The 57,439-nt window shown below is 61.6% G+C and carries 49 protein-coding genes, 2 tRNA genes and 2 pseudogenes (1 of these 53 cut by a window edge); 22 read left to right on the top strand and 31 right to left on the bottom strand.

The window, feature by feature from the left end:
• The 4 genes from mreD to FHS48_RS03480 form a co-directional block, all read right to left on the bottom strand.
• Positions 1-382: the 5' portion of a rod shape-determining protein MreD gene (gene mreD, locus FHS48_RS03495; RefSeq protein WP_260402323.1), read on the bottom strand. It extends 134 nt beyond the left edge of the window; only the first 382 of its 516 coding nucleotides appear in the window; it begins with the start codon at positions 380-382; its stop codon lies beyond the left edge, outside the window.
• 40 nt (positions 383-422) lie between these two features.
• A complete protein-coding gene (gene mreC / locus FHS48_RS03490) occupies positions 423-1,313 on the bottom strand; it encodes a rod shape-determining protein MreC (protein WP_311769071.1) in 891 nt (296 codons plus the stop codon).
• Between the two features lie 238 nt (positions 1,314-1,551).
• Entirely contained in the window at positions 1,552-2,592 is a 1,041-nt protein-coding gene (locus FHS48_RS03485) for a rod shape-determining protein (protein ID WP_026345414.1), read from the bottom strand.
• 193 nt (positions 2,593-2,785) lie between these two features.
• The gene (locus tag FHS48_RS03480) at positions 2,786-4,324 is read right to left on the bottom strand and encodes a 2-isopropylmalate synthase (RefSeq protein ID WP_184261480.1); all 1,539 of its coding nucleotides are present in this window, start codon (positions 4,322-4,324) and stop codon (positions 2,786-2,788) included.
• Positions 4,325-4,545: 221 nt separating this feature from the next.
• On the opposite strand from FHS48_RS03480, the gene FHS48_RS03475 reads away from it, so the two are divergent.
• Positions 4,546-5,337 (top strand): hypothetical protein, encoded by a 792-nt coding sequence (locus FHS48_RS03475; protein WP_184261478.1) that lies wholly within the window; start codon positions 4,546-4,548, stop codon positions 5,335-5,337.
• 33 nt (positions 5,338-5,370) lie between these two features.
• Here the strand turns inward: FHS48_RS03475 and FHS48_RS03470 are convergent, their stop codons facing one another.
• The 7 genes from FHS48_RS03470 to FHS48_RS03440 form a co-directional block, all read right to left on the bottom strand.
• Positions 5,371-5,991, bottom strand: a complete 621-nt coding sequence (locus FHS48_RS03470; RefSeq protein ID WP_184261476.1) for a YqaA family protein — start codon at positions 5,989-5,991, stop codon at positions 5,371-5,373.
• A gap of 95 nt (positions 5,992-6,086) precedes the next feature.
• Complete coding sequence (gene meaB / locus FHS48_RS03465) at positions 6,087-6,992, bottom strand: methylmalonyl Co-A mutase-associated GTPase MeaB (protein WP_184261474.1); 906 nt, start codon at positions 6,990-6,992, stop codon at positions 6,087-6,089.
• Position 6,993: 1 nt separating this feature from the next.
• Positions 6,994-9,672 carry a pyruvate, phosphate dikinase gene (gene ppdK / locus FHS48_RS03460; protein ID WP_184261472.1) on the bottom strand — a complete coding sequence of 893 codons (2,679 nt, stop codon included), beginning with the start codon at positions 9,670-9,672 and terminating at the stop codon, positions 6,994-6,996.
• Between the two features lie 169 nt (positions 9,673-9,841).
• A complete protein-coding gene (gene glyS / locus FHS48_RS03455) occupies positions 9,842-11,908 on the bottom strand; it encodes a glycine--tRNA ligase subunit beta (protein ID WP_184261470.1) in 2,067 nt (688 codons plus the stop codon).
• 5 nt (positions 11,909-11,913) lie between these two features.
• Positions 11,914-12,801, bottom strand: a complete 888-nt coding sequence (locus FHS48_RS03450) for a glycine--tRNA ligase subunit alpha (protein WP_019646492.1) — start codon at positions 12,799-12,801, stop codon at positions 11,914-11,916.
• 52 nt (positions 12,802-12,853) lie between these two features.
• Complete coding sequence (locus tag FHS48_RS03445) at positions 12,854-13,630, bottom strand: tRNA1(Val) (adenine(37)-N6)-methyltransferase (RefSeq protein ID WP_184261468.1); 777 nt, start codon at positions 13,628-13,630, stop codon at positions 12,854-12,856.
• Positions 13,623-13,835, bottom strand: coding sequence for a putative signal transducing protein (locus FHS48_RS03440; RefSeq protein WP_184261466.1), 213 nt, complete (start codon positions 13,833-13,835; stop codon positions 13,623-13,625). The genes FHS48_RS03445 and FHS48_RS03440 overlap by 8 nt, the downstream gene beginning before the upstream one ends.
• 303 nt (positions 13,836-14,138) lie before the next feature.
• On the opposite strand from FHS48_RS03440, the gene FHS48_RS03435 reads away from it, so the two are divergent.
• The 4 genes from FHS48_RS03435 (at position 14,139) to FHS48_RS03420 (ending at position 17,867) form a co-directional block, all read left to right on the top strand.
• A complete protein-coding gene (locus FHS48_RS03435; protein WP_184261464.1) occupies positions 14,139-15,167 on the top strand; it encodes a polyprenyl synthetase family protein in 1,029 nt (342 codons plus the stop codon).
• A gap of 214 nt (positions 15,168-15,381) precedes the next feature.
• Positions 15,382-15,458: transfer RNA gene (locus tag FHS48_RS03430), tRNA-Pro, on the top strand.
• Between the two features lie 201 nt (positions 15,459-15,659).
• Positions 15,660-15,736, top strand: a tRNA-Pro gene (locus FHS48_RS03425).
• A 376-nt stretch (positions 15,737-16,112) separates the two neighbouring features.
• Entirely contained in the window at positions 16,113-17,867 is a 1,755-nt protein-coding gene (locus FHS48_RS03420; protein WP_184261462.1) for a methyl-accepting chemotaxis protein, read from the top strand.
• A 63-nt stretch (positions 17,868-17,930) separates the two neighbouring features.
• Here the strand turns inward: FHS48_RS03420 and FHS48_RS03415 are convergent, their stop codons facing one another.
• From FHS48_RS03415 to FHS48_RS03375, 9 genes are all read right to left on the bottom strand, one after another.
• Positions 17,931-21,491 (bottom strand): tetratricopeptide repeat protein, encoded by a 3,561-nt coding sequence (locus FHS48_RS03415; RefSeq protein ID WP_184261460.1) that lies wholly within the window; start codon positions 21,489-21,491, stop codon positions 17,931-17,933.
• A gap of 23 nt (positions 21,492-21,514) precedes the next feature.
• Entirely contained in the window at positions 21,515-22,255 is a 741-nt protein-coding gene (locus FHS48_RS03410) for an OmpA/MotB family protein (protein WP_184261458.1), read from the bottom strand.
• A 92-nt stretch (positions 22,256-22,347) separates the two neighbouring features.
• Positions 22,348-23,169 carry a flagellar motor protein MotB gene (locus tag FHS48_RS03405; RefSeq protein ID WP_184261456.1) on the bottom strand — a complete coding sequence of 274 codons (822 nt, stop codon included), beginning with the start codon at positions 23,167-23,169 and terminating at the stop codon, positions 22,348-22,350.
• 98 nt (positions 23,170-23,267) lie between these two features.
• A complete protein-coding gene (locus FHS48_RS03400) occupies positions 23,268-23,987 on the bottom strand; it encodes a protein phosphatase CheZ (RefSeq protein WP_260402322.1) in 720 nt (239 codons plus the stop codon).
• Between the two features lie 297 nt (positions 23,988-24,284).
• Positions 24,285-24,674, bottom strand: a complete 390-nt coding sequence (locus FHS48_RS03395) for a response regulator (protein ID WP_184261454.1) — start codon at positions 24,672-24,674, stop codon at positions 24,285-24,287.
• Positions 24,675-24,803: 129 nt separating this feature from the next.
• Positions 24,804-25,730 (bottom strand): MotE family protein, encoded by a 927-nt coding sequence (locus FHS48_RS03390; RefSeq protein WP_184261451.1) that lies wholly within the window; start codon positions 25,728-25,730, stop codon positions 24,804-24,806.
• A gap of 85 nt (positions 25,731-25,815) precedes the next feature.
• Complete coding sequence (locus FHS48_RS03385; RefSeq protein ID WP_184261449.1) at positions 25,816-26,643, bottom strand: DUF6468 domain-containing protein; 828 nt, start codon at positions 26,641-26,643, stop codon at positions 25,816-25,818.
• 4 nt (positions 26,644-26,647) lie between these two features.
• Positions 26,648-27,811 carry a flagellar motor switch protein FliM gene (gene fliM, locus FHS48_RS03380; RefSeq protein ID WP_260402321.1) on the bottom strand — a complete coding sequence of 388 codons (1,164 nt, stop codon included), beginning with the start codon at positions 27,809-27,811 and terminating at the stop codon, positions 26,648-26,650.
• Between the two features lie 124 nt (positions 27,812-27,935).
• Positions 27,936-28,502, bottom strand: coding sequence for a flagellar basal body-associated FliL family protein (locus FHS48_RS03375; protein ID WP_184261445.1), 567 nt, complete (start codon positions 28,500-28,502; stop codon positions 27,936-27,938).
• 429 nt (positions 28,503-28,931) lie between these two features.
• Here FHS48_RS03375 and flgF point away from each other — a divergent pair, with 429 nt between their 5' ends.
• From flgF to FHS48_RS03350, 5 genes are all read left to right on the top strand, one after another.
• Positions 28,932-29,678, top strand: coding sequence for a flagellar basal-body rod protein FlgF (gene flgF, locus FHS48_RS03370; RefSeq protein WP_184261443.1), 747 nt, complete (start codon positions 28,932-28,934; stop codon positions 29,676-29,678).
• 78 nt (positions 29,679-29,756) lie between these two features.
• Positions 29,757-30,542, top strand: a complete 786-nt coding sequence (flgG, locus tag FHS48_RS03365; protein ID WP_184261442.1) for a flagellar basal-body rod protein FlgG — start codon at positions 29,757-29,759, stop codon at positions 30,540-30,542.
• 48 nt (positions 30,543-30,590) lie between these two features.
• Positions 30,591-31,664 carry a flagellar basal body P-ring formation chaperone FlgA gene (flgA, locus tag FHS48_RS03360; RefSeq protein ID WP_184261440.1) on the top strand — a complete coding sequence of 358 codons (1,074 nt, stop codon included), beginning with the start codon at positions 30,591-30,593 and terminating at the stop codon, positions 31,662-31,664.
• A gap of 159 nt (positions 31,665-31,823) precedes the next feature.
• Positions 31,824-32,621, top strand: coding sequence for a flagellar basal body L-ring protein FlgH (gene flgH / locus FHS48_RS03355; RefSeq protein WP_184261438.1), 798 nt, complete (start codon positions 31,824-31,826; stop codon positions 32,619-32,621).
• Positions 32,622-32,808: 187 nt separating this feature from the next.
• Positions 32,809-33,183 carry a flagellar biosynthesis regulator FlaF gene (locus tag FHS48_RS03350; RefSeq protein WP_184261436.1) on the top strand — a complete coding sequence of 125 codons (375 nt, stop codon included), beginning with the start codon at positions 32,809-32,811 and terminating at the stop codon, positions 33,181-33,183.
• Positions 33,184-33,296: 113 nt separating this feature from the next.
• Here the strand turns inward: FHS48_RS03350 and dksA are convergent, their stop codons facing one another.
• Both dksA and FHS48_RS03340 read right to left on the bottom strand, forming a co-directional pair.
• Complete coding sequence (gene dksA, locus FHS48_RS03345; RefSeq protein WP_184262010.1) at positions 33,297-33,713, bottom strand: RNA polymerase-binding protein DksA; 417 nt, start codon at positions 33,711-33,713, stop codon at positions 33,297-33,299.
• A gap of 152 nt (positions 33,714-33,865) precedes the next feature.
• On the bottom strand, positions 33,866-34,288 hold the full coding sequence (locus FHS48_RS03340) for a flagellar assembly protein FliX (protein ID WP_184261435.1): 423 nt from the start codon (positions 34,286-34,288) through the stop codon (positions 33,866-33,868).
• Positions 34,289-34,640: 352 nt separating this feature from the next.
• On the opposite strand from FHS48_RS03340, the gene FHS48_RS03335 reads away from it, so the two are divergent.
• The 5 genes from FHS48_RS03335 to FHS48_RS03315 all read left to right on the top strand — a co-directional run bounded on the left by FHS48_RS03335 (position 34,641) and on the right by FHS48_RS03315 (position 40,872).
• Positions 34,641-35,819: a flagellar basal body P-ring protein FlgI gene (locus FHS48_RS03335; protein ID WP_221443356.1), complete on the top strand. Its 1,179-nt coding sequence runs from the start codon at positions 34,641-34,643 to the stop codon at positions 35,817-35,819.
• Position 35,820: 1 nt separating this feature from the next.
• Positions 35,821-36,234, top strand: a complete 414-nt coding sequence (locus tag FHS48_RS03330; protein ID WP_184261434.1) for a rod-binding protein — start codon at positions 35,821-35,823, stop codon at positions 36,232-36,234.
• Positions 36,231-36,881 carry a hypothetical protein gene (locus FHS48_RS03325; protein WP_184261433.1) on the top strand — a complete coding sequence of 217 codons (651 nt, stop codon included), beginning with the start codon at positions 36,231-36,233 and terminating at the stop codon, positions 36,879-36,881. The genes FHS48_RS03330 and FHS48_RS03325 overlap by 4 nt, the downstream gene beginning before the upstream one ends.
• 81 nt (positions 36,882-36,962) lie before the next feature.
• Positions 36,963-39,167 carry a flagellar hook-associated protein FlgK gene (gene flgK / locus FHS48_RS03320; RefSeq protein ID WP_184261432.1) on the top strand — a complete coding sequence of 735 codons (2,205 nt, stop codon included), beginning with the start codon at positions 36,963-36,965 and terminating at the stop codon, positions 39,165-39,167.
• A 94-nt stretch (positions 39,168-39,261) separates the two neighbouring features.
• Entirely contained in the window at positions 39,262-40,872 is a 1,611-nt protein-coding gene (locus FHS48_RS03315; RefSeq protein ID WP_221443355.1) for a flagellin, read from the top strand.
• 37 nt (positions 40,873-40,909) lie between these two features.
• Here FHS48_RS03315 and FHS48_RS03310 read toward each other — a convergent pair.
• Positions 40,910-41,763, bottom strand: a pseudogene (locus FHS48_RS03310) (IS5 family transposase).
• A gap of 113 nt (positions 41,764-41,876) precedes the next feature.
• On the opposite strand from FHS48_RS03310, the gene FHS48_RS03305 reads away from it, so the two are divergent.
• Entirely contained in the window at positions 41,877-42,944 is a 1,068-nt protein-coding gene (locus FHS48_RS03305) for an IS481 family transposase (RefSeq protein WP_184261430.1), read from the top strand.
• 71 nt (positions 42,945-43,015) lie between these two features.
• Here FHS48_RS03305 and FHS48_RS03300 read toward each other — a convergent pair whose 3' ends face one another.
• The gene (locus FHS48_RS03300) at positions 43,016-43,717 is read right to left on the bottom strand and encodes an NUDIX hydrolase (RefSeq protein ID WP_184261429.1); all 702 of its coding nucleotides are present in this window, start codon (positions 43,715-43,717) and stop codon (positions 43,016-43,018) included.
• A gap of 55 nt (positions 43,718-43,772) precedes the next feature.
• Here FHS48_RS03300 and FHS48_RS03295 point away from each other — a divergent pair, with 55 nt between their 5' ends.
• Positions 43,773-45,341 (top strand): GNAT family N-acetyltransferase, encoded by a 1,569-nt coding sequence (locus FHS48_RS03295; protein ID WP_184261427.1) that lies wholly within the window; start codon positions 43,773-43,775, stop codon positions 45,339-45,341.
• Positions 45,341-46,000, top strand: a complete 660-nt coding sequence (locus tag FHS48_RS03290; RefSeq protein WP_184261426.1) for an HAD family hydrolase — start codon at positions 45,341-45,343, stop codon at positions 45,998-46,000. Before FHS48_RS03295 ends, FHS48_RS03290 begins: the two co-directional genes overlap by 1 nt.
• A gap of 66 nt (positions 46,001-46,066) precedes the next feature.
• Here the strand turns inward: FHS48_RS03290 and FHS48_RS03285 are convergent, their stop codons facing one another.
• The 6 genes from FHS48_RS03285 to FHS48_RS03260 all read right to left on the bottom strand — a co-directional run bounded on the left by FHS48_RS03285 (position 46,067) and on the right by FHS48_RS03260 (position 53,269).
• A complete protein-coding gene (locus FHS48_RS03285) occupies positions 46,067-47,155 on the bottom strand; it encodes a hypothetical protein (protein ID WP_184261425.1) in 1,089 nt (362 codons plus the stop codon).
• 256 nt (positions 47,156-47,411) lie between these two features.
• Positions 47,412-49,388 (bottom strand): motility associated factor glycosyltransferase family protein, encoded by a 1,977-nt coding sequence (locus FHS48_RS03280; RefSeq protein ID WP_184261424.1) that lies wholly within the window; start codon positions 49,386-49,388, stop codon positions 47,412-47,414.
• Between the two features lie 11 nt (positions 49,389-49,399).
• Complete coding sequence (locus FHS48_RS03275) at positions 49,400-51,292, bottom strand: tetratricopeptide repeat protein (protein ID WP_184261423.1); 1,893 nt, start codon at positions 51,290-51,292, stop codon at positions 49,400-49,402.
• A 52-nt stretch (positions 51,293-51,344) separates the two neighbouring features.
• Positions 51,345-51,758 (bottom strand): flagellar biosynthesis regulator FlaF, encoded by a 414-nt coding sequence (locus tag FHS48_RS03270; RefSeq protein ID WP_184261422.1) that lies wholly within the window; start codon positions 51,756-51,758, stop codon positions 51,345-51,347.
• Complete coding sequence (locus FHS48_RS03265; RefSeq protein ID WP_184261421.1) at positions 51,715-52,140, bottom strand: flagellar biosynthesis repressor FlbT; 426 nt, start codon at positions 52,138-52,140, stop codon at positions 51,715-51,717. Before FHS48_RS03265 ends, FHS48_RS03270 begins: the two co-directional genes overlap by 44 nt.
• Before the next feature lie 175 nt (positions 52,141-52,315).
• Positions 52,316-53,269: a flagellin N-terminal helical domain-containing protein gene (locus FHS48_RS03260; RefSeq protein ID WP_184261419.1), complete on the bottom strand. Its 954-nt coding sequence runs from the start codon at positions 53,267-53,269 to the stop codon at positions 52,316-52,318.
• A gap of 289 nt (positions 53,270-53,558) precedes the next feature.
• Between FHS48_RS03260 and pseB the strand changes: the two genes are divergently transcribed.
• From pseB to FHS48_RS03240, 4 genes are read left to right on the top strand one after another with little or no spacing between them, the layout of a single operon-like run.
• On the top strand, positions 53,559-54,626 hold the full coding sequence (gene pseB, locus FHS48_RS03255; RefSeq protein ID WP_184261417.1) for a UDP-N-acetylglucosamine 4,6-dehydratase (inverting): 1,068 nt from the start codon (positions 53,559-53,561) through the stop codon (positions 54,624-54,626).
• Positions 54,623-55,837: a UDP-4-amino-4,6-dideoxy-N-acetyl-beta-L-altrosamine transaminase gene (gene pseC / locus FHS48_RS03250; protein WP_184261415.1), complete on the top strand. Its 1,215-nt coding sequence runs from the start codon at positions 54,623-54,625 to the stop codon at positions 55,835-55,837. The genes pseB and pseC overlap by 4 nt, the downstream gene beginning before the upstream one ends.
• The gene (locus FHS48_RS03245) at positions 55,834-56,550 is read left to right on the top strand and encodes a cytidylyltransferase domain-containing protein (RefSeq protein ID WP_184261413.1); all 717 of its coding nucleotides are present in this window, start codon (positions 55,834-55,836) and stop codon (positions 56,548-56,550) included. Before pseC ends, FHS48_RS03245 begins: the two co-directional genes overlap by 4 nt.
• Positions 56,551-56,597: 47 nt before the next feature.
• A complete protein-coding gene (locus FHS48_RS03240; RefSeq protein WP_184261411.1) occupies positions 56,598-56,840 on the top strand; it encodes a hypothetical protein in 243 nt (80 codons plus the stop codon).
• 66 nt (positions 56,841-56,906) lie between these two features.
• Here the strand turns inward: FHS48_RS03240 and FHS48_RS03235 are convergent.
• Positions 56,907-57,302 (bottom strand): annotated as a pseudogene (locus FHS48_RS03235) (ISL3 family transposase); the annotation flags it as partial.
• Positions 57,303-57,439 lie beyond the last annotated feature (137 nt).

The following is a 57,439-nucleotide window of genomic DNA, read 5'->3' as shown; positions in this document are numbered from 1 at the left end:
CCATCCATTTGGCGACCGCCGCCGCCGCCGCCACCAGCAGGAACGCCCACCACGTGACGGCAAAACTCTTGCCCCGGAAGAACTTGGCCTGTGACATGACAATCCCCTGCGTCACCAGCAGGGAGACCGGACCGGCCCCCAGCGGCGTTGCCGCCATCAGGTCTTCCAGCACACCGATCAGGAAAACGCTGCCGTATCCCATCAGATCCGGGCGGTACACCGCCCAGTAATAGACCGAGATCACGGTCAGCATCGGACTGATGCTCATAAAATCCGGCAGCCGGGTCGGCACCATCGACACCAGCATCAGGATCAGGGTCAGCACCAGCGGCAGCTGATGCCGGGATGCCCCGTTCATGCGTTGCCAGAAACTCGGTTGCATGCCTTTTGCCTTCGTCCCTTACCACCGCGCGGGTGGTTTATCAGCGCAGATCACCGGATGCGGACGGGCGCGAGGCCCCCGGATCGATATCGGTCAGCACGCCCATCAGGCCATAATCGACGATTCGCAGATATTCCAGCTTATCGCGCTGGAAATAGGGTTCCACCCGCACATCGCCATCGTCAACGGATGTCACCACCCCCACCGGCAACCCCGGCGGGAACGCCCCGGCATCACCGGAGGTGGTCACCCGGTCGCCCGGCTGCACCCGGACCTGCGAGCGCAGATACAGCAGGCGGGGCCGTTCGGTGTTATCCCCGGCCAGAATCGCCCGGGCCCGGGCATTGCCGACCGAGACCGGAATCCGGCTGTTGATATCGGTGAGCAGCAGCACGCGGGAAGAGCGGTGTCCGGCCTCAATCACCCGGCCAACCAGCCCTTCGCCGGAAACAGCGGCCTGCCCCTTCTCCACCAGCTCCCGCCCGCCTGCCGTCACCAGCAGGGAATGGGCAAAGGCACCGCCGGTATCGGCCACCACACGGGCGGTGACGAAACTGGCGCGCGGACCGGGAACAAAGTTCAGCAGACCCCGCAGACTGTCGTTTTCCGCCTCCAGCAGGCGGGCGGCGGTCTGCCAGCGCAGCAGGCGGGCGTTCTCATCGCGCAGGCGGCTGTTTTCCTCGCGGATGGCCGCCAGCTCCCGCATGTTGTCCATCACCGCCGAAACCGTCGAGGCCGGTTGCGACAGCAGGCCCGCCACCGGAGTCACCGCGTCCGACATAAAGGTGCGGACCCGCTCCACCAGCATGGTGTCGGCCTTGCCGATCAGCATCAGGGCGAACGAGGCCACCACCAGCACAATGAAGGCGAACCGGCTCACCAGCATGCGCAGGTGATTGAGGCGGTTTGGATTGGGGGTCGTTTGTTTCACGGAAACCACAGATCCCAAGAACGTGGACGAAGCCTGCGCCGGTCCGGTTGGTTGCCCGGACCCGCAGCCACTCCTGCGCTGCACACTATACCGTCTCTGCCGGGCAGAGGAAACAGGCTCCGCCCGCAGACGGACCATCCCCACCCCCGAAACGGTACGGCCCGGGATCCGCCTGTCAGCGATCCCGGGCCACCCCAAGGCCGGTTCTCCGGCCGGACCCGCGTCCGGCCGGATCCCCTTAGTACATGGAGGTCAGAACGTTACGCAGCTTCTTCATCTCTTCCAGCGCCCGGCCGGTGCCCAGCGCCACGCAGGACAGCGGATCGTCGGCGATGGACACCGGCAGGCCGGTGGACACGCGCAGGACGTAGTCGAGGTTCTTCAGCAGGGCACCACCGCCGGTCAGGACGATACCCTTGTCGACGATGTCGGCGGCCAGTTCCGGGGCGGTGTGTTCCAGCGCCACCTTCACGGCCTCGACAATCTGCGACACCGGCTCGGCAAGGCTTTCGGCGATCTGACGTTCGGAGATGATCAGTTCCTTCGGAACCCCGTTCATCAGGTCACGGCCCTTGATCTCGATGGTGCGGCCTTCGCCTTCGGCCGGCGGGCAGGCGCAGCCGATATCCTTCTTGATCCGCTCGGCGGAGCCTTCGCCGACCAGCAGGTTATGATTGCGGCGGATGTAGGCGATGATGGCTTCGTCCATCTTGTCGCCGCCGACGCGCACGCTGCGGGCATAAACGATGCCGCCCAGCGACAGCACGGCCACCTCGGTGGTGCCGCCGCCGATGTCAACGACCATCGAGCCGGTCGGCTCGGTCACCGGCAGACCGGCCCCGATCGCGGCCGCCATCGGCTCCTCAATCAGGTACACGCGGCGGGCCCCGGCGGCTTCCGCCGATTCCTGAATGGCACGGCGTTCAACGGCGGTCGACCCGGACGGCACGCAGATGATGACCATCGGAGAGGCAAAGGACCGACGGTTATGCACCTTGCGGATGAAGTGCTTGATCATTTCTTCGGCGACTTCGAAGTCAGCGATCACGCCATCGCGCAGCGGACGGATCGCCTGGATGTTGCCGGGGGTACGGCCCAACATCTGCTTGGCTTCGTCGCCGACGGCCAGAACCTGCTTCTTGCCCTTCACTTCAGCAATCGCCACGACCGACGGCTCGTTTAAGACGATCCCCCGGCCCTTCACGTAAACCAGCGTGTTAGCGGTACCAAGGTCAATCGCCATGTCGGCGGAAAGCCATCCGGTCAGCCTCGAAAACATTATGCCTCACTAAAAGCCTTGGGTCGTTGTACGCCGGCGCTGGTTTCCGTCCGGCATTGTTCGGTCGCGATCCTGTCCCCCGGTCGGGTCCGGCGTCACCCCTGTCGCCAAAACCCTGCGGGATGCGGCCGGCCCGGGGACACAAAACCCGGACCGGCCACCGTTGCTGTTATCTTCCGGTGCAGCGCGAAACTCAAGCGGAAACGGGGGCCGGAGCCGTCTTTTCGCGCTTGGTCAGCAATTTGTTCAGCGCCGTCACATAGGCCCGGGCCGAGGCCACCAGCGTATCGGTATCCGCCCCCTGACCGATCACCGTCTTGCCGTTTTCTTCCAGCCGGACGGTCACCTCAGCCTGCGCATCGGTGCCGCCGGTAACGGCATGCACCTGATAGAGCTGGAGGCGCGCCTCATGCGGGAACAGGGCGCGGATCGCCTTGAAGGTGGCATCGACCGGGCCATCCCCGGCTTCTTCCGCCCGGCAGGACTGCCCGTCAATCTCCAGTTCCAGCGTTGCCTTCTGCGGGCCCTTCGATCCGGCGATCACCTCCAGCGACTGGAAGCGGATGTGGTCATGGGCCCGGGCCTCGTCATCGACCAGCGCGATGATGTCTTCGTCGAAGACATCCTTCTTCTTGTCACAGAGATCCTTGAAGCGCTTGAACGCTTCGTTCAGGGCATTGTCGCCCAGCTCATAGCCCAGCTGCTTCAGCTTGTCGCGGAAGGCATGACGGCCGGAGTGTTTGCCCATCACCAGCGACGACCGGCTGAGGCCGACGCTTTCCGGGGTCATGATTTCATAGGTGGCCGCGTTTTTCAGCACGCCATCCTGATGGATGCCGGACTCATGGGCGAAAGCATTGGCTCCGACGATCGCCTTGTTCGGCTGCACCACGAAACCGGTGACGGTGGACACCAGCTTGGAGGCACGGGTGATCGCCTCGGTGCGGATCCCGGTGCTGAACGGCATGGCGTCATTGCGGGTGCGCAGCGCCATGACGATTTCTTCCAGCGCCGCATTCCCGGCCCGTTCGCCCAGACCGTTGATGGTGCATTCAATCTGCCGCGCCCCGGCCCGCACCGCCGCCAGCGAATTGGCCACCGCCAGCCCGAGGTCATTATGACAGTGCACCGACAGAATCGCCTGATCGATGTTCGGCACGCGGTTGATCAGCATGGCGATCAGGGCGGCGTATTCATCCGGCACCGCATAGCCGACGGTATCGGGAATGTTGATGGTGCGGGCCCCGGCGGCAATCGCGGTTTCCACACAGCGGCACAGGAAGTCATGCTCGGTGCGGGAGCCGTCTTCCGCCGACCATTCGACGTCTTCCACCAGATTACGGGCCATCGACACGCTGTCGTGGATCGCCTGCACCACCGCATCCGGCTCCATCTGGAGCTTATACTTCATGTGCAGCGGGCTGGTGGAAATAAAGGTGTGGATCCGCGACAGCTCCGCCGGGCGGACCGCCTCGGCGCAGCGTTCAATGTCAGCGCGCACGGCGCGGGCCAGACCGGCAATGCGGCTTTTCTTCACCACCTTCGCCACGGCGTTGACCGCCTCGAAATCCCCGGCGGAGGCGATCGGGAACCCGGCTTCGATCACATCCACGCCCATGTCTTCCAGCGTCAGGGCGATCCGGACCTTTTCCTCCAGGTTCATCGACGCGCCCGGCGACTGTTCGCCATCCCGCAGGGTGGTGTCGAAAAGGATGACCCGGTTCTGTTCCATAGCGCTTGGCCTGCTGGTCTGAAGGAAAAATAGGGGCGGCGACCGTCCGGCACCGCAGAAACTGTAAAGTCGTCGTCGGGCCGGACTGAGTCAAGCCCCGATCATCACTCTCATTATAGTGTGGGGGATGATGTGCGGGATGACGTGCGGGGCGGTGTACAGGGTTGCGAAACCGCCACCGCACCTTATCCTGAAGGGACCGATCTTTTCAGGAACCTTTCATGCTGCCGCAGTCCCCACCGCCCCGGCCGGGCGAAAAGCTTCCCGTCTTTGCCGTGCTGACCGAAACGGCGATGCTGATGCAGACCCACCGGCATCTGCTGGTGACCGTCACCCTGCCTGCCGCGGTGATGATGCTGGGGGCGACACTGGCCGAGGCCGCCGGAACCAGCGACTTTGTGCGGCAGGCCTTTTTCATCCTCAGCCTGTGGCTGGGGGTGGGGGCCACGGTGCAGCAGGTACGGCTGGGCGCCTTCGGCCCCGGCGGCATCCCGGACCCGAAGAATGATCCGTTCCGGATCGGCAAACGGGAGGTTCTGGTGTTTCTGTCCATGCTGGCGGTGCTGGCCCTGCCGCTGGGCATGACCCATATCGCCGCCGTACAGGCCAATACCGGCACCGGGGCCAGTAGTCTGGTGCTGCTGGCGGCCTCGCCGCTGATTCTGCTGCTGGGGATGCGGTTGTTCGTTATCCTTGCCGCCTGCGCCTGCGATCACCCCCACCCGCTGCGGGCTGGCTGGCAGTACGGTCAGGGGCAAAGCTGGCGGCTGGCCGGAATTGCCCTGTGCATTTCCTTGGGGTTCATGGCGCTGCTGTCGGTACTGATGGCCTTTGCCATCGGCTTCGCCCCCAAGGCCGCCGAAGGCGGGGCCGCACAGATCGGGGCCACTCTGGCCCAGTGCCTCCTGACGCTGGTTCAGCTGGCGGTCACCGCCTTTGCCAATGTGGCCTGGGGCGTCACCCTGCGGCGGCTGATTGCCATCAAGCCCCATGTGGTGGACACCGAGGCGTAAGCCCCCGCCGGGCCACCGGTCATGGCGGAGTGATCACTTCAGCAGGAACACCACGGCAAACCCGCCGACCAGCACCGCCAGACCGCCCCAGAACACCTTGTAAAAGTGGCGGTCCATGATGGCCCGGGCCTGCGGGCCGAAGGTCTTGAACAGCCACGCCACCGCAAAGAACCGCAGCCCACGGGTCAGGGCACAGGCCAGCGTGAACACCAGCAGGTTCATTTCCGCCACCCCACTGGCGATGGTCACCAGCTTGAACGGTATTGGTGTCAGCCCCTTGGCAAGGATGATCCACGCCCCGTATTCCGAGAAACCGGCCCGGAAGGTGTCAAAGGCCCCCTGAAGCTTATAAAGCTCAATGATCGGCTTGCCGACCCACTCATACAGGCCGGATCCGATGGCGTACCCCAGCAGGGCCCCCAGCACCGACATCACCGTGCACCACAGCGCCGCCCGCATCGCCTTGTGCGGGGTCGACAGGGCGATGGCAATCAGGACCGGATCCGGCGGAACCGGGAAGAACGAGGCCTCGGTGAAGGAAATCCCGCCCAGCGCCCGCATCGCATGGCGCCCTTCCGCCAGCCGCAGGGTGGCATCATACAGGCGGCGCATCAGGCCCGGACGGAGTGTTGCGGCGGCGGGGGTCTCGGTCATCAGGCAGAATCCGGTTTCGCGAAAGCGTGGTGGGTGACGTGGGGGCGAACCGTAGCCGATCCGCCCCATGCCGTCAAAGGCCGACGGGAAGAGTCTCAGCGGGCCAGCTGCGCCGAGACGTCGGCCAGCCGGGTGAAGGGATCGCTGTCCCCCGGCAGGGTCAGGGTCCCGGCCCGGCGCACCCCGTCGCGGCCGAAGCGTTCCCGCACGAATTCCAGCAGCCAGTCCTCGCCCTGCGTCCGGCGGCGGGCCTCACGGTAGGGTTCCTGCGCCGCAGCATGGCGGTCGATGGTCTCCACCGCCTCGTCGAGGCCGTCGCCGCGCATCGAGGACACCAGCAGCACCGGGATTTCCCAGCCGCTTTCCTGTTCCGACAGCGACAGCGCCCCCTCAACATCAGCGCGGGCCCGGCGGGCTTCCCGCTCCATATCCGCCTTGGTGACCAGCACGATGTGCGGGATTTCGGCAATCCCGGCTTTCATGAACTGAAGACTGTCGCCGGAGCCGGGCTGAACGCAGAAGATCACCGTATCGGCAACCCGCACCACATCGGTTTCCGACTGGCCGACACCGACCGTTTCGATCAGCACCACATCATACAGCGCCCGCATCAGCACCATGGCACCGATGGTCAGTTCCGCCAGACCGCCGAGACGGTCCCGCGCCGCCATCGAGCGGACAAAAATCCCCTGATCCTCCGGGTCCGTGCTCAGGCGGGTGCGGTCGCCCAGCAAAGCCCCGCCGGAGCGCCGCGAGGACGGATCCACCGCAATCACCCCGACCGTCCGGCCGCGTTTCCGCCAGCCGGTGATCAGCGCATTCAGCAGCGTCGACTTCCCCACCCCCGGCGGACCGGTGATGCCGACCACATGGGCCCGGGGCTGGCGATAGGCCTCCGCCAGCAGGGCCGCCGTCTCCGGGGCCTCCGGCTGTGACTCAATCCGGGCCAGCGCCCGGGCGAGGGCGGCCTTGCCGCCGCCCTTCAGCCCGTCGAGCGTCATCTTACTTCTGCCCTTCCGCCGCCTTGCCCAGTGCCGCCTGTGCGGCAGCCAGACGGGCAATCGGCACCCGGAACGGCGAGCAGGACACATAATCCAGCCCGGTCTGTTCGCAGAAGTGGATGGAAGCCGGATCGCCGCCATGTTCCCCGCAGATGCCCAGCTTCAGCCCGGCGCGGGTCTTGCGGCCACGTTCGGCGGCAATCTGCACCAGTTCGCCGACGCCTTCCTGATCCAGCGAGGCGAACGGGTCCTTTTCATAGATCCCCTTCCGCTGATAGGTCTCCAGGAAGTGAGCGGAGTCGTCGCGGGAAATCCCCAGCGTGGTCTGGGTCAGGTCGTTGGTGCCAAAGCTGAAGAACTCGGCACTTTCAGCGATTTCCCCGGCACGCAGGGCCGCGCGCGGCAGCTCGATCATAGTGCCGACCGCATAGTCCAGCGTAACCCCGGTGGCCCCGAAAACCTTCGATGCCGCCGCATCGACCACCACCTTCATCAGGTCCAGTTCCCGGCGGGTCGCCACCAGCGGGATCATGATTTCCGGCACCACGGTCTGCCCGGTGGCCTTGGAAGCCTGAACCGCCGCCTCGAAGATGGCAATCGCCTGCATCTCGTAGATTTCCGGATAGGTCACGCCCAGACGGCAGCCGCGGTGACCCAGCATCGGGTTGCTTTCCGACAGGGCGATGGCGGCGGAGCGCACCGCCTTGACATCCACCCCGGCGGCCTCGGCCACCTCGCGCATATCCTCTTCGGTATGCGGCAGGAATTCATGCAGCGGCGGATCGAGCAGGCGGATCGTCACCGGCAGGCCCTGCATGATGGTGAACAGCTCGACAAAATCCTCACGCTGGTACGGCAGCAGCTTGTCCAGCGCCTGACGCCGCCCGGCTTCATCCTGCGCCAGAATCATCTGGCGGACGTGGATGATGCGCTTGGGGTCAAAGAACATATGCTCGGTGCGGCACAGGCCGATGCCTTCCGCGCCGAAGGACCGCGCTGTGCGGGCATCGGTCGGGGTTTCGGCATTGGCGCGCACCTTCAGGCGGCGCACCGCGTCCGCCCATTCCATCAGGGTGCCGAAATCGCCGGTCAGCTCCGGCTGGATGGTCGGCACTTCGCCGGCAATCACCTGCCCCGAGGACCCGTCAAGGGTGACGGTGTCCCCTTCCTTGATCTCCCGGCCGAGAATGGTCATCACCTTCTCGGCGTAGTTGATCCGCACGCTGCCCGCCCCGGCGACGCAGGGGCGGCCCATGCCGCGCGCCACCACGGCGGCGTGGCTGGTCATGCCACCACGGGAGGTCAGGATGCCTTCCGCCACATGCATGCCGCCGATGTCTTCCGGGCTGGTCTCGATGCGGACCAGAATCACCTTTTCCCCCCGGCGGGCCCAGTCTTCCGCGTCTTCGGCGGTGAAGACCACCCGGCCGGAAGCCGCCCCCGGACTGGCGGGCAGGCCGGTGGTCAGGATGGTGCGCGGGGCATTGGGGTCCAGCATCGGGTGAAGCAGCTGGTCCAGCTGGGCCGGATCAACGCGCAGCACCGCTTCCTGATGCGAGATCAGCCCTTCGTGGGCGAAATCGATGGCGATCTTCAGCGCGGCAGCGGAGGTGCGCTTGCCGTTGCGGGTCTGGAGCATCCACAGCTTGTTGCGCTGGATGGTGAATTCCATGTCCTGCATATCGCGGTAGTGCTTTTCCAGCACATGGCGGATGCGGTCGAGTTCGGCGAACATCTCCGGCATCGCCTCTTCCATCGCCGGAAGGGTGGAATGGTTGCGGTCCTTGCCGACCACGGTCAGGTGCTGCGGGGTGCGGATACCCGCCACCACGTCCTCGCCCTGCGCGTTGATCAGATATTCGCCGTAGAACACATTCTCGCCGGTGGACGGATCGCGGGTGAAGGCAACGCCGGTGGCGCAGTCATCCCCCATATTGCCGAACACCATCGCCTGCACGTTGACGGCGGTGCCCCAGCTTTCCGGAATGTCATGCAGACGGCGGTAGGTGATCGCCCGCTGGTTCATCCAGCTGGAGAACACCGCCCCGACCGCGCCCCACAGCTGTTCGCGCGGATCATCGGGGAACGGGCGGCCCAGCTTTTCCTGCACCTTGCCCTTATAGGCGGAGACCAGTTCCTTCCAGTCATCGGCCTGAAGCTCGGTATCAAGATCATAGCCGCGGTCAGACTTCAGGTCTTCCAGCAGTTCCTCGAAGTGATGATGGTCGATGCCCAGCACCACGTCGGAATACATCTGGATGAAGCGGCGGTAGCTGTCCCAGCCGAAGCGGGCATCGCCGGAAGAGGCGATCAGCCCGGCGACGGTGACATCGTTCAGGCCAAGGTTCAGCACAGTGTCCATCATGCCCGGCATCGACGCCCGCGCCCCGGAACGGACCGACACCAGCAAGGGGTTGGTCGCATTGCCAAACCCGGCCCCCATGATCTGTTCGATATGGGCAATCCCGGCCTCGACGGCGGCGGTCAGCTCCGCCGGATACTGGCGGCCATTGGCGTAATAGTGGGTGCAGACTTCGGTCGTGATGGTAAACCCGGCAGGCACCGGCAGACCAATGGCGGACATTTCCGCCAGATTGGCACCCTTCCCCCCCAGAAGGTTCTTCATCTCGGCCCGCCCTTCAGCGCGGCCATCCCCGAACGTGTAAACCCACTTGGACATGTCTGTTTCCTCATTAGAGCATCGGACGCAAAAGTGGAGTCCGGTTTTGCGTAAACCGATGCGACACATCAAATCTTCAGGACCCGGGGCATCACCCCGCAACAGAACCTTGGTGCTGCGGCCCCCGGATGGAACAATGGCCGGGGCACGCCGCCCCGGCCATCAGACCTTATCCCTCGACTTTGGCGAAGTCGGCAATCTGCCCCATCACCGCGCCAATGGCCGACAGCAGCCTCAGGCGGTTGCGGCGCAGGGCGGGATCCTCGGCATTGACCGTCACCTTTTCGAAGAAGGCATCAACCGGGCCACGCAGACCGCTCAGGGCCGTCATCGCCGCCTCGAAGTCCTCTGCCGTCAGAGCGGCGGAAACCTGCGGGGTGATCGCCGACAGGGTGGCATGCAGGGCCTTTTCCTCGTCCAGCGCCAGCACGGCGGCATCCGCCGCGCCATCGTGCGGACCATCCTTCTTGTCCTCAATCCGGACGATGTTCATCGCCCGGCGGTAGGCGGCCAGAAGGTTGGCACCGTCTTCGCTGCCCAGCAGACCGGACAGGGCCTGAACCCGCTTCAGCAGGCGGACCAGATCATCTTCCCCGCCCAGCGCGAACACCGCCGAGATCAGGTCGTGCCGCACGCCCTGTTCCTTCAGGAACACCTTCAGGCGGTCGGCGAAGAACTCCAGAAGGTCGCCCGGAATGGCGGCCTTGTCGGCACTGAAGGCGGCGGTGTGCCCGGCGACGGCCGCCGAAAACACCGGCAGCAGCGGCAGGCGCAGACCGTTTTCCAGAATCAGGCGGATCACCCCCAGCGCGGCCCGGCGCAGGGCAAACGGATCCTTCGATCCGGTCGGCTTTTCGCCGATGCCCCAGAACCCGGCGAGGGTATCAATCTTGTCGGCCAGCGCCACACACACCGATACCGGCGCGGTCGGGCAGCGGTCCGACGGCCCGAGCGGGCTGTAGTGATCGGCAATGGCTTCCGCCACCGCTTCAGCTTCGCCATCGTTGCGGGCGTAGTAGCGGCCCATCACCCCTTGCAGCTCGGGGAATTCCCCGACCATGCCGGTGGAGAGGTCAGCCTTGGCCAGCACCGCCGCCCGGTCCACCTGCGCCGCATCGGCACCGGTGGCCTTGGCGATCACCGCCGCCAGAGCCCGGATGCGTTCGACCTTTTCAAAGTCGGTGCCGAGTCTGGCATGGAAAATACGCTCTTTCAGCTTGTCCACCCGGCTGTCGAGGCGCTGTTTGCGGTCCTGATCCCAGAAGAACTTGGCATCGGACAGACGGGCGCGCAGCACGCGCTCGTTCCCGGCAATGATCCGGGCACCGTTGTCATCGGTGATCATGTTCGACACGACGATGAAGTACGGGGCCAGCGTGCCATCGGCCTTCAGGGTGGAGAAATACTTCTGGTGCGCCCGCATGGAGGTTGACAGCACTTCGCCCGGCACATCCATGAAAGCATCGTCGATGCGGCCCATCAGCAGCACCGGCCATTCGACCAGCCCCGCCACCTCGCGCAGCAGCCCTTCATCGGGCTTCACGGTCACGCCCTTGCCCTCGGCCAGACGGATCGCTTCCCCGGCGATCAGCTCCATCCGTTCTTCCGGATCAAGGCGGACCTTCGCATTGCGCAGCCTGGCGGCGTAATCCGCAAAGCCGGAGACAGAGACCGTTTCCGGCCCATGGAAGCGGTGGCCCCGGGTGGTGTTGCCCGCCACGCGGTTGGCAAACGACACCGGCACCACCTCTTCCCCGAACAGGCACAGGATCGACTGCAACGGGCGCACCCAGCGCTGCGGCTTATCGGCCCAGCGCATGGATTTCGGCCACGGGAAGGCGGCCAGCGCCCCTTCAATCACATCCTTCAGCACCTCGACCGTCGGGCGGCCCTTGGTCTCGACGGTGACGAACAGGAAGGTCCCCTTCGGGGTTTCGCGGCGTTCACACTGGTCCAGCGTCACGTTATTGGCGGTCAGGAAGCCCTGAAGCGCCTTTTCCGGCGCATCGGCACGCGGGCCCCGGCGTTCTTCCGACACATCCGGGGTGGCGTCGGGCAGACCGTCGAGGGTCAGCACCAGACGGCGCGGGGTGACATAGGTTTTGCCCGCCAGCCCGTCGAACCCGGCCTTGGCCAGCCCGTCGCGGACCAGACGGTCGAGAGCCTCGGCGGCCCCCGCCTGCATACGGGCAGGGATTTCTTCGGACAGCAGTTCCAGCAGCAGAGATTTGGTCATTGGTCTTATCCTTCCGCCTGCTGGTCGAGATGGCCGCGCGCGGCCAGCCAGCCTTCACAGCACCCCTTGGCCAGCGCCCGCACCCGCCCGATGTAGGCGGCGCGTTCGGTGACGGAGATGACGCCGCGGGCGTCCAGCAGGTTAAAGCGGTGCGAAGCCTTGATGCACTGGTCATAGGCCGGCAGCGGCAGCCCGGCCTTCAGCAGGGACTGGCACTCGGCCTCGGCATCCTTGAAATGCTGCAACAGCATGTCGGTGTCGGCATGGCTGAAGTTGTGGTGGGAATATTCGACCTCGGCCTGCTTGAACACATCGCCGTAGGTGACGCCCTGACCGTTGAAATCAAGGTCATAGACGTTTTCAACGCCCTGAATGTACATGGCCAGACGTTCCAGCCCGTAGGTGATTTCCGCCGGAACCGGATTGCATTCAAAGCCGCCGACCTGCTGGAAATAAGTGAACTGGGTGACTTCCATGCCGTCACACCACACTTCCCAGCCAAGGCCCCAGGCGCCGAGCGTCGGGCTTTCCCAGTCGTCCTCGACAAAGCGGATATCGTGCTGAAGCGGATCAATCCCCAGCGCCCGCAGGGAATCCAGATACAGCTCCTGAATGTTTTCAGGCGACGGCTTCATGATCACCTGAAACTGGTAATAATGCTGGAGGCGGTTCGGGTTTTCCCCATACCGGCCATCGGTCGGGCGGCGCGACGGCTGCACATAGGCCGCGTTCCAGCGCTCCGGACCCAGTGCCCGCAGGGTGGTGGCCGGGTGAAAGGTCCCCGCGCCGACTTCCATGTCATAGGGCTGTAGGATCACGCACCCCTGATCGGCCCAGAACTGCTGGAGCGTCAGGATCAGCTGCTGAAAACTCTTCGGCTTGGCGTCGGCCATGGAGACGGTTCCGTCTGACTGGATATGAAGGAAATAAAGACTGGGCTGAAAGCTAGCCGCCCGCCCCCCGGTCCGTCAACTTAGGAACGCCACCGCCCCCCCGCAGAATCTGTTCTGCCTCAGCGGTGAAAGAGCCATCCGGATGATGCAGCACCACACCGGGATGCAGGGTCAGCGGGGCACGGCTGCCCTTGCGGCCGGTGATCAGCACCCGTTTGGCCGCCACCCCGGGCTTCGGCCACAGGGGAATGACGGTCAGGGCCCCGACCTTCCCTTCCGCTGACAGGGCGGCCAGAATATCGCCGGTCCGGTCGGCCCGGTGCACCACCGCCACCTGCCCCTGCGGGGCCAGACAGCGGACACAGAAGGCCAGCCACTGCGCCAGCGGCACCGCTTCCATATGGGCTCCGGCCCGTCCGGCATCGGAGGGGACCGTCCCCGGACCATGATAGGGGGGATTGGTGATGACCCAGTCAAAGGCACTGCCGGGCACCGGGGCCGGGCGGGCGGTGACATCGCCCTCCACCACCCCGGCCCGCTCGGTCCAACTGTTCAGGGCCAGCATCCGCCGGGCCAGCGCCGCATGCGGGGGATAGATCTCCAGCCCGGTCCCCCGGATCTCCGGGCAGCGGGCGAGAACACAGCCGAGCGCCGCCCCGGTGCCGACGCCGACATCCAGCACCCGCCCCTGCGCCAGCGCCGGGACACAGGCCGCCAGCAGCACCGGGTCAATCGCCACCCGGTACCCATCCACCGGCTGCACCAGCTGCACCCTCCCGTCCAGCAGGGTGCAGGGGGTTACCGCGGAGTCGTCCACCGGATCAGCCATGGACCTTCATAAAGTCCGAATAGACCCGGCGGGCTTCCTGCTCCTGATCCGCAGGGACCATCAGGCGGCGGGCAACCATGCCGATCCCGCCGAAAGCGGCACTGGAACAGCCGTCAAGGATCACCGTGTCGATATGGTTAACCGTCAGTTCAACCTCCAGCGCGGAGAGCAGTACCACATCATTGGTCCGCAGAATTTCGATCATGTCCGCTCCTCCTCCCCGCTTCACACCCGACAACGCCGGGGTTCACTCCGGCCCCTATCCTGCCCCCGCACCGGCCCGTTATGCCGGGGCCCTGTGCCTATCCCTGTGCCTATCCCTGTGCCTATAAGGTCACAGGGGGAGGCCATCCGCCGTCACAACCGCACCGACTCCGGGCCCGACGCCCCTGTCATGGCTTTGCGGCTTGACCGCACCGGGGGGCCAAACCTATTCTCCCGACGCCGGACGCCCGGGTCTCTGCGGGCCGCGCGGCGCTCTGTACTGTTTATTGTATCAGGATCAGCCGTGACCAGCACAGTTTCTGCCGCCCCCGTTTCCGCCGCCCCGCTTACCGGAACCGACGCCCTCAACCAGCTGGTTGATCTGGTGGCCGCCGACATGCTGCGCGTCAACGAAACCATCATTGCCCGCATGCACAGCCCGGTGGCGCTGATCCCGCAGCTGGCCGGGCATCTGGTGGCGGCGGGCGGCAAGCGCCTGCGCCCGATGCTGACACTGGCCGCCGCCGACCTGTGCGGCTACCGTGGCGATGACCACGTCAAGCTGGCAACCTGCGTGGAATTCATCCACACCGCCACCCTGCTGCATGATGATGTCGTTGATGAAAGCCTGCTGCGGCGGGGTCAGGCCAGCGCCAACGCCCTGTTCGGCAACAAGCCGAGCGTTCTGGTCGGTGACTTCCTGTTCTCCCGCGCGTTTGAGCTGATGGTGGAGCCGGGGAACCTGAAGGTTCTCGAGATTCTCTCCCGGGCCTCCCGCGTGATTGCGGAAGGCGAAGTGCAGCAGCTGATTACCGCTAACGACATTGCCACCACCGAAGCCTCCTATCTGGAAGTGATTCAGGGCAAAACCGCCGAGCTGTTCGCCGCCGCCTGTCAGGTCGGGGCCGAGGTTGCCGGGAAGACCGGATCCCCGGCCAAGGCCCTGCATGATTACGGCATGGCTCTGGGCATCGCCTTCCAGCTGGTGGACGATTACCTCGACTATTCCGCCAATCAGGAAAAGCTGGGCAAGACCGTCGGCGACGACTTCCGGGAGGGCAAGATCACCCTGCCGGTGATCCTTGCCGTTGCGCAGGCCGATGAGGCGGAACGCACCTTCTGGGCCCGGACCATGGAAGCGCTGGAACAGACCGACGACGATCTGCCGGACGCCATGCGCCTGATGGAAAAATATGGCACCCTTCAGGCCACCATCGACCGCGCCCGCGCCTATGGCGATGCCGCCAAGGCCAGCCTTGACCAGTTCCCTGACGGACCGATGAAACAGTCCCTGATCGGGATCGTCGATTTCTGCATCGAACGCGCCTACTGACAGACACCCCCGCCCCTTCCGGCGGGGGTTTTGCTTTTCGGCCCCTCCCGGGGGCAAAAGAGACGCCCGGTTTAAAAAAACTGAAAAAGACTCTTGCACCCACCGGATCAGGGCGGTATAAAGCCGCCCTCGACGCCGTTCACGGCAGAGAGACATAAAAATCCGCCGGATCAATTGGTTGCAAAACTGAACGGTCAGACGGAAATCCCGATACCGGAGTGTAGCTCAGCCTGGTAGAGCACTGTCTTCGGGAGGCAGGGGCCGGAGGTTCGAATCCTCTCACTCCGACCAATTAACCCCGTCAAGTCTTCGGCTTGGCGGGGTTTTTGTTTGATCTGACCAGAAATATTACCGTCGGGGCAAAGCTCCTCTTGCGTTCCCGATACCGGAGCGGTATAAAGCCGCCCTCGACGCCGTTCACGGCAACGAGACATAAAAATCCGCCAGATCAATCGGTTGCAATACTGAATGATCAGACGGAAATCACGATACCGGAGTGTAGCTCAGCCTGGTAGAGCACTGTCTTCGGGAGGCAGGGGCCGGAGGTTCGAATCCTCTCACTCCGACCAATTAACCCCGTCAAGTCTTCGGCTTGGCGGGGTTTTCTTTTGCCTTCTTCCAATCCGCACATAACAGCCATGCCGGAAAAGCAGCCTTCCCTCAGGGCAATTCCCGTCCGGCGGTTTCCCTGCACAGGGGCGCATAAAACCTTATTTATTAAAATTTCCTTATTTAATAGGCTGTTCTGGAATATATCTTTAGACATATGCCTGCAACAGATCCCCCTGCCTCTTACGCCCTTCGGCTCATTGACCATAAAGAAAAAAAGGCCAATGGTGCGCGTCACAAAACTGAAGTAATCCGGCACCCCACAGAATTCTGGGCCGGGCAAAGAGCGGCCATGCGGGCACAGAAGAGCATCCGTCCGGCCGTCAGGGGATGACCATGAAATTCCGACTGACTCTCTCGTGGCGGATTGCCGCCATTGTCGTTCTGACCGCCCTCAGCGTGGCCGCAGCAGTGACAGCCGTTAATTCGGTCCTGCTGACCCGGGACGCCGAACGACGCGCCAATGATGCCGTCGAACTGGCCATGCGGGTCGCGTGGAAAGAACTGAAAGATGTCGGAGGTCCCTTCTTCCTCGAAGACGGCCAGATGTGGGCCGGGGAAGCGGTGCTGAACGGCAATAATGCGATTCCCGACCGGATTTCCTCCGTCACCCGGGGGGTTGCCACCGTGTTCATGCGCGACACCCGGATTGCCACCAGCATCCAGAAGAACGATGGCAGCCGCGCGGTCGGCACAGCCCTTGACCGCAATGCCGCCTATGAAGCCACACTGGTCCGGGGGGAGCCGTACCGGGGCACCATCGACATTCTCGGTCAGCCCTACATTGTCGGCTACGACCCGATCCGTGACCGCAACGGCGCGGTGATCGGCATCCTGTTTGTCGGCCAGACCACCGCCGAATTTTATGCCCCGATCCGCCATGCGCAGATCGTCGGTGCCGCCTTCGGGCTGGGGGCCAGCCTGCTGGCGCTGGCCTCCGCCCTGCTGCTGGCCCGGCTGTGGCTGACCGGACCGTTGCTGAAGATCCGGGGCACCATGGGCAATATCGCCGAAGGGAACCTTCAGGCACAGGTCCCGTTCCTCCAGCGGCAGGATGATCTGGGGGATATGGCCCGGGCCCTTGACCTGTTCCGCCAGAATGCCGCCGAAGCCGCGCGCCTGCGCAAGGAACGGGAAGAACAGACCCGTCTGGCCGCCCAACAGCGCCGCGACGACCTGCTGTCCCTCGCCGCCTCCCTCGAAGACCGGGTGCGCACCGCCGTGTCCTCCCTCAAGGACTCCGGGGCCTCCCTGCATGAAACCGCCATCACCCTGAGCGGCACCGCAGACGACACCACCAGCCACAGCGAAACCGCGCTGTCAGGCACCGAGGAAGCCTCTGCCTCCGCCGGGACCGAGCTGACCGCCTCGATCGAAGAAATCTCCCGCCAGAAGCAGAAATCCGCCGCCATTGCCCGCTCCGCCGTTGATGATGCCGCCGCCGTCAGCAGCGAGATTGCCGCCCTGTGCGTGACCGCCACCGAGATCGGGCAGGTTTTGCAGCTGATTCAGGCGATCGCCAATCAGACCAACCTGCTGGCCCTGAATGCCACCATCGAAGCGGCACGGGCCGGGGAAGCCGGACGGGGCTTCACCGTTGTCGCCAATGAAGTGAAGGCACTGGCCGGACAGACCGCGGACGCCGCGCGCGACATCAACACCCGCATCAGCTCGGTGCAGGAGGCCAGTCAGGCCGCTGCGGTGACTGTGGAGCGGATTGTCGGCGTCATCAACACGCTGGAAGAACTGTCCGCTGCCGAAGCCGGGGCCATTGAGCAGCAGCGTGGCGCCACCGAGGAAATCGCCCGCAACGTTGAGCACGTCTCGGTCGGGGCCCGCGATACCGCCCGCAGCATCTCCGGCGTTGCCAGCATGGCCCAGACCACCCGCCAGCTGTCTGAAACCGTTCTGGCGGCCTCAACCACCCTGCTGGAAGACAGCACCGGGCTGGAGCGGAAGGTGGACAGCTTCCTGTCGTGGCTGCGCACTCAGGCCATGGCGGAAACCGCCGAGGAAAAAGCCCCGCAGGGAGGGGACATTGTTCCCCTGCATGCCAGCCGCGCAGCGTCTGCGGCAGGCGGCTCTGCCTGAAAAGACCACACCCCCGGGCACTGGGCTCCGGGGGTGTCAACACCGGTCAGACCGGCAAGGAGATCAGTTGATGCCGCTCAGGCCCTGATTCCGCAGCCGCTCCTGATAGCTGGACAGGAAGGACTGGAAGTTTTCCGCCTGCTTGATGCGGTTGGCAATGGTCCGGTAATCGATCAACCCGCCTTCCGGCGTGGTGGTGATCAGATCAAACGCATTGGCAAACGGCGTTTTCTCCATCGCCCCGATATAGCGGCGGCGCAGTTCAAACACGCCACGCTCGTTCTGCCCCAGCGTCAGGGCCGTGGCCCAGTCCAGCAGCATCCGCGCCTGATTATCGGTCAGGGTCAGGTCCGCCGCCGGTTCCGGCAGCAGGCGGGAGAAGACTTCCGCCACCTTGGGCCAGTTGCGGTCTTTCCAGTAGATTTCCGCCCGCAGCAGATCGGCCTCACGGCTGTCATCCACCTCCAGCAGATCAATCGCATCCGGGCTGCGGCCCATATCGGCCAGCGCCCGTGCCATCAGGCGCTGCCGCTGCCGCTCCAACGGTTGCGGCGTGGTGTCCGGGTTCGAGGTCTTCAGCAGCGACTCGACAGCCTTCTGCGGCTCGCGGTTCAACAGATAAACCAGACCGAGGCGGGTGCCGACCTTAACCTTATCCTGCCCGCTCAGGCGGAATTCGATCTGGCGATCGAGCAGGGCCGCAGCCTGCGGCAGCAGATCCACCCCAACCAGACGGTCGGCCAGACGGCGGATCATCTCATCCCCCTTCGGCCCCGCCGGGGTCAGTTCACGGAACTCTTCATACAAGGCAATGGCCCGGATCGGCGGCAGAGCATCCGCCGCACCGTCGAAGAACAGCTTTTCGAAGGTTTCCCGCATCCGGTTGGCGGCAATCACCGCTTCCTTGCGATCCTCGAAGTAAGATGCCGCCTGCTGCCAGACCCGCAGCGCCTCGCCGAAATCCTGCTTCTGGGTATACAGATCGCCAAGCTGCATCAGCAGCTTGAATTCAAAGTCCCCGCCGCGCCAGGCAAAGCGCAGGCTTTCCAATCCGGCGACCAGTTTGTCCAGAGACAGCTCTTCCAGCCGGTTGCGCAGCATCAGGGCATCATAGATCGCCATCGCCCGGTAATAGCGGTCGGTGGTTTCCGCCACTGTGTCATAGGTGTTCAGCGCCTGATCGAAATTGCCGCGCAGCTCTTCCTGCTTTCCGGACAGATAGCCGATGGCGGCCAGTTCATGGGCGGTGTTATCCGGCACCTTGGCGGCGGTCAGGAAGGTATTGGTCCCAAGGTCATCCCCCGCCGCGACGGTGGCAGTGGCCGCCGTCAGCGCCAGCGGCACCTTGACCCGGCGCGGATACGATCCCAGCAGACTGCCATATTCCCGCATGGTCAGGGCCTGAAGGGCCGGAGCCCCCTGCTCCGCCAGAGCCGCCCCGCGCCAGAAGGCCGCCTCCTCCACCCCGGACAGGCTGGAATGGCTGAGGTCATCCACCGCCTCGCCATAACGGCCCATGGCATAGTTGGAGACCCCGCGCAGGGCCCGGAAGGCGGCCGTCTGCTCGATTTCCGGCTGGTCGGTCAGCATCGTCCGCAGCACCCCGAGGGCTTCCGCCTCGTAACCGTGCGCAAAGAAGAAGCGCGCCAGATCCAGCCGGGCATTGGTCCGCCGCCCGCCGGGGGCGTTGGCCACCGCAATCTGCAACAGCTGGCGGTTCTTCAGGAAATCCGACTCCGGCCCATGCATCCAGGTGTCGATATCCAGCACCCGGTGCAGGTTGGTCTTGGTCCCCACCGCCGCCAGTGTCCGCATCTGCGTCAGATCCGGCGAGAAGGTCAGGCCGGTCCCCGGCTGCGTCATTTCAACGCCGGACCGGCTGGAATTGACGACAATCCCATCGGTATGGGGTTCGACCAAAATACCCTGCACCGTCACCGGCAGATCAAGATCCGGGTAGCGGAAGGTCGGGAAAATACCGCTGCCGGTCGGAATCACCGGGACGGCAATGAAGCGGTCCCCGACTTCCGGATCTTCCAGCACCATCGCCCGGCCCGGATCGGTCACCTGCACCAGAAGGCGCGGCCCGACCGCACTCTTCGACTGGGCCTCAACCGGCAACGGACGGGCCGGGCGCGGCGCCTGATTCATCAGGTCAACCACCCACAGCTGCCCTTCCCGGCGGACGGACGGATTGAATCCCGGCTCAATCAGCATCCGCACCACGGTGGCGGTCTTGCTCGGCACCTGTTCCACATGCAGGACGAGACCACCGCCCAGCCGCTTCAGCAGGCCGACATCCACTTCAGACGGGCGGTCAAACACCGCCCACAGCCAGCCACCACGCCAGAAAACGGCGGCGCCGGTCGGCTCATTCCACGGGAAACTCAGACTGGCAACCCGGGAGTCATTGGCCTGCGGCACCGGTTGCAGCGGGGGACTGGCCAGAGGCTCCGATCCATCGGCCTGCTGATCCGGCACCGGCTGCACCGGGTTGCCCGGCCCCGGACGGTTCATCCCCAGCTTATCGCGCATCAGCTGTTCCAGCGCCGCCGCTGCCGGACTGATCGCCGGGGCTTCCCCGGTCGCCGGGGGCTTGGTGGCAGGCGCTGCCGCAACAGCCGCAGGCGGTGTCACCGCAGAGGCCGGAGCAGGAGCCGCAGCCTGCGGGGCGGCGGCGGGGGCAGACGCCACCGGTGTCTCTGCCGCCGGAGGGGCCGCCGGAGGAGCCACCGGATGTTCCTTCGGTGTCGCCTGACCATTGGGGGCCGTCACATCGACCTGAACCCGGTTGCCGGTCGCTGAATGCCGCATCTTTCCCTGCGGCGGCAACGGGATATCCACCACCAGCGTTTTCGGCGTGGTCGTCGCGGTGAACCCTTGCATCGAATCGGGCAGATGCGAGCGCACCGCCGCAACATCCACCACCGCCGGGCGCTGGAAGGTAAAGCGGCTGCGGTCGGGCAGAAGCTCCACCCGGTATTTGGTGTCTTTCGGCCACTCGAATGTCAGACGGGTGCCGCCCTGCTGCTCCGCCACCGTCACCGGCAGCGTGTTCCCGGCGGGCTTCGTCGCCTTCGGGTCAGCGACCTTCGGATCGGCTGCCTTGCTGTCTGCCGCTTTCGCTTCGGCAGGTTTACTGTCCTGCCCTTTGGCATCCGGGGCGGCCTTGGTCTCGGCCGGTTTGGCATCTGCCACTTTCTCAGCAGGCGCGTCCGCATCCTCGCGGCTCTTCCGCAGATCCAGCACCACTGACTTGCCGGAGGTGAAGGCCTTGGGGGCGAAGTCCCCTTTCAGGTCAAACGTCACCGTCTTGCGGTCGGGACTCAGACGGGCCCCGGAGACGTATTCGCCGAGGCTGCGGGCAACCTTGGCCGGATCATCCTGCACCGGCTGATCGAAGGTGATGATCACCTTGCCTTTTTCGACGGATGCCGAATAGCCGACCGTGCCGTTCCAGTCGAAGACCACACGGCCATAATCCTTATGCGGGGCCGAGCGGATCTGTGCCGCCTGAACATCCTCAGCCACACCAAAACCGGCCAGAACAGCCAGCGCCACACCAAGCCGCAGCGACAGCCGGTGTTTTGCGGCACCATGGGCCGTTGAAGGAACACGGATCATCGGAAAGAACCGGACCGGAGACATCAGCCATCCCTCCCCGGCAGGACGAGAAGATCAACCCGGCGGGCCAGCGCCGCCCCGGTATCCGCACTGACGCTCTGCTCCGGCGGGGTTGCCGGAAGCGGTCTGCTGTCACCATACCCGAGAATCAGCGGATGCCCCGGATAGCCATGGGCCACCAGCATGGCCGCAACCGATGCGGCACGGGCCAGAGACAGCTCCCACGCGGAAAGCCCGGAGGGCGACAGCGGCAGGGGCTCCGCATGCCCGGCGACGGCAACCCGGTTGCTCAGACGGGACAGGACCGAAGCCAGCTCCGCCACCGCTGCGGCAGCATCCGGCCGGGGCATGGTTTCTCCGGGAGGGAACAGAAGGTCACCGGGGAGAGAAATCACAAGCTGGCCTTCCTGTTCCGTCAGCAACATGTCTTTCAGGGCCGGGGACTGATCGCGGGTCTGCTCCAGAACCAGACGCAGATACGACAGATTGGAGGCCGGGGCGGTCCGGGCGGCCGTCAGGGCCGGTTCCGGCGCCGGGCGCAGCGCCAGCCGAGGCTTCACGTTTCCGGGGTTCAGGGTCTGGGCAATACTTCCCACCGCTGCCGCAAGATCCCGGGTCCGGGGCGTATTCGTCGCGTAAAGCATCAGAAAGAAAACCAAAATCAGCAGGATCAGATCACAGAACGTCAGCACCCACGCGCTCCCCAGCCCCCCTTCGCTGAGGGGCGGCCGTGCGGCGGCAGCGGTGAAGACTGAATCATTCATAATGCTCTGACCGTATCCTGTTAACCCGACGACCGGGCATCACCGCGCTCTATTACTACACCACCCCGGCACCATACCACCGCCGGAGTCTGTTAACGGCCAGACGCCCGCAGCCGGAACACCAACCGGATTTCGTCCGGCAACCCGGGATCAACACCAACCGCCACCGTCTGCGGAGAGGCTCCGCGGCCAATGGTCAGCCGGGCAAAGGTCCCGGCCCGCGACAGCGCCAGCGCCATCCGCGACCGGCTGATCTGGCGGGGGTCGCTTCCCCCATCAACGCCAGCCTCCTCCCCGCCCCCGGGGGATGAAACGTTGCCAACCATATCACCGAGCAAACTTTTCGTGGAATCGTAATCGGTTCCAACCCGAAATTCCATCTCGTAGACAAGTCCGGGCGGAGGTGATGCCAACAGTGCCACCAAACGGTCAACAAGTTCTTCACGCCCCGGGCGAATACGGGCATTTTCGGAGAAAAACAAGGCATCTGCCCGCATCCGCGCTTCCAGAACATCGTCGGCGAGCATGATCAGGGTCGCCGTCGGAACGGCAACCGAGATCGCATCAGCCAGCTGCTTCTGATAAGGCGATTGGGAGAGACTGCGGTCCGCCGGGCGGGTCGGAGTCCGCATGCCGGGAAGGGAAAGGCGGGCCGACTCCGGATCCCCCACCAGCCCGGTCTCCGGCATCCGCAGCGGAGACCCATTCCGGGTGGTCGGGGCAGGAACAGCTTTCGCCGGATCCTGAAAATGACGGGAGACACTGCCCATGACGGTCTGGGTCTGGGTCGGCTCGTTCTGCGATAACGCATACAGAACGATGAAAAAGGCGAGCAGGATAATAAAGACAGACAGATAGAGCGTAATAATAGTCCGCCCCCGCGACCGATCCGGAGTCGCGGGGGCGGAAGACATGTCATCTGTCTGCTGGGGATGAACCGTAAAGTACACCGGGCCTCACACTCTCTCAGGCATCCACACTCATGCCATGGAGCATCCCGCAGCACCCTTAATTATTTGTCAAAGCTGGCAAGCAGCGCATCAATATCATCCTGCGCCATCGCCGAGGCGGACGACTGCGGCCCATTGAGCAGGCCGGTATCGCCATCGCGGTCACCGACAGCGGCAGCCTGCTGACGACCGTAGTTTCCGGCAGCCTGCACATCCGTCGGATTCGAAGCGGCACGGGCCGCCGCCAATGTTTCCGGATCGAAGGCCTTGATCAGATTGTCGACACGGTCTTCGATGCTTTTCAGCATCCGCACCACCTTGGTGATGCGCTGGCCGGTCAGATCCTGAAACGAACAGGCTTCATAGATCATCGTGGTGGCATCCATCAGCCGCCCCGACGCATCCCCGTCAACCTCTCCGGCCACCGCTTCAATCACTTCCGTCGCATCCATGATGGCACCGGTCGCGTTTTCTGTGGCCTGAACAATGGCGTCGAGCTCGTCAGCGGCGGTCGGAAGGAATTCTTCCCGGATATCGGTCGGATTCAGCGACGCGATTTCCTGCTTAGCCTGCTGAATGTACCGGGACAGGCCTTCCAGCTCCTGATAGAGCCGCATGTCCTCGGCGGTCAGCTCGCCGCCGAGTGACCCCAGAATATCCCCGACAATAATACCGATGCGGTCAACCGGGACCGCATCGCCCTGACGGCGGCGGATATCCGAAACACAGTTTGCGATTGAAGCCTGAAGCCCCGACCCCGGAGCAGTACCATTAGCTGCCATAACCACGATCCTCCCAGGATTCCCCTGCTCTGCCCCCCGCAGAGACCGGCAACAGATCCGATTTAAAAAAAGTATCCTGCTTATGGATCCGGCACCAGCCCCTTAAACTGGCAGGGCACAGCGACTGATACACGCACAAGGGGCACCCCCCTCTCCGGCCTTGCAGACCATGCTCTTCCGGTATGGGAAAACATCACCGAAGAAGCGTTGAGACAGCCCCTGCCGGATGATGCCATACGCAGAAAGAACAACAGCGGCAGAGAGACCCTGCCGCTGCTTACTGTCCGCGAAACCCGATCAGAAGTCCCCGAGGACGCTGACCATCTTCGACTTCAGCGTTTCCGCGTTGAACGGCTTCACGATGTAGTTGGAAACACCGGCTTCCTTCGCGGCGATCACGTTCTCGGACTTGGATTCCGCAGTGACCATGATGAACGGCAGAGCCTTCAGCTTGGCATCCGCCCGCACTTCGCGCAGCAGCTGCAAGCCGGTCATCGGCTCCATGTTCCAGTCGGAGATCACCAGACCGTAGGTCTGGCCCGAACGGAGCTGCTGCAGCGCCATGCTGCCGTCAGTGGCTTCGTCGATATTGTTAAAGCCAAGTTGCTTAAGCAGATTGCGGATGATGCGCAGCATCGTCTTATAGTCATCCACAATCAGGATGTTCATGTTCTTATCGACAGCCATCTGACACTCCGTTCATGACAGCCCTAGGGCAGCCATCGCTTTTGCAGAACACAGTTCCGCCTTGTTTTTAAAGGAGTCAGGGGGCCACACGCAACCCCTTTCCCCGCTCAACCCCCCAAAACCGCCCCCTCACTGACCAGGGAGTGGAATTTTGCGGCGCTTGCTCAATTCCGCGGTGAGGATCCGGGCCTTGGCCGGATCCATCGCTGCCAGAATCGAGGCAGACTTCGCTTCCTTCATGTTTTCCATGATCGTGAGAAGAATGTCCATCTCAAGATCATTGAAAATTGCAGCAGCCTCAACCGGCTTCATTGCCGCATAGATCTTCACCAGCTGGTTGATGCGCTCCAGTTCCTGCGCATCATGCTTTTTCAGCAGGTCCTTAATCGTATTTTCAAGTGTACGCATATCAGTGACCTTAGCGTCAATACGCTGTTCGGCCGCTTTTAACAAATTCTCGCGGGTCTCAAGTTCCCGTTCGCGCTTATCCATCACTTCCCGGCGTTCCGCCAGTTTTTGCAGCACGTCAATTTCCGTCTGGGTCAGGTTGACCGGATCCTTCAGTGGATCACAGGCCCCTCCGCTGGTAATCGACGTCGGCCCGGACGGAGCCGGTGTCCCTTCCCCGCCCTGCGCCAGCTGAATGCGGGGCCCCGACTGGACCGCCAGCATCGCCGCAGGCGGTGACGTCAGCGGCAGCGGCGGCGTGACCGAGGTCGAGGCCTGCTGGGCAAAGGCCTGATTCTGCCCCACCTGAAGGCTCTCGGGCAGAGACTGCGCATCCTGCCACAGGCTTCCCAGCCGGGCCGACAGCATCAGAACGGAAGCAAAGATCACCAGCGGCAGCAGGCGGACCCGGGGACTCCGCGCCATCACAACTGCTGCGGGAGCCTTCCCGCCTGACAGCGGCGCCGAGAGCGGGGCTTCACCATCCACGCTGACCATACCGATACCGGACAGAGCAACACCCTCCGAACCGGCGGCCGCCGCTTTGGAGTTGTTAGCCCGGGATCCGGGCGGAGTGTTGTTACCCACGGGCGGTATCTGCTTCGCCATTCTTGCGTCCTGTCAGGAAACCCTGTCTACCACACCGCCCGGGGAATGCCATTCTGCGCAGCGCCCGGGTGGCACACTTTATCCTTCACCGCGCCGACTGCAAGGCCCGCAGCAATTCCCGCTCTGCCTCAGACCGCTCGTCATCACCGAAACCCTGCTTCGAGGGCGAAGCCCCGGCTGAAGGCGTTTCAGACGCCAAAGCCGCCCCCAGCGAAGACGCCCCCAGCGCCGCAGAGGCGGGACGCGACGGACGCGGAGCCACGGGAGCAGCCGTCGCAGGGCGGGCCGGGGCCGGAGCCGCCGGACGGGTTGCCACAGGGCGAGGCGGAGCCGCAGGACGCGAAGCGGCAGACGGAGCCGCCCCCGACATCGCCGACGGCCGCGGACGCATGTCCGGCGCGGCTGTCAGCGGCACTTCAGCAGCAGCGGCCTTGGTCGCAGCGGCAACAGCCTCCATCGCCACCCGCTCGGCAGCGGCCGCAGCACTTTCAACATCCATGAACGCCGGCGGCGTCACCGCCCGGCCAGCGCTGGCTGCCGGAGGAACTGTGGCAACCGACGGCGCGGCACCGGTGCTGACCGGCCCGTTATCCCGGGCGGTCCGCACCGCGCCTTCAAGGCGGTCAGCGGCCTGACCGGCACGCTCCACCATGAACGCCAGATCATCCCGGAGCAGCTGCGCCCGCTCCACGCGTTCCTGCAAGGCCTTGGACGCTTCCTCGCTGGCTTTGCGCAGACGGGGAATCCCGCTTTCAGCCCGCAGGGTCGCTTCATTGAAGGCAGCAATCAGCCGCCCCAGTTCCTCGCGGTTTTTACGCAGGGCAGACAGGCGGCTGTTCAGGATGACGGCGAAAACAATCGTCGGCACCAGCAACGCCACCACAACGACATCAAGGATGAGCGAAATGGTCATGGCATCAGCCCTTCTGCCGCTTGATCTTGTTATCAACGCGGATGGAAATATGGTTCCCCTTACGCCCCATCTGCCCCATGAACAGCGGGACATCGCCGCACCGCAGTTCCACCGGGGAATTCGGGCTGGCATTCAGCATGATCCGGGAACCGATCTGAAGGTTGAGGATATCCTTCAGCGGCAGGATCTGCTCATCCAGCACCGCCTCCATCTCGACCTCGGTAAACCACATCTCTTCCGCAAGGTGGGTTTCCCAGATCGAGTCGCGGCCGAATTTTTCCCCCATGAACATCTGGAGCAGAAGCTCGCGGACCGGTTCAAGGGTGGCATAGGGCAACAACAGCTCAAGACGTCCACCCCGGTCTTCCATGTCGATTCGCAGCTTGGCGACAATCGCGGCATTGGAGGGACGGGAGATGGTGGCAAAACGGGGATTGGTTTCCAGACGGTCGAAACGGAAGGTCACCGGCGACAGCGGATCGAAGGCAGCCGACAGATCGGCCAGCACCACATGGATCATCCGCTCCACCAGATTGCGTTCAATCGTGGTGTAGGGGCGCCCTTCAACGCGCATCGCCGCCGTACCGCGGCGCCCGCCAAGCAACACGTCCACGATCGAGTAGATCAGGGCGCTGTCGACGGTCATCAGACCATAGTTGTCCCACTCCTCGGCCTTGAACACCGTCAGCATCGCCGGAAGCGGGATGGAGTTCAGATAGTCGCCGAAGCGCAGGTTATAAATATTGTCGAGGGACACTTCGACGTTATCGGAGGTGAAGTTACGCAGTGACGTGGACATCATGCGGACCAGACGGTCGAACACGACTTCCAGCATCGGCAGGCGTTCATACGACACCAGTGCCGAGTTCAGGATCGACTGGATCCCGGTTTTCTCGTAGCGCTCATCATCAGAGTCATCGAAGCCAAGCAGGCTGTCGATTTCATCCTGATTCAGCACACGGGTGCTTTCCCGGCCCGAAGAGGACGGAGACGGGAAGTCCGCGAACTCTTCAACGCCGCCACCACCACCGCCGCCCAGCATGGCTTCCCATTCGGCAGCCATCGCATCGGCGTCGTCGATATCGCCCCCATCCCCATCGCCGCCCGCAGCTGCGGGCGCAGGGGCGGCGCCATTGCCGCCTCCGGCCATGGCTTCCCATTCGCGCATCAACGCTTCTTCGTCTTCCGCGGTTCTGGATGCGTCCTGTGGCGTTACCATCGTTTCACCCTCGTCATCCGGTACCCCGCCATCCACCCCGGCCCCTGTGCAGGTCCGGGACGGGCGGTCCGGGTTACTGGATCAGCATTTCCTTAAACAGCACGTCGTTGACTTTCGCCGGACGTACCGCCGCGTTCACCCGCACCAGAAGCTCTTCCCGCAGGCGGTAAATCCCCGCCGCGCCCTGAAGATCTTCCAGCCGCAGTTCCCGCAGATAAATCTGAAAGTTATCGATGATGCGCGGCATCACCGCTTCCACCGCCGGGACATCACCGCCGTTGGACAGTTCCAGACTGACGCGGATTTTCAGGAACGTCCGCTTCCGGCCCTGCCCGTTGATATCAACCAGCATCTCCGGAAGATCATAGAAGATCGTTCCCTGCACCTGACTCGGCGTCTGGCCAGCACCGGCCGACGGCTTCGGAGCCTCAGCCTCAACGGCGGCCTCCTGCTTTTTGCCCCCCAGCAGCGGATCAAGAAGCCCGGCGAAGAAAGCCCCGGCCAGACCGCCGACCAGCAACAGGACCGGCAGCACGATCAGGATCAGCATCTTTTTCTTTTTGCCCGCGCCGCCGCCGGCGTGGCCACCGCCATCGTCGTCGTCGTCGTCGTCGTAGTCTTCTTCAAGATCTTCAGCCATGCTGATCCCCGAGAATGTCTGTCTGTGTCGCGGCCCCTGTCCCCACAGATCAGACGGGGCCGGAAACCGTTTCGGCAGTGCGTTTCAGTCCGGCGCTCCGGGCGGCAGGATCACGCTGATCCCATACGCACGCAAGCGGAGCACACACGGACAGAGCCCGGTGCCCCGGACGTCGTGAGCCCACAGTAGACATCAACTGTTAAGAATGGGTTAGAGCCGCCACCCGGCAAAACCTTCCCACCGCCTTCCTGCGCATCCCGCCACAGACCGCCAGAGACAGGGCCCGGCGATGATCCGGGATGAGAAGAATTCTTTATTGTATTGTTTTTATTGAGTTTTATAAAACCTGGCACGCGATCTGCTTTAGGTTTCAGCACATCATCCCCCCCGGGGTGACACCAGTTAACCGATCCTGGATGGACCTGCGCCATGGAAAATACCGGATACATCGCACTGTCCCGTCAGACCGCCCTGTGGCGGCGCATGGATACCATTGCGAACAATCTGGCGAACATGAACACCACGGGCTACCGTGGGCAGGACATGATGTTCACCGATTATCTGGTGCGCACCCCCAATACGGACTCCGCCTTCCGCGATCAGGTGCGGTTCGTGCAGGACATGGGGCAGGTCAATGACCTGACGCCCGGCCCGCAGAAGACCACTGGCAACAGCATGGACGTGGCCCTTCAGGATGCGGACACCTTCTTCGCGGTGGAAGCCTTCGGCGGCGAGAAGTACACCCGGGCTGGCGGCTTTACTCTGGATGATCAGGGCAAACTGGTGACCCGCGATGGCGCGCCGGTGCTGTCGGAAAACGGCACCCCGATCTTCATCGCCCCCAACGAATCGCAGTTCACCGTCTCTGAAACCGGTACCGTCAGCACCGAAAACGGCGCGATCGCCAAACTGAAGGTCGTGCGGTTCGACAATCCGCAGGCCCTGCGCCGTGTCGGCTCCTCGCTGTGGGAAGCCAACACCGACCAGACTGCCCAGCCCGCCGCCACCGCCCGTGTCGCCCAGGGCTTCCTTGAAAGCTCCAACGTCAACGGAGTCGTGGAAATGACCCGGATGATTGATGTGCAGCGGTCTTACCAGCAGACCCAGAATATCCTCGACCGCGAGGATGAGCGCATCCGCAAGACCATTGATATCTGGACGCGCCGGTCCGCCTGATCCGGCAGCGTTTTCCACCCCAGGATTTAAGATGCGGTCCCCGTCAGCGGAGACCGGCCCCAGATAAGGAAGATAACCATGCGGTCCCTGAACATCGGCGCCTCCGGCATGCTGGCCCAGCAGACCAACGTGGAAGTGATTTCCAACAACATCGCCAACATGAACACCACCGCCTACGCACGGCGTCGGGCGGAGTTCAGCGATCTGCTGTACCAGAACATCCGCCGTCCGGGGTCGACCTCCGCCGACAACGGCAACATCGTTCCGGCCGGTGTGCAGCTGGGCCTTGGCGTGAAGACCAACGCTGTCTACCGCATCAGCGAGCAGGGCAGCATGACCTCCACCGAGAATCCGCTGGATATCGCCATTCAGGGCAAGGGGTACTTCCAGATCCAGCGCCCGGACGGCACCACCGCCTACACCCGTGACGGCTCGTTCCAGCTCAGCCCGGAAGGTCAGATCGTCACCCATGACGGCTATCCGGTGCAGCCGGGGATCACCATCCCGCAGAACGCCGTTCAGGTCACCGTCAACGCCTCCGGCGAAGTGCTGGTCAAGCTGGACGGTCAGGTCAACACCCAGAACGTCGGCCAGTTGCAGCTTGCCACCTTCGCCAACGAAGCGGGCCTTGAGGCGATCGGGCAGAACCTGCTGATCGAAACCCCGGCCTCCGGCGCCCCGGTGACCGCCACCCCCAGCAGCGCCGGATTCGGCACCGTGTTGCAGGGCTTCCTTGAGACCTCCAACGTCAACGTGGTGGCAGAAATTACCGAGCTGATCTCCGCTCAGCGCGCCTACGAAATGAACTCCAAGGTCATCAAAAGCTCCGACGAAATGATGGCAACCCTCAATCAGGTGAAGTAAAGGCTTTCCAACCGACGGCGCCCCTCCCTGAAACCGGAGTCCCCGATCATGATCTCCCTCCGTGCCTCCCGCATCGTTCTGCTTTCCCTGGCCCTGACCGCCCCGCTGGGCGGTACCGCCATGGCCGCAGGATCTCCGGTTGCCGCCGCAGCGCCGGTGGGGGTCAGCGTGCCGCAGGTTCTTCAGGGAACGGCCTACCGGGAGCTGGATGCCACCGCCTCGCCGGTGGTGACCCTGCGCCGGACCGCCGCGATTTCGGGGGATGTGGTCCGACTCGGCGATCTGTTCCAGTCTTCCAGCGGCAAAGCCCTGCCGCAGGAGCAGGAAGCCGTCATGGGGGCCCCTCTGGTCGGCAGCCCGATTGTTCTGGATGCCGTGCGCCTTCAGGCGATTGCCAATAAGTTCGGGCTGATCTGGACCCCGACACAGCCCAACGACAACGCCGTGCTGACCCGGGAAACCACCACCATCGGCAGCACTGAAATTATTGCCGCCCTGCGGCAGGATCTGATCACCCGTGGCATGTCTGAAGAGGCGGAGGTGGAGCTGGGCTCCGGCCTCCAGACCGCCACGATCGCCGCCGGGGAGATGGGCAATATTGCCGTGCTCGACGCCAACTACGACCGGCGTTCTGGCCGCTTCACCGCTCTGGTCCAGACCGGCAGCGGCAATGGCGACACCAAGAAGCTGCGCCTGACCGGCCGCACCATCGACACCGTTACCGTGCCGGTTCTGTCCCGTGCCCTTGGCCGGAAAGACGTGATTCAGGTGCAGGATATTCAATGGACCAAGATGCGCAGCACCGATCTGCGCGACGGCACCGTCCTTGATCCGGAACGCCTGATCGGCCAGACCGCCAAACGCCCGCTGAAGGCTGGTGAACAACTGATGCTACAGGATGTTGAGCGGACTGTTGTCGTCACCAAAGGCCAACCGGTGACCATGGAATTGATCACGCCCTACATGCGTCTCAGCGCCAATGGCATTGCCCTGGATCCCGGCGGGATCGGCGATGTGGTGCAGATCCGCAACCTGCAAAGCAACAAAGTGATCAGTGGCATTGTTACCGGACCGCATCAGGTGCGCGTCACCCCGTTAGGACAGGTGGCTGCGGCACGCTGATCTCTGTAAACTCCGTCACCGAGTCCCCTGCCCCAGAGGCAGGCTTTGGTGTGAGAGCATTTTTGACCCAGGAAACAGGGAAAAAGATTCCCTATTCTCTGGCATGGGGGTTGCATATCCTGTAACCAGATGCGCACACCGGCCACCCGGAGAAGCCCCATGTTTCGCCTGACTGCACAGAAGACCCATCCATCGCCCCGGCGCGCAGGCTCATCCGCCCGCAGGATTGCGGCGCTGCTGTGTCTGAGCACGGCCCTCAGCGGCTGCAATACCCTGCAACGCCTGTCCGAGGTCGGTGACGGCCCCCAGCTCTCCACCATCGAAAATCCGGTCCAGAAGCGCGATTACCGCCCGGTTTCGCTGCCGATGCCCGCGCCGGAAATGTCGCAGCCCAATCCCAACAGCCTGTGGCGCCCCGGTGCCCGCGCCTTCTTCAAAGATCAGCGCGCCGGTCAGGTCGGTGACATCCTGACCATCATCGTCAACATTCAGAGCGAAAAGGCCGAACTGGACAACGCGACGTCCAGCTCCCGCACCGCCGGCGAATCGATGGGGATCCCCAATCTGTTCGGGCTGGAAGCCTCCGCCGCCAAGGTGCTGCCCGACGGGGTCAACCTGAACAGCCTCGCCTCGGCCAATTCCAAGGGATCCCACTCCGGTTCCGGCTCCATCAAGCGCGAAGAAACCATCAAACTGCGGCTTGCCGCGGTGGTTCTTCAGGTGCTGCCCAACGGCAATCTGGTCATCGCCGGGCGGCAGGAAGTGCGGGTCAACGCCGAGCTGCGTGAACTGGCGATCACCGGCGTCATCCGTCCGGAAGATATCCGCTCCGACAACACCATCGACTGGGACAAAATCGCCGAGGCCCGGATCAGCTATGGCGGACGCGGCACCATTTCCGACGTTCAGACCCCGCGCTACGGTCAGCAGATTTTCGACATTATCTTCCCCTTCTGATCCCGCGCCCCCCACCGGACAGACCAAAGCCTCCGCCCTTCCGGTGCGGGGGCTTTTCTTTGCTGTCATCCATGTCGGAACAGACCAATCAGAGGGATACCCCTTTCCCTCGCCGCCCCGGAGGCGCACACTTCTCCCGTCATCTGACCGCCATCGGGCGGTCCCGACAGACAAAGAGGAGAGGGGCATGACCTCCTGGGACGATTACAAGGCGGAGCGCGAAGGGGAAGCGCTGGCGCTGGTTCTGGCGGCGGACGCCATTAACGCCGCCGACGAAACACAGAATGCCGACCGCATCAAAGCGGCCGTCGAGCATAACCTCCAGCTGTGGCTGGCTTTTAAGGCCCTGAGCCTGAGCACCCACAGCGTTTTTCCGGAAAACACCCGCGAGAACATCATCCGCCTTGCTGATTTTGTCAGTTCGGAATGCGTTCTGATGCTCAGCGGGAAGCCGACGGATACCCTGAAAACGATTGCCGAGATCAACATGCAGATCGCCGAGGGGCTTCTTGAAGCCCTCCATAAGACCGAGCAGAAAATTCAGGATGGCCTGACTCACTGACCGGTACGGTGGGACCTCCCCCCAAGATAAAAACCCCGGAGCAGTGTTCCTGCTCCGGGGTTTTTCATCAGCCGGGATGTCTCAGACCCAATCCGCAATCGGAACGGTGGGCCTCAATCGGAACGGTGGGTCCGCTCCATCCGCTCATGACGCTCCTGCGCTTCGATGGACAGGGTGGCGATCGGACGGGCCTCCAGACGGCGGAGGGTAATCGGCTCGCCGGTTTCCTCACAGTACCCGTAGGTCCCGTTGGTCAGCCGTTCCAGCGCCGCATCAATCTTGGAGATCAGCTTGCGGGCGCGGTCCCGGGTCCGCAGCTCCAGCGTCCGGTCCATTTCCGCAGAGGCCCGGTCAGCAAGATCCGGCTCCTGCAGGCCACCTTCCTGAAGATGCTCCAGAGTTTCTTCGGATTCCCGCAGCAGTTCCTGACGCCAGCTCAACAGCTTCTGGCGAAAATATTCCCGCTGCAGATCATTCATGAACGGCTCGTCGTCAGACGGGCGATAATCGGGGGGAAGGGTGACGGTCACAGCAGTCATTGATCAAAAGCCTCCCAAATCCGGCGGGGACTATAGGCGGCAGATGTCACATTCGCAAGTCCGCAGTGTTGACAAAGCCCCAAGACCGTGGATTTGACACGGTTCCGTCATATGCGGTGGACCGGGCGACAGACCTCAAACCCTTATCTCCGGTTGAGTTTGGCCAGCTCCACCTCAGCCCGGAGTTCAATTTCATCAAGAACTGCCGCCAGTTGCGGATCAACCCCCGATTCACGGCGGGTCCGGGCCAGATGCGCCAGAGAGGTCAGGCTGTCTTTGGAGACCTTCCCGTCCAGCACCCCCTGCCGCAGCTCCTCCAGGTGATCCAGCAGCTCTTCACCGCGCTGAATCATACGTTTGCGCGCCCCGCCGCCCGCATCCGGATCAACGGACTGCATGGCCAGAATGCTCTCGATTCCGGCAAGGGTCACCGGAGCGTCAACCGCTGTCGGTCCGTTATCATCCAGAGGCCCCAGATGCCGGGAAAAGGTTCCCCCCGCACCGCGCCCTTTTTCCGTCCGCTTTGCCGGAGCCGTCGTACCTGAGCCAACACCGGAAATCTTCATGATGCCTGAATGCCTTACGCCTTGGGCCGGAACAGGCCACCGGAGCAGCGGCCCACCGCCCCCGACCGGGGGGAGGAATTGATTTTAAGATCTTGATCTATGCCATGAAAGCGGAAACTACCACCCTCCCCCCGGCATATTTTGCCGCCCCTTGCTCCAGACCCGGATCCCATCCGATTTTCCCTGACCGCAATTCTTTCTAAACACTTTGGTTTTAACACTGTGGCACGGGATTCGCATGTGCGGTACGCGCCTGTCTCCTTCGTAAGGAATTTCCCCGGACTGACGGCTGCGTTTCCGAACACCCTGCCCACCCGTGTCACTTTGCCCTTTTGAGAGAAAGCACCTGTCCATGACCGGCATCCGCACTTTCCTCACCACCCTGCTCCGCCCGCTGCTGCCCCGGTCCGGTGCCGCACTCCGGACGCTTGCGGTGGCCGTGGCTGTGACCGCGGCAGCCGTCGGCACCCTGCCGTGCCCGGCGGAAGCAGCCCCGTCCCGCCTGAAAGACATCGCCGATGTCGAAGGCATCCGTGACAACATGCTGATCGGGTATGGTCTGGTGGTTGGCCTGAAGGGCACCGGCGACAACATTGAAAACATGGCCTTCACCAAGGAAAGCCTGATCGGGATGCTGGAACGCCTCGGGGTCAACACCCGTGGGTCCTCCCTGAAATCGAAGAACGTCGCGGCAGTGATGGTGACGGCCAATCTCCACGCCTTTGCCCGTCAGGGCTCGCGGATTGATGTCACCGTCTCGGCGCTCGGCGATGCCAAGAGCCTGATGGGCGGTATGCTGCTGGTGACGCCGCTGATCGGCGCTGACGGCGAGGTTTATGCCGTCTCGCAGGGCACCGTGCAGGTCGGCGGTTTTGAAGCCTCCGGGCAGGCCGCAACCATCACCAAGGGCGTCCCCACCGCAGGCCGGATCCCAAGCGGCGCGATTGTTGAACGGGAAGTGCCGTTCGAGCTGGCATCGATGCAAAGCGTAAACCTTGCGCTGCGCAACCCTGACATCACCACCGCCACCCGGATTTCCGAGGCCGTCAACGCCTACATGGGGGCCCTCAGCGCCCGTGCCACCGACCCCGGTACCGTGCAGGTCGCCGTTCCGCCGGGGCGGTCTCTGATCGAGTTGATGACCGAGCTGGAACAGCTGCGGATCGAACCGGACATGCAGGCCCGGGTGGTGATTGATGAAACCAGCGGCACCATCGTCATCGGCGATAACGTCCGGGTTTCCCGCGTCGCCATCGCCCAGGGCAATCTGACCATCAAGGTCACCGAAAGCCCGCAGGTCAGCCAGCCGAATCCGTTCTCCGCCACCGGTGAGACCGTCACCGTCCCCCGGACCGACATTCAGGTCGATGAACAGGCGGACCGTAAACTGGCGGTGGTTGACGGCGGCGTCAGCCTTCAGGAAGTGGTCAATGGCCTGAATGCCCTCGGCATCGGCCCGCGCGACATGATTACCATCCTTCAGGCCATCAAGGCCTCCGGTGCCCTCCAGGCCGAAATTGAGGTGATGTAAGATGAGCACGATGACGTCTTCTCCCCTCTCCGGCACCGGTCTGGCTGCCGCCACCGAGACGTTGGACACCGCCCGCAGCCGCTCCCGCGCCGCCTCGGCCTATGGTCAGCAGGCCACCGGGAAGGGCAAGTCGGTGGAGGCCACCCGGCAGGCCGCTCAGGAGTTTGTTTCCTTCTTTGCGTCACAGATGATGCAGCCGATGTTTGACGGCATTAAATCGGACGACATGTTTGGCGGTGGTGTCGGTGAGGACACCTGGAAAAGCATGATGATTGACCAGTATGGGAAGGAAATCGCCCGTCAGGACGGGCTCGGCCTGACCGATCAGGTGATGACCGCCATGCTGGAGGCTCAGGAAAAAGCCAACGCCGCCGCGTCCGCAGCGCCGTCCACCGTCACGGAGGGTAACGAATGACCCGGATTACCCGCTCCTCAGGCACCCCGACACGCCCGGCAACCCGTGGGTCCGCAGGCCCGGCCCAGCGGGCTGGCCGTGGGGAGGCCGCCGCCCCGGTGGCAGCCCCCGGCAGATCTGCCGCCGCCGATCCCAATCCGCAGCAACAGCAGCAGCCGGGGCAACCCCGCAGCCGGGCACCGCTGCCTGCCCAGCCCGCCATTAAACTGCCTGACGGGGACCGTCCCGCCGCCATCCTGTTTCTGGTGGAAGAACTGACCACCCAGCTGACGCAGGAAAATCTGGCGCTGGAAAACCGCGCCTTTGATGATCTGCGCGAAGCCCTGCCCCGTAAGCAGGCCCTGACCCGCGCCTATACCGAAATGGTTCTCGGCCTGAAAAAAGACCCGGATCAGGTCAAGGGGCTGGAGCCGGAACGGCGGAATGCCCTGCTGGCCGCCGGGGAAAAACTGGACGAGACCATGCAGAGGAATGAACTCCTTCTGCGGGCCAGTATCAATGCCATCAACAGCTTTATGGGGTCCATCACCTCCGCCCTGCGGGACGCGCAGGAGGCCCAGTCGGCCTCCTACAGCGACCACGGCAAAATGGACAGCAAGAATATCACCGCCCGGGCGCTGGCCGTGGCGTTGAATAAGGAACTCTGAGCGACCGCTCCCACCGGTGCCGGACAGTCCGGCTCTCTCTGACACACGGTTTGGCGCGGAACGGCCAAGGATGCATCTGACATGACCCTCAATCTGGCACTCAACGCAGCGATCAGCGGGCTTCTGACCTCCCAGCGCGGGCTGGATTCGGTCTCTCACAACATCGCCAACGTCAACACCGCAGGCTATTCCCGCAAGATCTTCACCCCGGAAAGCGTGACCCTCGGCGGGTTCGGCGTCGGGGTGCAGACCAGTGAAACCCAGCGCCGGGTTGATGAAACGCTGCGGAAAAGCCTGTGGGCCTCCAGCGGTCAGGCTTCACAGCTGAGCACCGGCAACACCTATTACAAGCAGATGCAGCAGCTGTTCGGTGCCCCGGGGGATGCCACGTCAATCGCCCACCGCATCACCGATCTGGGGACCCAGCTCGAACAGCTGGCCCTGAACTCCCAGCAGTCTTCGATGGCGGATCAGACCGTCCGCAAGGCATCGGAAATCCAGAGTGCCTTCGCCGACCTGTCGAAGCAGTTACAGGGCATGCGGACCAACGCCGATCAGGAAATCGCCACGGCGGTGACGCAGGTCAACAGCTACCTCTCCAGCATCAGTGACCTGAACCAGAAGATCTCCCTCGCCAAGGCCACCGGTCAGGGCGCGGCGGACCTCCAGGACAAGCGTGACACGCTGATGAAGAGCCTGTCAGACCTGATGGACGTGTCCTATTACACGCAGGAAAGCGGGGCGATCACCATCTTCACCGCCTCCGGCACCACCCTGCTGGATAACAACTACCGCAAGATCGACTATGCCGCGACGGCAAACGTTTCACCGTGGGACAGCTTCTCCGCCGGTCAGTTCTCGAAGATGACCATCGGGGCTGCTGACATCACCGGCGATATCCGGTCCGGCAAACTCCGCGCCCTGATCGACATGCGCGACAACGAAGTGCCTGCCCTGCAAAGCCAGATCGACCAGCTGGCCGACACCATGAAAACGGCGCTGAACGCCGCCCACAACCGGGGTACCTCCTACCCGACGCTGAACACGTCGATGATCGGGACCAAAACCTTCATCAAGACCGCCGGTGCGGCGAACCAGACGATGAAACTGACCTCCGGCGACGTCAACATGACGATCTTCAACGCCGACGGCAGTCAGGCCGCCACCACCACCCTGAACACCATCATGCAGGATACTTCACTGGCTCCCGTCGCGCCCGCTCTACCCTCGAACGGTCCGTGGACGATGGATCAGGTGGCGGGGAAAATGCAAAGCTGGTTGCAGGGTCAGGGCCTGACCACCTCCACCGTTGCCGTTGACTCCGATGGCAAGTTCAACATCCAGATCAATTCCAGCGGCAAAGGGCTGGCCTTCCGCGACCAGAAGAGCACCAACATCGGGTCAGATGCCGAAGATGTCGGTATCTCCTTCGATGCCAATGCCGACGGCACCGGGGACCAGACCGTCAAGGGCTTCAGCAACTTCCTTGGCCTGAACGACTTTTACACCAGCGGCGGCAAGAACTGGCAGTGGGAGTCCAACGTGCTGGACGCCACCTATACGGCACCGCAGGCGACCACCCTGTCGTTCTCGTCAGAAACGGACGGTATGAATTTTGGGAACGTGCTGATCATGGCCGGGGATACCCCGACCCAGATTGCCGCACGGATCAACAACACCGCGTCGCTGGCCGGGAAGGTCAAGGCCTCGGTGGTGCCCGATGGCAGCGGATCCCGCGTCCGCATCACCAATCTGGATGGCAGCGAACTCCAGGTCACCCGCACCGGCCCCACCAGTGCCGGGTGGGATACGCTGGGCTTTGATCCGTCTAAATCCGGCATGGCCCAGACCATGCAGGTCTCAAACAAGCTGACCGTCAATTCCAACCTGCTTCAGCGCGGGGCCTTGCAGTTTAACAGCAACACCGGCGCCTATTATGTCTCCAACGGGGACAACGCCATTGCCAACCAGATGGCGGCGGTGTTCACCACCCTGCAAACCTATGAAGGCGCAGGCGGCCTGAGCACCGGGAAGCTGCGGCTGGCCGACTACGGCGCGGCGATCATTTCCAATGCCTCAAGCCGGGCTGCCGCATCGAAGACCGCCACCGACTACCAGAACAGTCTGACCCAGTCCCTGAGCACCAAGGACGCCGAAATCAGCGCCGTCAACCTTGACGAGGAACTGTCGCAGCTGATGGTGTTCCAGCAGTCTTACGCCGCAGCGGCCAAGGTGATCTCGACCACCAAGCAGATGTTTGATGTGCTGAATGATATTATCCGCTGACACCGTCAGCCGTTTTCCTGAATGACCATAGTGCCCGGGGGTGGGCAAGAAATGCCCCCCCGGCAGATGCTGAAGACGCCCCGGAGGACACACCATGACCCGCGTTACCACATACGCTTCCAATCAGGTCATGCTGAGTAGCATTTTGGATCTGCAGTCGCGGCTGAATGACTCAGCGCTGGCCGTGAACACCGAACGCAAGACCCAGACCTATTCCGGACTGGCCCCGGATGCCTTCCGTCTGGTTAATCTGGAAACGCTGCATGCGGCGACCGATAACTACAATGCGGGCAACAAAACGGCCGAGGTCCGCGTTGCGGCAGCCTCCACCGCCGTGGAAAAAGCCCGTAAGTCGGTGGCGGATTTTCTGGGCAAGCTTCAGGATTTCGCCAAATTCCGCACCGATGCTCCGACCCCGGAGTATCTGGCTCAGGTCACCAGCGTCCGCCAGCAGGCGGTGCAGACGATGGCGAATGTTCAGTACTACATGAACTCCGACATCGACGGGATGTTCCTGTTTTCCGGCGGGAAAACCGATACCGCCCCGGTCAAACTGCCGACCAGCAGCCTGAGCGCCTTCGAGGCCGTGTATAACGGCGGTTCCGTCATGTTCCCGGAAACCAAGGCAGCAGACCTGTTCAACGCCGACTTCCGGGATCTGAAGGTTCAGTTCTCCAACAAGGCCGCCTTCCCGACCGCCACCGAAAACCGTGGTGTCATTGAAATGGACACCGGGGCCGGGGAAACCAAGCGGTTTGTCACCGGTTCGCTGAACAACGCCGCCCCGATCACCTTCGCCACCACGGTGCCCGATCCGGTGACCGGCATTTCCGAAGGCTCGCTCAGCTCCACCAGCTTTGGGGCCTTTGGCACGCTGGAACGCGGGATGACCCTGCTGATCAACAGCGGCACCGCCGCCAATGACGGGGTCTATACGGTGACGGAAGTGTCGCAGGACGGCCGTTACGTCAAGGTGACCCCGCCGCCTGCGGCGGCCGCCACCGACGCCGGCGGCGGATATACCATCAACATCGGTGTCCCGAACGGCACCGTGATGGGAATCGAGAATTCGACCGGCAACAATGCCCCGGTGACGGTCCGCTGGCCTGACAATGCTTCGATTCCGGCGGCGGAGATGACCAAGATCCTGAACGGTGAGATGGTCTATACTACCCCAACCTTCGGCACCACCGGGGCCCAGTCCAACGTCAACGTGGTCAGCTCCGGCTATTATCAGGGCGACACGCTGGCCATGACCCACCGGGTCGATGCCAACCGCACGGTGACGACCGCCGTCACCGCGCAGGACGGGGCCTTCGAGAAGGTGTTCCGCGCCCTTGGCGTCCTCGGTCAGGGAATGCCCAGCACCGGCAACACCGCCAACGACATGCAGGAATTCTATCGCCGTCTGGACCAGACGATGACCCTGCTCGGAGACTCGATGACCCACGGCAACACCGTGCGGGAAGACAGCAATGACATGACCAGCGTGCAGACCACCCTTGGCCTGACGCAGGTGGAGCTGAAGAACGCCCAGACCAACGCCAAGAGCTTCCTGTCCTTTCTGGAAGGCAGCATTGCCGATATCGCCAACGTTGATCTGACCACCGCCGTCACCAAGCTGAACGACGACCAGCGGGCGCTGGAAGCCGCCTACAAAGTGCTGGCGCAGACCAGTAAGCTGAGCCTGAAGGATTACATCTGACACTTCACGAAATATCAGAACCCGTCCGCAAAGTTCCCTATGATTTTCTGTGTCTTGCAATCATGCACATCATGAGGCGGATCATAGTAAGTCGCAGGAAGCCCAGTGGCATCCGCGAGAGGTTCTCGAAGTCTTTGGCGAGGCGGCGGCAGCGGCCCAGCCAACCGAAGGTACGCTCGACGATCCAACGCTTGGGCAGCACCTAGAATCCCTTGACGGTGTCGGAGCGTTTGACGATTTCCAAGTGCCACGCTCCGAGTTCGCGCACCGCCTCCGCCGTGGCCTCTCCCTGATAGCCGCCATCGGCGAAGATCCGCTCGATGAACGGAAACAGACGGCGGGCCTCCTTCAGCACTGGCAACGCACCGCAGCGGTCCTGGACGTCGGCGGGCTGGATATGGGCCGCCAGGATCATGCCGAGCGTGTCGACGACGATGTGCCGTTTCTTGCCTTTGACCTTCTTACCCGCGTCATAGCCCGCCGGATCAATCCGCGCCCCCCTTTTTCCGCACCCTTGACGCTCTGGCTGTCGATGATCGCCGCCATCGGGCTGGCCTCCTTCCCGGCCATCTCGCGGACTTCAACGAACAGCACGTAGTGGATCCGGGCCAGGGTGCCATCCCATTCCCACAGTCCGAGATATTCATGCACGGTGCTCTTGGGCGGTAGATCCTTTGGCAGCGCCCGCCACTGGCAACCGCTCATCAGCACGTAGAACACGCCGTTCAACACCTCACGGACATCTACCGTCCGCTGCCGGCCGCCCCGTTTCGCGCGTGGGAGCAGCGGCTCCACCAGCGCCCACTCATCATCCGTCAGGTCGCTCGGATAGCGCAACCCGGCGCGCTCGTAGACACGCCGGGTTGTGACGTGACGGTATTTACCTGACAGTGGCAGCCACACCGGCCCCCGGTATACCGGGGGCCGGTGTGGCCATGCCGCCCCCGGAAGTGGGTTAGGATGAAGTCGCCAAACTTTGTCCAACGCACACGAGGAAAACCGACATGACCACAGAAAAGAAAGTAGCACGACGGAAGCTCTCTTTGCTCGAATTAGCGCAGGAGCTGGGCAACGTCAGCCGGGCCTGTAAGGTAATGGGCTACTCCCGGCAGCAGTTTTACGAAATCCGGCGCAACTATCAGACCTACGGAGCCGATGGCCTGATTGACCGGATCCCCGGAGCCAGAGGCCCCCACCCCAACCGTGTGGCGGCAGAAATCGAACAGGCTATTCTTTCCCACGCCCTTGACCACCCCTGTCATGGTCCTGTCCGTGTTGCACAGGAACTGGCGCTGCGGGGGCTTCAGGTTTCTTCCGGTGGAGTGCGGGGCGTCTGGATGCGCCACAAGCTCCTGAGCAGGCATGACCGGCTCCTCCGGCTGGAAAAATCCACCGCTGACCGAAAAATAAGCCTGACGGACGAGCAGATCCGCGCCCTTGAACGGTTCTCCCCGGAATTCAGGGAACGCCATATCGAGGCCCCCCATACCGGGGCTCTGGTTGCCGTGGATACCTTTATGGTCGGCAGCCTCAAAGGGGTCGGAAAGGTTTACCTGCAAACGGTCGTCGATTGCCACAGCCGGTATGCCTGGGGGCGCCTGTTCACCACCAAGCTGCCGATCACCGCAGTCCAGACCCTGAACAATGAGGTCCTGCCGACCTTTGAAGAGCATAATGCAAGGATTGATGCCGTACTCAGCGACAATGGCCGCGAATTCTGCGGACGCCCTGACCAGCATCCTTATGAACTTTTCCTTCAGCTTGAAGGGATTGAGCACAAACGGACAAAAGTCTCCCGGCCCCAGTCCAACCGGATCGTGGAGCGCCTCCACAGAACCCTGCTCGACGAGCACTTCCGTGTTGAAGGGCGCAAAACATGGTTTGAAACCGTGGACGAGATGCAAACCGCCCTTGATACTTATCTCATCCACTACAACCAGCGGAGACCACATCAGGGGCGAGGCATGAACGGGCGGACCCCCATCAGCGCCTTTATCCAAGGCATACCTAAACGCGGGCAAGAGGGAGACCAAAAGACGCCCTCCGCCACCACGAAACCGACGGCTGCCTGACCCTACTCCTGAGGCGGAACTGTCAGGTGATTACCATCTCTGTACACGCTTTTTCTTTTAAAAATTATCCGTCAAAAAATTAAATTTTCCCCCAAAACATCCCGAATCATGGCCGCAGAGTGGGGAATAAATTTCTTATGCGGAAAAACCAGAAGATCACAGGGTGAGATTACAGACAGGTCTGAGTATTCCTGATCATTTCTAGATACTCTTAATTTCAATTCCCCGATAGAGACTTCCGTCTCTATTTTATATACGAAATCATAGATACCATCGGCACACATGACACCGATCGGGTGGTTTCCACAAATGATTTCATCCCCCTCCAAAAGCAGCTCCTCCTGACACTCCCTGATCAGAACATCCCGCGGCGAGACGGAGTCCAGTGTCCCAGAGGGCGCAACCTCCCACAGGCCGGGATAGAGAGAGACAAAGGCCCCCCTACGCCCGATCACAAGCCCTTCGGGACAGGTGAGCCCCCCCATCACCCCAAGGGGTACCACTGCCAGCGGTAAAGAGGGATCAAGTCGGGCGGCAAAAAATTCCCGGTACCGACGCTCCTCAATAATCACCTCAGTATCAGACAGTTCGGCAAGCGCATAAACTCGGCCATCGAACATCAGGCGGCCTTCCTCTCTGCACTGCTGGGCCTCCTGCCAGAGGGCGTCCACCTTCTCCTGCACAAAGGATGATAAAGGCACCGCCGGGCGCTCCCTGATAATCACGGGAGACGAAAAGGCCGTAAACCGATATCCTTTCTGCTCTTTTTCCATCGTCGCCTTCTGACCAAGCCTTCCGCAGAAACAGTCTCAACAATTGAGGAACCGTATGACTCAGGCCAATCCCACTATGCGCTTTTCTGTCTGCGCTTCAAAAGAAGAAGAGGCCCGGCTCATCCTGTCATGGCGGAACGACCCGGAAACCCTGCACGCATCCTACCATCAGGATGCCAAAAGCTGGCCCGCGTTTTGGGACAGCTACGCCAGAACCATCGTCAAGGCAGAGATCCCGTCAGTTTTTGCCTCCATTGACGGCAAACCGTTGGCCTTCCTGCGCTTTCGTCCCCATCCGCATCCTGACGGCCTGTCGGGGATGTGCGTTGATCTGTCGGTTGTCCTGGCGCCTGAGATGCGGGGACAGGGCTTTGGAACGGTCATTCTCTCTGAAATTCTGCCCTACCTGCGGGATCGCGGTGTCGATTCCGTTATTGCGGATGTCCGCCGTGACAATGTGGCGTCATACAAAGCCTTCAAGGCGGCGGGATATGGCGAGCCGGTGGCGACCGAACATCGCGTTGACGATACCGGCGAGGTTGTCGCGATCTACCGCTACACGGTTGAACTGACATCCCCCCGCTGGCGACGGGGCGGTGTCTATGTCATCGCAGAAGCGGGATCCAACTGGCGGATGGGTACCCCGGACCGGGACATGGCCATGGCCAAAGCCCTGATTGATGCGGCGGTACAGGCTAAGGCTGACTGCGTTAAGTTTCAGACCTACCGGCCTGAGACCGTGTATGTCAGCAACGCAGGAAAGTCAGACTATCTCGCTGATGCCGGTGTTAAGGAAGACATCTCGGCCATATTCTCTGATCTGGCAATGCCTTACGAGATGATTGAGAGGCTGGCTCAATACTGCCGTTCAAAACAGATCGACTTCATGTCCACAGGATTCTCCCGGCAGGATTTTGCGCAGATTGACCCCTATGTGGCGATCCACAAAATCGCGTCCTACGAGTCAAGCCATCCCCGGCTTCTCGACCTGTGTGCCAAAAGCCAGAAACCTCTGGTCCTGTCCACCGGGGCCGCAACGGAGGAGGATATTGCATGGTCCGTCCAGTACTATCAGGAGCGGGGTGGCCATGACCTGTGCCTGATGCAATGTACCGCCAAATATCCGGCCCCGCTCTCAAGCCTTAACCTCGCCGCCATCCCGTATCTGCGGCAACGCTTCGGAGTACCGGTCGGGCTTTCTGATCACAGCAGAGACCCGGTCATCGGACCGGTCGGAGCCGTTGCGCTTGGGGCCCGCTGCATTGAAAAGCACTATACGCTCAGCAATGCCCTGCCCGGCCCTGACCACAGCTTTGCCATTACCGCAGACGAACTGTCTCTGATGGTCTCGCGCATCCGCGATATGGAAGCAGCTTTCGGCCAGAAGGGCAAGACTGTCCAGAAAGACGAGCAGGAGCTGCGGTCCTTCGCCCGTCGGGGTATACAGGCGATGACGGAGATCCGACCGGGAGATGTCCTGCGGGAAGACATCAATGTCGCCATCCTCCGCCCGGGGAAGCAGACACAGGGCCTGCATCCGAAATGGATGGATACCATCGAAGGCAAAACAGCCACCCGTGCCATTCAGCCCGGAGAGGGCGTACAGACCGGGGACTGGACATAATGACACCCTCACCCGGCCTTCTTCTGGATTTTGACGGCACTCTGGCAGATAGCATCAGCGGCCTGCGGCAGGCTTATCAGTCTTTTGTGACCGATCATGGCGGCACCCCCAGCGACGCGGAATTTGAGACCCTGAATGGCTCTTCCCTGCGGGAAATTGTGGCCAGACTTGCTCTGGCCCACACTATTACCGGGCCCCAAACCGATCTGCTCACCGATTACCGGACCCGGATTCAGTCCGCCTCCGGCTTCTACCAACCCGCCTATGGCGCGGAAGCCCTGCTGCAAGCCGCACAGGACACAGGCTACCGTATTGTTATCGTGACATCCGGATGGCGGCAGCATGTCAGGGCGTGGCTGAAACAGAACGGCCTGCTGCACTACTTCGAAGGCATCATCGGTGCAGAAGACGTTACGGCGACAAAGCCCGCCCCCCAGCCTTATCTACGGGCCCTATCCGCATTCAAGTTCAGTCCCGAAACCTCTCTGGCGGTGGAAGACAGCCGCAATGGGGTAACGGCTGCAGTGTCTGCCGGGCTAAGGACATACATCATCGGTCAGTCCAGCCTCGACAGACAGATAGAAAAGTCTCCCCTGTTTAAGGGGAGACTAAACAGACTGTATGACCTGCGGGAGATCCTGTTAAACGGGCATACTTAAATATATCCCGCTGATATCGCCTTATGGCTCTGCCGGAAGACGGTATCAGCGGGCATGCTCTTTGCGTCAGGCCGTCACTTTGTAGATCGCGTCAAACAGCTTGGCCCCCTTGGTCCCGGAAGAGGCAGTCTTCAGCAGGTTAGCATACGACAACTGCGTCACTGCAGACGAGTCGAGCGCCTGCAGCAGAACGTTAGCCTGCTGCTGAAGGGTCTGCTGCATTTCCTTCGCCTGCTTCTGGGCGTCTTCCTGAATTGACGCCCCCTTAGCATCCAGCTCATCCATCGCTGCTTTTGCCCGGATATCATAAAAATCGGCGACGTCAGCCATACCCTGAAAACGGGCAATCTGAGTATCCAGAGTCGCGGCAAACTGCTCCAGATCCTTCACGGCGCGGTTGCGCCCATCCTCTGTCGCGAGGCCTTCGTAATACCAGACATCCCTCAAAGGCAGACCCGAGGAAGTCATTGTGGCATTGGTATAGGATGTCGGAGTCGCAGCGTCAGGACCGACTGTAAAATTAACGGAACCATCCGGGTTAATTGCGTCCAGCCTGACGCCATTTGTCAGATTGGCTGCCATGTTCTGTTCTTTGTCGCCGCGATACAGCTGCAGAATGTTCTGGCTTCTGTTCACTTTCCAGACATCGGCACCAGAAACCAGACTGTACTTCGGCGCCAGATCACGACCGAATTCAATCTGCTCTGCCCCGGTTGTGCTGATCTTGTAGCTGACCGAGTTGTTCTTGCCATCCCCTTCGGCCAGCAACGGAGTGCGCCCCTGGGCACTGGTCAGCGACGAAACAACCGACTTGACGTACGACTGAAAGGTCGACGCATAGCCTTTGTACATATTCGGGTCCGTGGCGGTATTCGCCCGGTTGACCATCCCCCGCAGGCCGCTGATCATGCTTTTTGCGGACTGCAACGCCGACACTGCCGCCTCAAACTGCGGCTTTGCCTCACCGATGGATGAGCGGACATTTTCCCACTTACTGCGCTCAAGTCCCATCATCGAGACTTTGGCATCCGTCTGGTCGGCAATGATTTTTGTGGCCGCAGTGGCTCGGGCCTGAATGTTATTCTGCAACTGCATCCGCAGCATGCTGGAGCTGCCAAATGTGTCATTCAGGGTCTGCGTCGTCGCGAAAACCATGAGGATTCTCCTCTCAGAAAGGGCACCTCTCTTTAAGAGATGCCTAGGCCACAGTACCACAGGGAACCTGTGGTAGAAAAGACAGTCATCGGCGACCTGATCCCGAGACTCGGAGAAGATCAAGAAAAATGGGCATCCTGCTTTTAGCAGGCATCCCTTAACCCTTTAAAACGAGAGCCTATTTTTCCGCCAAAAAACAGGCTGAACCGAACAATATCCCGGGAGGATTTTTTCCGGCCAGCCACCAATACCATCTTTATTCAAAGTAAGCGATTGGCCGGAACGGATTATCCGGAAGCTCGCACCATTGTAGAAACGCATCATGGCACGTTTGCGCCATGACATCCGCGCAATTGAGTATAGCCGATTTCGCCTCTTCGAAAAACTCTCTCGCATGCTGTTCGTCATCAATCCGGGTCCCAAAGTATGCCGAAATGCGGACCATCGAGCGAATTGAGGTCTCCATCACCAGACAGGCAGGATCTTTCGCAGTCGTCAGTTTCTGCAAAAGGTTATGAACATCCTCAGACAGACGGCGATACGGCGATGCCCCGTATTCAACCGCAGAGACAACATCCTTCAGCTGCCCAACAAACTCTCCCGGCGCCTTAAGAACAGTTTCAGAGCCACGCTCACGAAGCTGATCTGCAAGATCGGAAGGCTTATGGATCTCCAGCTGCGCCCGAATCAGCGTGAAAACCTGCTCTTTCGACATAGCAGGCTCCGGCAACTCAATGTCATAGGAGTCGAGAGGAATAAAGCCATCAATCTTAGCGCCGTCAGAGCAGTTGAAGCGCTCCCCGGCGTGATAAAACAATCCCATAAGACCAAGATAATACCGGCACAGATCAAATAGATGCGTTGAATAAATCGAACCACCAAAGTTGCCCGGCAGAACACGGTCCCGCGACTTTTTCCACCGCTGATCCGAGTCCTCCGGGGCCAACAACGTGTTGCTGTGATAAACAGAGCCGCTGGCATGGTGCCGACTGACATCCTTACTGCCGCAGTCACAGCCAAAGAGGTAGATCGACCCAAACCCGAGACGGATCAGAACCGACAAAGCTGCATTGGCAACAAAGGGGAAGCAGCCGTACTGGGCCTCACTTGGTGACGAGAAGAGATAGGTGCTGCTCAGACCGGCCCTATAATAAAACCACGTTTCAGCAAAGTGGGATGCAACTCCCGGAATAATCGACGTGGTTGCAGCCAGAATAATCTTCGACAGATCAAACTTGCTGGCAAGATCATCAAGAACGACTTTGGTCGCCGGAACGTTTTCATTCTCGACATGAATATCGGGGGTGACCCCGGCCTTCAGCAAGATCCCCAGCGATGTTCCGCAGGACACAATAATCGCCCGGTCAGAAAGCTCCTTCACCCGCTCAATATCAGTATCGAGGGAAGGACCGGCTGCGACAATAAATGCTGGAATGTTCTTCCGAATGAAACCAATTTTCTTCAGAAGAAAGCTGGGAGTCTGTAAAAGATTCCGCGTTGTGTTACAAAGCATGTTCAGCTCATCCTCAAAAAACCCGGAAGATCCGGACTCGGTGAGGAGAATTTTTCTGACAAGCCTGAAGGTATCTTTGATATCGACGGAATAATAATGAGGGTGAATTGTCGTCCCCTCAATAAATTCAGGTCCGGCGGCCCCTGCCAATCGCCGAATACGCTCAGACACCTCTTCCGGGGTAAGCCCCCACAGCACCGTCACTTCGACCTTGCCGTCAGCCTTTCTCTCCAGCAACTCGTGCCAGTTAGCAAAATTGAGGCTATGCTTAATGAATTCCAGTGTTGGTTCGTAAATGATGAAATGCTTTACCTCCTCTGAACTGGTCAGAGCAGGGATATGCAGCCCTAAACCAACACCGAGAATAATTGAAAAGTTGAACTCTTTCTTTCTTTTCTCAGAAAGAAAGATTTTCTTTTCATCAATAAAATCCCGCACCTGATTGACCATCGGAAAAATGACCTTGGTCGGGTTACAGTGCAGGATATTACCGAAAATCAGCTCGCCCGGATCCCCGGGAATGTCGGCCATCTGCCGCTCATTCCAAGACTGAACCGGCTCCGGATACAGAGAAGCCCCACCCAGATCAATGTTGACCGGAACGTCACCATCCCAGACCACGGTTGAAAAAGGCGTGACATCGGACAATGCGTCCCACAGGGCAGGCAGATGACGCTGAATAGCCTCAGCATTGCGGTCATACAAAGAGAGACTGGTCATTCTAAACCCTGTCAGGAAAGCGTCGACAGATGAGCGCGTACAGCACCTTCAATCCGGCTGGCATGACCCGCAAGATCAAACAGATCTGACCCGGCCAGAAGTCCTGCAGAATTTTGCCTGAAGGCTGCCCGCTCATCCTGCGCATCAACCCAATCCCGGACCATCGCAGGCAGGTCACTTATGGTCTCAGCCACGCATGACTGCAACCCGAGAGCCCGCAGGGTCGCCGCAGGCCCCTGCAGATGGCGGGCAGACGGGGAAACTGTCAGACAGGGGATTCCTGCCGCCAGGGCATCAACAACCCATTGGGACGACGGCGAACCATTCGGAAGCACCAACAGAGTGCTGTTCTGGCAGAGCTCCAGACCGGACGCAACATCGACGGCATCGACCCGGTGCGCCAGACCAAACGTACCAAAGCGGTTGAGCAGGCTTGCCCGCACTGCCTCAAGATCATAGCCGCGGTTCTGCACCAGCAGGGTCACCTTCGGCAAGGATGTCAGCGCCACAGCGAGCGAGGCCAGAATTTCGGGGTCAAAATCACGGAAATCACCGGCCAGCCCGATCAGGACATCCGCCCCGTCAGGAACCCCGGAAGGAGCCGGATCCTGCGCCTGCAGCAACGGGAGAGACAACGCGCTGCCAACCGTCTCGGGGAAGAACAGATCCAGATACGGCAGATCAAGCGGATCCGGCAGCCGGCTGATCAGCCCCTGACAGGGTGCAATACGGTTGCACAGCAGAGAGAGGGCCTGCGGATAGCGCAGATCACCGGTGACAATCAGCGCATCCGGTGTTTCGGTGCCGATAACCCGGGCCAGAGTCCGGTCAGACAGACCGCTGACGTCCACCCACGACTGGACCGCGCTCTTATAAACCTCGTTATGGAAGGCACTGAGCGGCCCGATACCAATTCCCACCACGCGACAGGCCGGGGCCGTATGATGGCGCAGAATATCAGCCAGCACAGTCTGTTCCGCAGCCGACCTCAGCGGATCCAGGAAGTAGGCCAGAGTCAGCGTCTCATTGCTCATCGTCGGCATCGCGGGCATCAGCGGAGCCCCCTTGATGCCCTGACGGACCAGTTTCGCCAGACGATGCTGCCGCTCCTTGATTTCCTGCGCCGGAACCGTCGGATCTTCGAGCATATGGTTCAGGGCAAAGGCGTGACGCCCGACATCAGCAGAGTCATGAAGGGTCGAGCGGAACAACGCGTTCGCGCTTCTGAAATCACCGGACTGATGCAGCAATGCCGCCATCAGATCAACGATCTGCATGTTGTCAGGGTGTATCACCCGGGCAGCCCGAAGCATATTCAGTGCCGCATCGACCTCATTCGCCGCTATCAGGCAGCGGACAACACCGATCAAGGCACCCAAGGCTTGGGGAAAGAACGACAGATGAATGCGGAAGCACCGCTCTGCGTCCTCAAGCATACCGGACTGTAAAAGCTGTTCCCCCTTTTTCTCAAAGGGGGCCTCATCGATCTTTACAAACTCAGCGGCGACATCAGGAAGGTGAGGAACCACGAACTCTGTAATCCACGCCTCATCACTGGGGACACTGGCATTCAGCAGCTTGAGGAAATAGGCCGCGTTCTCGAAATGCCCGACACGGGATCCGCAGACCGACAGAATCTGACAGGTCTCTGAGCGATCAGGATTAATGTCATGCGCCGCTGACGCATACTCCCATGCAAGATCCAGAGCCCCCCGCTGTAAACAGGCCAGAGCAATCAACAGATAACAGGCTTCAAGCTGCTCCTTCGGCGCATCTTCAGGCAGCGCATCGATTTCAGCAGCAACGGCATCCTCAAGCTCCCCAAAGTTCACACCATCTTTGTCAAAGAACTTACGCAAGTGATCAATCGAGGAGAATGAGTTTGCCATTTTTACATCCCACAATCACACGGGCTCAACACACAGCGACAGACCCGCCCTATGGTTCCTGAAACACTCAAGCTTCGGAAGACGTTGACGGCCCCTGCCCTTGAGTCTCAGCAGGGCTTTCATCAGCACTGGAAAGGCCACGGCTGATTTCGCGGTTAATGCTGATCAGGCTGTCGAGCAGAGAGGTTTCCCCTTCCGACAAAAACCGCACCGTCTGCTTATCAACAAACGCTGCCAAAGACAGCATATTCGCGCGGATCTCGGTCGGAACCGGACTGGTCGGCTCCAGAAGATCAGCCTGCAGGATGGTCCAGAGGCGCCAGTTCAGGCGTACCGCAGCACGGAGAGCATCCGCATCACCCGATGTCTGCGCTGTCTTGATCCGCACCGCAGCCTGTAGCAGGGCCCAGGCTTCGGTTCTTTGCGGATTCCCAGCCTCAATCGGGGCGTCGTAGTGTTTGAGCAAGGTTTTGTTCGACATTCCGGAGTACCTCTCCTTCGTGAGCAATCAGCTTCCGCGCAGTTTTCATCGCCTGAAAAATATGGCCGCCCTGAACCTGCTGCTGGAGTTCATCAATAATCGGCCGCGCACTGGGTGCAGCCTCGACATAGGGTTCCACAAAGCGTTTAAAAATAGCTTTATACTGTTCCGACTCCTCCGGAAAAATGTACAGGCATTGCAGAGCATAATAAATGCGTGTTGCCGGAGTGCGCGCATCATCCGGCTGCATGATATCCTGATCGCGAAGAATGGATGCCGGATTATGCACAACCAGGGAAGCCGCCCGCCCCGATGCATTTTCGATCACTGCACCATTGATCAGGATTTTCTGGGACGGCTTAATTTGTATTTTCAGGGCCATACCCTATCCTCCAAACACCAAAATACAGGAAGGGGCAGGATTTTACGCCTGTTTCCGCCATATCCGACCCTATAAGACACAGAAGCGCCTTTTACCTATAGCACGGCACCGCGTCATCAAAAGAAAAAAGCCGGGATTTGCATCCCGGCTTTTATAGGTAACAGAACGCCAGATATTAACGGAACAGACCGAGAATACCCTGCTCCTGCTGACCGGCGAACGACAGGGACTGAATGCCCAGCTGCTGGCGGGTCTGCAGAGCGAGGAGGTTTGCACCTTCCTCGTTCAGGTCAGCCAGAGTCAGCTTGTCAGCACCTTCGCTCAGCACGTTGGAGTACGTCTTCGTGAAGTCGAGGCGGACCTGCAGAACGGCAACAGAGTTACCGAACACAGACGCCTTCGCGCGGACGTTGGAAATGGTCTGATCCAGCTTGGCAATGGCGGCATCAGCTTTAGCGTTGAAATCAGCCTGAGCAGTCGCAACACTGAGCGTCACAGCCGACAGGCCAGGAGCAGCCGCAGATGCTTTCATAAGGCCGAGAGCCGCCAAGAACTTACTCTTAACACTGCTGCCAGCAGCAGCGTTAGTAGTAACACCGAGAGCACTGTTACCACCGGAGGCCCTGTACAGACCCACGGAAGCCTTGAAATCGACCCCCTGTACAGTCAGCTTCGAGTCAGTCTTATCAGAGAAAGTGACCGTCAGCTTCGCAGCCGTCGAGTTCAGAAGGTTCTGACCCTGATAGCTGGTATCCTGCACCAGTTTTTCAATCTGCTTGGCCAGTTCGGCAATCTGCTTACCGTTTTCAGCGCGGGTCGCCTTATCGGCAGAACGGGACGCGTTGACAAGACCCTTCATCTGACCGAGGAAGCTTTCGATCTTGTCGGTTGCAGCAACCGTCGCTTTCAGAGCGGAAACGCCCTGATCGATCGAGTCTTTACGGGCAGTCAAGTCAGTCGCGCGGTCGCTGAGGGACTTAGCGGAGAAAAACTTCAACGCATCGTCCACAACAGAGTTAACAGACTTACCGGTGGAAAGGCGGCTCTGGGTCCGCTTCACCAAGTCTGCGGTGTTCTGCAGGGCCATCAGGTTGTTACGGCTGGCAGAGGTAAGGGTAATATCAGCCATGATACTGCTCCGTTTCTCAGAGTATGAAGACCCATTCTTTCTGAATGGGTTCGGTTCAGGACTCCCTGAACGAATCAAATCCTACAGCAGGAATATTCCCGCCGCAACGGAAACGATATGCTCCCGATCAAAAAGCCGTGACGAAATCTTAACCACACCGGGGCAACCTTACGCCCTGCCCAGAAGGTCGGGGCCGGCCCGCCACGGGGATCGATAAGGGCGGATACGGACCACGCGCAGAAGCCGCCCCGCGCCCCCGCGTCACGGGTCGCATCAAACGGAGAAGAGAATGATTTCCAAGGGGTTTGACATCATCCGCAATTTCGGTGCGCAGATGCCCGATCTGGACGGAAAAGAGATGCTGGTCACCGGGGGGACCGGATCGTTCGGCAAGATGTTCATCCAGACCGTCCTGGAACGTTACAAGCCGCGACGCCTGATCGTCTTCTCCCGCGATGAACTGAAGCAGAGCGAGATGGCCCAGACCTTCTCGCCGGAACAGTACCCGTGTATGCGGTATTTCATCGGCGACGTCCGCGACCGGGACCGTCTGGAAATGGCAATGCGCGGGGTCAACTACGTCATTCATGCCGCCGCGCTGAAACAGGTTCCCGCCGCCGAATACAATCCGATGGAATGCGTGCGGACCAATATCGGCGGTGCCGAAAACGTGGTTGCCGCCGCCATCCGCTGTGGCGTGCAGAAAGTGGTCGCCCTGTCGACGGACAAGGCAGCCAACCCGGTCAATCTTTATGGCGCGACCAAGCTGGCCTCTGACAAAATCTTCGTTGCGGCCCGCCACATTGCCGCCGGCACCACCACCTTCTCCGTGGTGCGCTATGGCAATGTTCTTGGCTCCCGCGGCAGCGTGGTCCCCTTCTTCCTGCGGCTGCTGGAACAGGGCGCAGACAGCCTGCCGATCACCGATGACCGTATGACCCGCTTCTGGATCACGCTGGAGCAGGGTGTCGATTTCGTTCTGTCCTCCCTTGCGCAGATGCAGGGCAGTGAGATCTACGTTCCGAAGATTCCAAGCGCCAAAGTCACCGATGTCGCCAGCTGGCTGGCCCCACATCTGCCCCAGCGCCTTGTCGGCATCCGCCCCGGCGAAAAACTGCACGAAGCGATGCTGACGGTTGATGATGCCCGCTCGACGTATGAGCTGGAGGACCGCTATGTCCTGCTGCCCGCCCCGGTGCATTCCGACAGCCCACGGCTCGAATATGTCGGCGGGCACCCGGTGTCGGAGGATTTCTCTTATACCTCCGACAAAAACAACGAATGGCTGACCCGCGACGTCATGCTGGATCTGATCCGTCAAAAGTTCCCCAAATACGCAGGACTTCTGCCGTCATGACCGGTCAAAGCTTTCTTCCCTATGGGCGTCAGGACATCTCCGAGGATGATATCGCCGCAGTCAGCGCGGTGCTCCGGGGGGACTTCCTGACCACCGGCCCGATGGTTGACGCCTTTGAGGCCGCACTGGCAAACCGCGTGGGAGCTGCGCACGCGGTTGTCTGTGCCAATGGCACCGCCGCCTTGCATTTGGCTCTTGCGGCCCTGCAACTTGAAGCGGACGGGCGGAACTGCGCCATCGTCCCCAGCATCACCTTTGTCGCCACGGCCAATATGGCGCGGGCCGTCGGACTGGAGGTGGTCTTCGCCGACACCGACCCCGACACCGCCCTGATTACCACAGACACGCTCGCGGTAGCCCTCGAGCGGGCAAAGCAGGCTGGCCTGACCCCAAGAGTGGTTTTACCGGTCCACTTCGCCGGTCAAAGCCCGGACATGGATGCTTTGGCGGCGCTGGCGGCGACGGAAGGCTGCGTCATCATTGATGATGCAGCCCACGCTATCGGAACGATTTCTGCTGGCGGCTACCCCGTCGGGGGAAGCCCTTATGCGGTCATGACCTGTTTTTCGTTCCACCCAGTCAAAACTATCGCCATGGGGGAGGGCGGCGCCGTCACGACGCAGGATCCGGCACTCGCCGAAGCCCTCAGACGGCTGCGCGGTCACGGTCTCACCAGAGATCCGTCCTGCTTTGAAAACACCGAAGACGCCTTTACCGACGGTGCAGCAAACCCTTGGTATTATGAAATGCCGGAGATCGGCTTCAACTATCGGGCCACGGACTTCCAATGCGCACTTGGTCTGTCGCAGATGAAACGTCTAGACGCCTTCATTGCCCGACGCACAGCCCTGATCGCCGAGTATGATGAACGGCTGAAAACCCTTTCACAACACATCACTCTGCTGCCACAGCAACCCGCTCAGACACCGGCATGGCATCTGGCGGTTGCCCTGATCGATTTTGCCGCAGCCGGGATCAGCCGGGCTGCCGTCATGGCAATCCTTCGGTCACATGGCGTCGGCAGTCAGGTTCATTATATCCCGGTCCACCGCCAACCCTACTATGCCCGCCGCTGGCCTGATCTGACCCTGCCCGGTGCCGACCGGTACTATCAGCGATGCCTGAGTCTGCCGCTCTACCCAACCCTGACCGCAGAAGATATGAACCGAGTCTGCCTGGCCCTGACAACAGCCCTGCGCGGCCAGCCATGAGCCGCGCCGTCTGTATTGTTCAGGCAAGAATGTCATCAACCCGGCTCCCCGGGAAAGTCCTGCTCGATCTGGGGGGGAGGACAGTGCTGAGCCATGTGCTGGAACGCTGCCGACACATCCCAGGCATTGCACAGGTGGTGTGCGCGGTCCCTGACCTGATCGAGGATAATCCCGTCGCGCAGGAGGCTGAACGGCTTGGCTTTCCCGTTACCCGTGGCCCGCGGGATGATGTTCTGGCACGGTATACTCTGGCAGCCCGGCAGAACGATGCCACAACCATCATGCGGGTAACCAGCGACTGTCCCCTGATTGACCCTGAAATCTGTGGACAGGTTCTGGCGGCGTTAACTGGCGGCATTGATTACGCCTGTAACAATATGCCCCCCAGCTTCCCCCATGGTCTGGATGTGGAAGCAATGAGCCGTGAATGGCTGGAACGTGCCTACACGGAAGCAGTCGCCGCCGCCCACCGGGAGCACGTAACACCGTACATCAGGACCCATCCGGACAGCCGAAAGGCAAACGTTGACGGCCCCGGCGCCCCCTTCACCCTGTGGCGGTGGACGCTGGATTACCCTGAGGACATTGCTTTTCTGCGGGCCCTGCATCCCTATATTCCGACCGGCCCCGAGGGTTTTGGCTGGAAAACGGCCGCTGAGCGCGTGCAACAGCACCCGGAGCTGCTCACGATCAACGCCATGCACCACCGCTGATTTTCATAGAACCGGGCGCCAGACCAACGTATGAGACTGCCAGCCTTATGATTTTCTACGCCAAGACGGCCATGAGCGAGCTGGATGCCAACGGGATCTCTATTCAGGAGGGTGCCTCCAACGAGGCGAAAGGTCTTCAGAAGTCCGTCCAGCAGGAAGCAACGGTTCTGCTACAGGCCATCGACTCGGCGACAGCAACACAGACATCCTATGCCAACCTGCTGAAGACCGCGACCTCTGGCAGCAAGGCTGGCAAGCTGTTTTCCGCCATTTACAATGTGACGGCCTGACAGCTCTCTTCACCATTTACACCGTGATCACCCCCCGCGCCCTGCACGGGGGGTGATTTTTTAGGTTCATCGAGGAATTCCGGGGAATGCGGCCCTGATCTTTAGGAAGAAGTAAGCGTCGTCGCGATATCCATAAGCCATGCGCTTGATGGCCTTGATGCGGTTGTTGATGCCTTCGAGGATGCTGGTGTTAAGGCGCCATGATGCGCTTGCGACGATACCGTGCAGGTAGGGCGCTAACTTCTTGGCGAAGCGGACAAGCGGAGCGATGCCGCTGGCGACAGCCTTGCCCCACCACGCCTGCCACGCGGTACGGGCGTCTTCTTCAGACGGCTGTCGCCACAGCTGCTTGAGTTCGTCCTTCATCACATAGACCGTCATCAGCGCCTGATTGGCGGCAAGCAGTTCGTCCAGGCGCACCTTGTCTTGAGGGCGCTTGATGTTGTCGCGGTTGCGCAATAGAGCACCGAGCCTGAAACCCGAATCAAAGTGATTCCCATGTGACCTGTTTTGTGATTCACCTTTCTTGGAGGTGGATCATGGGCAAGAGCTACTCGTCAGACCTTCGGGTTCGGATTCATGGTGCGATTGAGGATGGG

Source organism: Novispirillum itersonii, assembly GCF_014205675.1.
GTDB lineage: Bacteria > Pseudomonadota > Alphaproteobacteria > Rhodospirillales > Rhodospirillaceae > Novispirillum > Novispirillum itersonii_A.
The sequence above is the reverse complement of the archived record's forward strand: the minus strand, read 5'-3'. Positions and strand labels throughout refer to the sequence as shown.

Excerpts from the sequence above, each read along its gene's own strand:
- FHS48_RS03325 (WP_184261433.1), top strand. The coding sequence starts at position 36,231 with ATGACCCGGATTACCCGCTCCTCAGGCACCCCGACACGCCCGGCAACC.
- FHS48_RS03375 (WP_184261445.1), bottom strand. The coding sequence starts at position 28,502 with ATGGCTGAAGATCTTGAAGAAGACTACGACGACGACGACGACGACGAT.
- FHS48_RS03335 (WP_221443356.1), top strand. The coding sequence starts at position 34,641 with ATGACCGGCATCCGCACTTTCCTCACCACCCTGCTCCGCCCGCTGCTG.
- FHS48_RS03385 (WP_184261449.1), bottom strand. The coding sequence starts at position 26,643 with ATGACCATTTCGCTCATCCTTGATGTCGTTGTGGTGGCGTTGCTGGTG.
- FHS48_RS03405 (WP_184261456.1), bottom strand. The coding sequence starts at position 23,169 with ATGTCTTCCGCCCCCGCGACTCCGGATCGGTCGCGGGGGCGGACTATT.
- FHS48_RS03445 (WP_184261468.1), bottom strand. The coding sequence starts at position 13,630 with ATGGCTGATCCGGTGGACGACTCCGCGGTAACCCCCTGCACCCTGCTG.
- FHS48_RS03470 (WP_184261476.1), bottom strand. The coding sequence starts at position 5,991 with ATGACCGAGACCCCCGCCGCCGCAACACTCCGTCCGGGCCTGATGCGC.
- FHS48_RS03440 (WP_184261466.1), bottom strand. The coding sequence starts at position 13,835 with ATGATCGAAATTCTGCGGACCAATGATGTGGTACTGCTCTCCGCGCTG.
- FHS48_RS03395 (WP_184261454.1), bottom strand. The coding sequence starts at position 24,674 with ATGGCTGTCGATAAGAACATGAACATCCTGATTGTGGATGACTATAAG.
- FHS48_RS03420 (WP_184261462.1), top strand. The coding sequence starts at position 16,113 with ATGAAATTCCGACTGACTCTCTCGTGGCGGATTGCCGCCATTGTCGTT.
- FHS48_RS03245 (WP_184261413.1), top strand. The coding sequence starts at position 55,834 with ATGAGCCGCGCCGTCTGTATTGTTCAGGCAAGAATGTCATCAACCCGG.
- ppdK (WP_184261472.1), bottom strand. The coding sequence starts at position 9,672 with ATGTCCAAGTGGGTTTACACGTTCGGGGATGGCCGCGCTGAAGGGCGG.
- flgF (WP_184261443.1), top strand. The coding sequence starts at position 28,932 with ATGGAAAATACCGGATACATCGCACTGTCCCGTCAGACCGCCCTGTGG.
- FHS48_RS03400 (WP_260402322.1), bottom strand. The coding sequence starts at position 23,987 with ATGGCAGCTAATGGTACTGCTCCGGGGTCGGGGCTTCAGGCTTCAATC.
- FHS48_RS03410 (WP_184261458.1), bottom strand. The coding sequence starts at position 22,255 with ATGAATGATTCAGTCTTCACCGCTGCCGCCGCACGGCCGCCCCTCAGC.
- FHS48_RS03475 (WP_184261478.1), top strand. The coding sequence starts at position 4,546 with ATGCTGCCGCAGTCCCCACCGCCCCGGCCGGGCGAAAAGCTTCCCGTC.
- FHS48_RS03260 (WP_184261419.1), bottom strand. The coding sequence starts at position 53,269 with ATGGCTGATATTACCCTTACCTCTGCCAGCCGTAACAACCTGATGGCC.
- FHS48_RS03350 (WP_184261436.1), top strand. The coding sequence starts at position 32,809 with ATGACCTCCTGGGACGATTACAAGGCGGAGCGCGAAGGGGAAGCGCTG.
- FHS48_RS03480 (WP_184261480.1), bottom strand. The coding sequence starts at position 4,324 with ATGGAACAGAACCGGGTCATCCTTTTCGACACCACCCTGCGGGATGGC.
- flgA (WP_184261440.1), top strand. The coding sequence starts at position 30,591 with ATGATCTCCCTCCGTGCCTCCCGCATCGTTCTGCTTTCCCTGGCCCTG.
- pseB (WP_184261417.1), top strand. The coding sequence starts at position 53,559 with ATGATTTCCAAGGGGTTTGACATCATCCGCAATTTCGGTGCGCAGATG.
- FHS48_RS03240 (WP_184261411.1), top strand. The coding sequence starts at position 56,598 with ATGATTTTCTACGCCAAGACGGCCATGAGCGAGCTGGATGCCAACGGG.
- FHS48_RS03390 (WP_184261451.1), bottom strand. The coding sequence starts at position 25,730 with ATGGCGAAGCAGATACCGCCCGTGGGTAACAACACTCCGCCCGGATCC.
- FHS48_RS03270 (WP_184261422.1), bottom strand. The coding sequence starts at position 51,758 with ATGTCGAACAAAACCTTGCTCAAACACTACGACGCCCCGATTGAGGCT.
- FHS48_RS03340 (WP_184261435.1), bottom strand. The coding sequence starts at position 34,288 with ATGAAGATTTCCGGTGTTGGCTCAGGTACGACGGCTCCGGCAAAGCGG.
- pseC (WP_184261415.1), top strand. The coding sequence starts at position 54,623 with ATGACCGGTCAAAGCTTTCTTCCCTATGGGCGTCAGGACATCTCCGAG.
- FHS48_RS03330 (WP_184261434.1), top strand. The coding sequence starts at position 35,821 with ATGAGCACGATGACGTCTTCTCCCCTCTCCGGCACCGGTCTGGCTGCC.
- FHS48_RS03305 (WP_184261430.1), top strand. The coding sequence starts at position 41,877 with ATGACCACAGAAAAGAAAGTAGCACGACGGAAGCTCTCTTTGCTCGAA.
- FHS48_RS03285 (WP_184261425.1), bottom strand. The coding sequence starts at position 47,155 with ATGGTTTTCGCGACGACGCAGACCCTGAATGACACATTTGGCAGCTCC.
- FHS48_RS03295 (WP_184261427.1), top strand. The coding sequence starts at position 43,773 with ATGACTCAGGCCAATCCCACTATGCGCTTTTCTGTCTGCGCTTCAAAA.
- FHS48_RS03300 (WP_184261429.1), bottom strand. The coding sequence starts at position 43,717 with ATGGAAAAAGAGCAGAAAGGATATCGGTTTACGGCCTTTTCGTCTCCC.
- FHS48_RS03450 (WP_019646492.1), bottom strand. The coding sequence starts at position 12,801 with ATGGCCGACGCCAAGCCGAAGAGTTTTCAGCAGCTGATCCTGACGCTC.
- FHS48_RS03485 (WP_026345414.1), bottom strand. The coding sequence starts at position 2,592 with ATGTTTTCGAGGCTGACCGGATGGCTTTCCGCCGACATGGCGATTGAC.
- flgH (WP_184261438.1), top strand. The coding sequence starts at position 31,824 with ATGTTTCGCCTGACTGCACAGAAGACCCATCCATCGCCCCGGCGCGCA.
- FHS48_RS03290 (WP_184261426.1), top strand. The coding sequence starts at position 45,341 with ATGACACCCTCACCCGGCCTTCTTCTGGATTTTGACGGCACTCTGGCA.
- FHS48_RS03415 (WP_184261460.1), bottom strand. The coding sequence starts at position 21,491 with ATGATCCGTGTTCCTTCAACGGCCCATGGTGCCGCAAAACACCGGCTG.
- FHS48_RS03315 (WP_221443355.1), top strand. The coding sequence starts at position 39,262 with ATGACCCGCGTTACCACATACGCTTCCAATCAGGTCATGCTGAGTAGC.
- fliM (WP_260402321.1), bottom strand. The coding sequence starts at position 27,811 with ATGCGCGAATGGGAAGCCATGGCCGGAGGCGGCAATGGCGCCGCCCCT.
- flgK (WP_184261432.1), top strand. The coding sequence starts at position 36,963 with ATGACCCTCAATCTGGCACTCAACGCAGCGATCAGCGGGCTTCTGACC.
- FHS48_RS03265 (WP_184261421.1), bottom strand. The coding sequence starts at position 52,140 with ATGGCCCTGAAAATACAAATTAAGCCGTCCCAGAAAATCCTGATCAAT.
- meaB (WP_184261474.1), bottom strand. The coding sequence starts at position 6,992 with ATGACGCTCGACGGGCTGAAGGGCGGCGGCAAGGCCGCCCTCGCCCGG.
- flgG (WP_184261442.1), top strand. The coding sequence starts at position 29,757 with ATGCGGTCCCTGAACATCGGCGCCTCCGGCATGCTGGCCCAGCAGACC.
- glyS (WP_184261470.1), bottom strand. The coding sequence starts at position 11,908 with ATGACCAAATCTCTGCTGCTGGAACTGCTGTCCGAAGAAATCCCTGCC.
- FHS48_RS03280 (WP_184261424.1), bottom strand. The coding sequence starts at position 49,388 with ATGACCAGTCTCTCTTTGTATGACCGCAATGCTGAGGCTATTCAGCGT.